The organism is Methylorubrum sp. B1-46, assembly GCF_021117295.1.
Classification (GTDB): Bacteria; Pseudomonadota; Alphaproteobacteria; order Rhizobiales; family Beijerinckiaceae; genus Methylobacterium.
In genome coordinates this window covers 505,018-559,593 of the sequence record NZ_CP088247.1, presented here as the reverse complement: position 1 = coordinate 559,593, position 54,576 = coordinate 505,018, and the positions used below count along the sequence as shown (strand labels likewise).

Below are 54,576 nucleotides of genomic sequence, written 5' to 3'. Positions count from 1 at the left end.
ACGGCGATCCCCGGCCTCGTCCTGCGCAAGGCCTCGTGAGGCAAGCCGCGCTTTAAGCACGCGTTCACCGCGCTGAGCGAGAGTGCCCGCACGAGTGGCGTTCGGCGCCCGGCCTCCGTCCGAGGTCAGGCGCCGCGAAGATGGCGGGCGTTTCGCGCGATGGGGGGACGGGCCGGTCAGGGAAAGCGGCTGCGTCCGGGCAGGATGTTGCTGCGCGCCGGCCTCGCCGCCGGCCTCTGCGCCTGGATTTCGGCGGCGGAGGCGGCCCGACTCGTCTCGGCCAAGGGCGCGCAGGCGCCGGAAGGCTACGGCCGCATCGTCCTGACCTTCGATGAGCCGGTCGCCGTCAAGGCGCGGGTGTCGGGCGCGATTCTCGTGCTCACCTTCGGCGAGGCGGTGACGGCCGGCCCCGAGCGGATCGCCGCCGGCATGCCGGACTATGTCACCGTGGTGCGGCGCGACCCCGACGGTTCGGCCCTGCGTCTGGCCCTGCAACGCCCCTATCGCCTCAACGTGCAGGATGCCGGCGAGCAGGTCTTCATCGATCTGCTGCCGGAGAATTGGAATGGTTTCCTTCCGCCGCTTCCCACCGAGGTGGTGGCCGATCTCGCCCGCCGGGCGGCCGCCGCCGAGGCGAGCCTGAAGGCCCGCAACCCGCCTCCCGTCCCACGTCCGCTGACCCTCGAACTCGCCCGCAACGAGGTGCGGACCCGTCTCTCGCTGCGCCTGCCGGAGGGCAGCGAGGCGGCCTTCGCGCCGACCGGAACAGGCACGCGCCTCACGCTGCCGGGCGCGTGGCGCATCGACGATCTCGCCCTGCGGGGGCGCCTCGCCCCGAACATCGGCCGCGTCGCCGTCGAGACGGAGGTGGGCGAGACCCGGATCGTCGCGAACCCGGCGGATGGTGTGACCCTCGCCACCGCGCGCGACGAGGATGTCGTCACCATCGATTTCCTCACCAAGCCGCCGTCGTCGGAGACCGCGCTGCCATCGGCGGCCCTTTCTGGAAGCGAAGCGAAGGAGGAAGTGAGGGACGCCGCAAAGGAGCCGCCCCGGCCCGCCGCCGCGCCGGCCGCCGACGCATCGCCGCGCCGTCCCGCGCCGCCCTCTTCCCCGATGACGCGCAAGGCGGGTTCGGGGCTCGTCTTCCCCTTCGCCAAGCGTGTGCCGGCGGCCCTGTTCGAGCGCGGAGGGGTCGTCACGCTCGTGTTCGCCACGACAGACCCGGTCGCCGTGCCTCCGCCCGGAGCCACGGGCCTCGTCGCGCTCTCGGCCCCGCAGCGCAGCGGCGCCTTCACCATTCTCCGCTTCACCGCACCCCCCGGACGGCTCGTTGATCTCCTGCCTGTCACCGAACCGGGAGGCTGGGAGCTGATGACCGGCGACAGCCTCTCACCGAGCGAGAGCCTGACCGCTCAGCGCATTCCGGCGGCGCAGGGGCGGCTCGGCGTGACCCTGCGCCTGCCCGCGGCCGGTCCCGTCGGCTGGCTCGATCTCGCTGGCGAGCGCATCGCCGTCGTCACTGCCGACGGCAGCCGTCCGGCGGGGGTGGTGAAGGCGCAGCGCTTCGTCGAGTTCGAACTCATCCCGAGCCGGCTCGGCCTCGCCGTGCTCGCGAACGCCGACGACCTCATCGTTCGGCCCGACCTCGACGGCGTCACGATCGGCCGTGAGGGCGGGAAAGAGGGGCGCGAGAGCGGTCTTGCGGTCTCCGGCGTCTCGCGTTCCGCCGATCCGCCGGTGGGCTCCGTCACGGAGCTGGTGATCGACCGCGAAGCCTGGGAAAAGGCGCAGCGCGGCGACGTGCGCGCGACACTGCGCGAGGGCTTGGCCGCCGCCGTCGAGGCGCAGCGCCGGGACCGCGGCGGCGCCCGCCTCGCTCTGGCCAGAGCGCTGATCGCCAACGACCTCGACGTCGAGGCGCTCGGCGCCCTGAACGCGGCCGCCGCCGAGGACGTCGTCATCGACGGCGACCGGCAGACGGTTCTGATGCGCGGCATTCTGCTCGCCCGGATCGGACGGGCCGAGGAGGCGCGCAAGCTCCTCTCGGACGAGCGGCTCGCCTCCAATCCCGAAGCTCGCCTCTGGCGCGGCTATGCCGAGGCGTTGACCGGTCGGTGGAGCGAGGCGGCGAGTGCCCTGCGCGCCGGCGAGTCGGTCTTGGAGCGCTACCCCGAGCCCCTCGCCTCGCTGTTCCACGCCGCCGCTGCCGAGGCCGCAGTCGAGACCGGGGATTGGGAGGCGGTCACGCGCGAAGCGATCGCAGCCACCCGTGCCGCCACCGAATACACGCGGGACCGGCTGACGCTGCTGCGGGCGAAGATGGACGAGGCGACGGGGCGCGGCGCGGCGGCGCTGGCGGCCTACGAGACGCTGCGGGATCAGGCGCCCTGGCCGCTGGCGGCGGAGGCGACGCTGCGTGCGGCCACCCTCGGCCACACACTCGGCAAGACGACCCTGCCCGACGCGATCGACCGGCTGGAGATCCTGGCCGTGACCTGGCACGGCGGCCCGACCGAGATCGGCACGCTCGGTGCGCTCGGCGGCCTCTACGAAGAGGCCGGGCGCTGGCGCAAGATCTTCACCACCGCGCGCCGGGCCAACACCCTCAACGCCCAGGCGCCGATCGCGCGCGCGCTGCACGAGCGCGCCATGACCGTCTTCGAGGACCTGTTCCTCGGCCCGCGCGGCGAAAAGCTCGGCGGCGTCGAGGCGCTGGCGCTGTACTTCGACTTCAAGGACTTCGCCCCCGCCGGCCGGCGGGCCGACGAGATCGTGCGTCGCTTGGCCGACCGTCTCGTCGCCCTCGACCTGCTCGATTCCGCCGACGAGCTGCTGCAGTACCAGATCGAGCACCGCCTGGAGGGCGCGGCCCGCTCCTCGGTTTCGGCACGGCTCGCCACGATTCGCCTGATGGAGGGCAAACCGCTCCAGGCGCTCCAGACGCTCGACGCGACCCACCTGCCCGAATTGCCGGAGGACGTCCGCCGCGCCCGCGCGCTGCTGCGGGCTCGCGCCCTGTCCGATCTGTCCCGCACCGATCTCGCCCTGGAGACGGTTGAGGGCGAGACCGGGGCCGATGCCGAACGGCTGCGCGCCGACATCCTTTGGGCCGCCCGCCGCTGGCGCGAAGCGGGCGAGGCGCACGAGATGATCCTCGGGCCGGCTTGGCGCTCCGGAAAGCCCCTCGACGACACGGCGCGCGCCGACGTGATCCGCGCCGGCATCGCCTATGGGCTCGCGGGCGAGGCGCTGGGCTTGGAGCGCTTGAAGGCGAAGTTCGCGGGGCCGATGGCCGAGGGCGCGGATGCCCGCACCTTCGCGATGCTGACGCGGCCGGATGCGCCCCGCTCCGCCGCCTTCCGCGACGCGGCCCTGCGCGCCACGAAGGCGGAAACGCTCGCCGCCTTCCTCTCGGAATATCGCAAGCGCTATCCGGACAGCGCCGTGCCGGAGCCCGGCAGCGCCGCGACGGGCAACCGCGCCGAGGCGCCGTCCCCGCCGCCGGGCTGACGCTCAGTACGTGCGGCGGCCGCGCTGCGCATCGAGGCTCCACGGGCCGGGGCCGGCGAAGGCGATGTAGAGGAAGACGAAGCAGAACAGGATTGCCGCATCACCCCCGTTGAGGGCCGGGAAGAAGCTCTTCGGCGCGTGGGCGATGAAGTAGGCGAAGGCCATCTGGCCGGAGAGGATGAAAGCGACCGGCCGGCTGAACAGCCCGACCACGAGCAGCGCGCCGCCGACGAGTTCGAGCAGGCCGGCGATTCCGGACAGCGATAGCAGTGGCGGGTTCATCGCGCTCGGCGGGAAACCGAGGATCTTCTGCGTGCCGTGCGCCATGAAGATCAGTGCCGAGACGATTCGCAGGACGCTCAGCATCCGCGGCGCCCATTGTGCGGTGATGCTCGTCAGATCCATGCCTCAACGTCCTCTCTACGCGTCGGCCCGCGCCCTCGAATCATCGTGCGGCGGGCCTCACCCTCCGTAGCTTTGAATGAGGGAGCCTGCCACCAACGTCCAACCGTCGACCAGAACGAAGAAGATCAGCTTGAACGGCAGCGCAACGGTGGCCGGCGGGAGCATCATCATACCCATCGCCATCAGCACCGAGGCGACCACGAGATCGATGATCAGGAAGGGGATGAACAGAAGGAAGCCGATCTCGAAGGCGCGGCGCAGCTCCGAGATCATGAAGGCGGGGGTGACGATTTCCAGGCCGATCGCTTCCGGACCCGCGGGGGCCGGCTGACGGGCCATGTCGAGGAAGAGCTTAAGATCCTTCTCGCGCACATTGCGCAGCATGAAGGTCTTGAACGGTGCGGAGGCCCGCTCGAAGGCCTGGGACTGGCTGATCTGGCCGGCCACCAGCGGCTCGACGCCGTTCCGATAGGCCTCCCGCGCCGTCGGTGCCATCACGAACGCCGTCAGGAACAGAGCGAGGCTGACCATCACCGTGTTGGGCGGGGCGGTCTGGGTGCCGAGCGCCGAGCGCAGGATCGACAGCACGACGACGATCCGGGTGAAGGAGGTCGCCATCACCAGGACGGACGGCGCGAGCGCCAGGACCGTGATCAGCGCGACGAGCTGGAGCGCCCGCTCGGTGGTGCCGCCCGCGCCGAGATCGAGGGTGACGCTCTGCGCCAGCGCCGCGCCCGAGCCCCCCACGAACAGCAGGACAGCCAGGACCGTCGTCCGAAGAGCGGGGCGCAGCACGGGTCGGCAGGGGGAGGGGGTCATCGCGGGCCGCACCCTGGGGCGTGATTCGGTCGCGCACAAGCGACGCGACGACACGCTGCAACGCCCTTGTCGTACCCTTGCCGCGCGATCACACGTCGTCGCCGACGACGCCCGCCTCGTCCTGGGCCTGAAGCACCGCCGGCCGCGGCATCGAGATGATGTTGTAGCCCGAATCGACGAAGTGGATCTCACCGGTCACGCCGGCGGAGAGATCGGAGAGGAGGTAGAGGGCGGAATTGCCGACATCCTCCAGCGTCACCGTGCGCCGCAGCGGCGCGTGCGCCTTTTGGTGATTGTACATCAGCCGGGCATCGGCGATGCCGGCGCCGGCCAGCGTGCGCATCGGACCGGCCGAGAGGGCGTTGACGCGGATTCCGTCCGGCCCGAGGTCGCTGGCGAGGTAGCGCACCGAGGCTTCGAGCGCGGCCTTGGCGACGCCCATGACGTTGTAGTTCGGCATCACGCGGGTCGAGCCTGCATAGGTCAGCGTCAAAAGCGATCCGCCCCGCGGCATGCGCGCGGCCGCGCGCTGGGCGATCTCGGTGAAGGAGAAGCAGGAGATCGTCATGGTGCGCGAAAAATTCGCGCGGGTCGTGACATCGACGTAGCGGCCCTTGAGCTGCGCCTTGTCCGAGAAGCCGATCGCGTGGACGATGAAGTCGATCCCGTCGGGGAAGCGCTCGTCGAGGGCGGCGAAGGCGGCATCGACGGTGCCGATGTCCTCGACGTCACAGGGCAGCACGATGTCGGAGCCGACCGAGGCGGCGAGCGGCGCGACGCGGCGGCCGAGCGCCTCGCCCTGATAGGTGAAGGCGAGTTCTGCGCCCTGCCGGTGTAGAGTCTTGGCGATGCCCCAGGCGATCGAATGATCGTTGGCGACCCCCATGATGAGGCCGCGCTTGCCCGCCATTAAACCCGTCATTCTCAAACCCGCACGCCTTCGGCCTGGCGCCGCGGCGCCCTGTGCGAGGCTTAGCCCGCCGGGCGACGGCCTGTCCACGCGTGGCGCTGAATTGCACACGGCGTCGCGCCACAGGCCCGGCACGAAAAAGCCCCGGCGCGGGTACGCTGGGGCCTCGAGATCGGTCAGGTAGGGAGGAAGGGTCTCAGAAGTAGCCGCGGGTTCCCGACTGTGCGTCGTCGATCAGGGCCTGCTTGGCCCGCACGGCCACGGTCGCGGCAACGGCGATGCCAATCACGGTGAGCAGAGCGAGGGCCATCAACATAATGCTAACCTGCTTATCGAAGCAGGAACGCGGGTGCAACTGGTCGGTTCCGCCGATCCATCAGACGAAGGATCGGCTTATGCTTGACCATTGCTTCGCAGTTGCGAAGGGTGCGGTGCCGCGTCGGCGAGATCCGGTGGTGACGCTCACGCGTCCGGGTGCTTGAGCACCAGCGTCGCATTGGTCCCGCCGAAGCCGAACGAGTTCGACATGACGTGGCCGAGCTGCACTCCGTCCCGGCGCTGGCGCAGGATCGGCATGTCGGCGAAAGCCGGGTCGAGCTCGTCGATATGCGCGCTCTCGCAGATGAAGCCGTTGTTCATCATCAGGAGCGCGTAGATCGCTTCCTGCACGCCGGTCGCCCCGAGCGAATGCCCGGTCAGCGACTTGGTGGCCGAGATCGGCGGGCAGGAATCGCCGGCACCGAACACCTCGCGAATCGCTTCGATCTCCTTGTCGTCGCCGACGGGCGTCGAGGTCGCGTGCGGGTTGATGTAGTCGATCCGGGCGCCCTTCAGGTCTTCCATCGCTTGGCGCATGCAGCGCACCGCGCCCTCGCCGGAGGGGGCGACCATGTCGTGCCCGTCGGAGGTGGCGCCGTAGCCGGCGACCTCGCCGTAGATCCGCGCGCCGCGTGCCTTGGCGTGCTCGTACTCTTCCAGCACCAGGACGCCGGCGCCGCCGGCAATGACGAAGCCGTCGCGGTTCACGTCGTAGGCGCGCGAGGCGCGGGCCGGCGTGTCGTTGTAGCGCGAGGACATGGCGCCCATGGCGTCGAACAGGACGGAGAGCGTCCAGTCCAACTCCTCGCAGCCGCCGGCGAAGATCACGTCCTGCCGGCCGCCGCGGATGATCTCGGCAGCGTTGCCGATGCAGTGATTCGACGTCGCGCAGGCCGACGAGATCGAATAGTTCACGCCGCGGATCTTGAACCACGTGGCGAGCGTGGCGGACGCGGTCGAGGACATCGCCTTCGGCACCGCGAACGGGCCGACCCGCTTCGGTCCCTTCTCGCGGGCGATGGCCGCGGATTCGACGATGGTGCGGGTCGAGGGACCGCCCGAGCCCATGATGATGCCGGTACGGTCGTTCGAGATCTCGCGCTCTTCGAGCCCCGCATCGCGGATCGCCTGATCCATGGCGATGTGGTTCCAGGCGGTGCCGCCGCCGTGGAAGCGCATGGCGCGGCGATCGACGACGCCTTCCGGATCGATCGTCGGCGCGCCTGCGACCTGGCTGCGGAAGCCGTGCGCGGCCTGCGCTTCGGCACGCGCGATCCCGGAACGGGCCTCGCGCAGGGAGGCCAGAACCTCCTGGGTATTGTTGCCGATGGACGAGACGATGCCCATCCCGGTGATGACGACACGCCGCATGATGGCTCGTGCTGCTTGGCGCCGCGGCTTGTGCGGCGTTTCCTCGGGGAGGTCAGTTAGGATGATGCGCGCCCAATCTCAACCGCGCTCGAAGGACTTGTTGCCGAACCGGCGGCCGGTTCGGCAGGAAAAATCCCTCTCATACGGGAGTGGCGGCGATCTCAGGACCGGAACAGCGCCACGCGCAGGTCGCTCGCCTCGTAGATGCGCTGACCGTCGGCCTCCAGCCAGCCGTCTGCGATGCCGAGCACGAGTTTGCCCTGGCGCACGCGCTTGATGTCGATGCCGTAGACGACCTGCTTGACCGTCGGCAGCACCTGGTCGCTGAACTTCACCTCGCCGACGCCGAGCGCCCGGCCGCGACCCGGCGCGCCGAGCCAGCCGAGATGGAAGCCGACGAGCTGCCACAGGGCGTCGAGCCCAAGGCAGCCCGGCATCACCGGGTCATCCTTGAAGTGACAGGGGAAGAACCAGAGGTCGGGCCGGATATCGAACTCGGCCAGCACGTGCCCCTTGCCGTGGGCGCCGCCCTCTGTCCCGATCGAGGTGATCCGATCGAACATCAGCATCGGCGGAAGCGGAAGCTGGGCGTTGCCCGCTCCGAACAGCTCACCGCGTCCGCAGGCCAGGAGATCCTCGTAGGAGTAGCTCGAAGCGCGCTGCGGAGAAGCGCCGTCGGGTTGCTGGTCGAGAGAGGCCATGGATGACGTACGGGTCCTCGGTGACGGACGGGTCCGATGCGTGAGAGCGGTCGGGGCGTGACGGAATGGGCGCCTCGTTAGCACAGCCTTCCCGCGCTCACAAAGCCGCCCGGCAGGGCCTTCCTTGCAAGGTCCTGGTGTTGGCTCAACGCGCGTCGGCGCGGGAAGAGCCATGCGTCTTCCACCTATCAAACCGGACCCGGAACCTGCACGGGTTGCCGCAGGGCTTCAACATCCGTATAATTTCGCTCGCTATACTCATTCTAAATAAGTGGGAATCGTTCCCAGCAATGTCCGATCTGATGCCACTCCAGGCCGTGCTGAACGCCCGGTCCCTTTCGCCGGTCGATGGTGCCGGCCGCCGGGGCTGCCCGCTCTCCGACCTGCGCGACCGCCTGCGCCGGGCCGGTCTGCGTCCGACGCGTCAGCGCCTGTCGCTGGGCTGGCTCCTGTTCGGCCGCGGCGATCGTCACCTGACGGCCGAAATGCTCTACGACGAGGCGATGCGCGCCAAGGTGCCGGTCTCTCTGGCGACCGTCTATAACACGCTGCATCAGTTCACCGAGGCGGGCCTGTTGCGCCAGCTCGCGCTGGACGGGTCGAAGGCCTATTTCGACACCAATCCGAGCGAGCACCACCACTTCTTCCTCGAGGAAGAGGGCGAGGTTCTCGACATGCCGGAATGCGGCATCTCGGTCGATTCGTTGCCCGAGGCGCCCGAGGGCATGGAGATCGCCGGCGTCGAGGTGATCGTCCGCCTGCGCCGCCGCAAGGCGTCCGGTCGCGCCTGATTCGGCTTCCTCAGAATACAAAATGAGAAGGGCCCGGATTTGCGGGCCCTTTTTCGTTGCTGCCGCTCTCGCCTATTCGACCCGCTCGTCGGGATAAACGCCCCAGAGCCGGCTCTGACGGATATAGCCGTCGACGTCGCCGCGCTTGTCCGGAAGCGGCACCACGAGACGGCACCACGAGCCGGTGCAGCTCTTCACGCTCCCGATCACGCCCGGCTGCAGCCGGGCCTGCTCGCCCGACTGCTCGTCGGCCCGGGCATTGAGCGGGACGGTGGCCTTGGCCGCATCGGCGCGCTCGCCGGAGGGCGGGATCACCACAGCGGTGCGCCGGCCCGAGAGCAGCGAGTGCAGCACCCAGCCTTCCGTCCCTTCCGAATCGCGGATGCGCCGCCAGGTCTCGAACTCGGCAACGATCTCGACCGGCAGGCCCTCGCGTTGGAACACCCACAGGGTGCGGTGATCTTTCGAGGGGCCCTCGCGCAGGTTGACGCGATTGGTCTTCAGGCTGGCGTAGCGCGGCAGGGGCAGCTTCGTCACCGGTCCCTTGCCGAGATCCGGCGCGGGGGTGGGAGGCGGAGCAGCCTCGGCGGACAGCGGCACGAGCAGGGCAAAAAGGGCCGCAAGCAGCGCGAGGCGGGCGGGGTTCGTCGGGGGCAGCTCAGGCGGGCGCATCGTGCCTCGTCTCCGATCCGTGGCTCCAAAGTCATTCGTCTGGCGACGTTTCGGCGTTGCGCCGGAAACGTCGGTGGGCCGGCGCTCGGTCGGCTCTCCGGCACTGATCCATCGGGGTCAGGGCCGCATTGTGTTCGCCGACCTCTCTGCTAGAGAGGCCAGACGTCCTGCGGCGGTCCGGATGCCCGGTCCGCCACCGCTCCATCTGGCCGCGCCATGGTTAAGGGAGCGTAAGCCGGCCCTCCGCGGCAGAGCGGAGGAGTCCGTCGGCGCAGGCACGGGAAAGCGGGCCGGCGTCGTCGGGAGGGAACATGTCGTCGTTGAAGCGCAAGCCGCTGGTGGTCGTCACCCGGCGCCTGCCGGACGCGGTCGAAACGCGTATGCGCGAATTGTTCGACACGCGCCTCAACCACGATGACGCGCCGCTGTCGCAGGAGGCGCTGGCCGCCGCGATCCGCGAGGCGGACGTGCTGGTGCCGACGGTGACCGACGAGATCGGCGCCGGTTTGCTGGCCCAGGCCGGGCCGAACCTGAGGCTGATCGCCAATTTCGGCAACGGCGTCGATCACATCGACGTCGCCGCAGCCCTGGAGCGGGGCATCACGGTCACCAACACGCCGGGCGTGCTGACCGAGGACACCGCCGACATGACCATGGCGCTGATCCTGGCGGTGGCCCGCCGGATCGCCGAGGGCGCCCGCATCATCCCCGATGACGACTGGACGACGGGCTGGTCACCGACCTGGATGCTCGGCCGGCGCATCACGGGCAAGCGCCTCGGTATCGTCGGCATGGGCCGCATCGGCCAGGCTCTGGCCCGCCGGGCCAAGGCGTTCGGCCTGTCGATCCACTACCACAACCGCCGCCGGGTGCCCGCGCATATCGAGGAATCGCTCGACGCGACCTACTGGGAATCGCTGGATCAGATGCTGGCGCGGGTGGACATCGTGTCGGTCAATTGTCCGCACACGCCCGCGACCTATCACCTGCTCTCGGCGCGCCGCCTCAAGCTGCTCAAGCCCGAGGCGATCGTCGTCAACACCGCCCGCGGCGAAGTGATCGACGAGAACGCGTTGGCGCGCCTGATCGAGGGCGGCGAGATCTCGGCGGCCGGCCTCGACGTGTTCGAGCAGGAGCCGGCGGTGAGCCCGCGCCTCGTGCGGCTCGCCCGCACCGGCAAGGTGGTCCTGCTGCCGCATATGGGCTCGGCGACGCACGAGAGCCGCACTGATATGGGCGAGAAGGTCATCATCAACATCAAGACCTTCATGGACGGCCACCGCCCGCCGGACCGGATCCTTCCGAGCATGCTCTGAGAGCACGCGAAAGCCGGTCGCCGGCCCTCGGGCCGGTTGCCCGTTCTCTCCGCTGACGGCGTACCGGCGGGTTCAGCCCAGCATCGACGGCACGCGGTCGGCGCGGATGGCCGCGTGGGCCCGCGCCGAATCGACATCCATCTGCGCGATCAGCGCCTCGGCGCTCGAAAACTTCTCCTCGCCGCGCAGATAGGCCAGCAGCTCGACCGCGACCTCCTGACCGTAGAGGTCGCCTGTGAAATCGAACAGGTGCACTTCGAGGAGCGGCGCCCCGTCGTCGAAGGTCGGGCGGCGGCCGTAGCTAGCCACGCCGTCATGGAGGCGGCCGTCGGCGAGGCGCACCCGCACCGCGTAGATGCCGTGGGCGAGCCCGCAGGAGTCGAGGGCGAGGTTGGCAGTCGGGTAGCCCAGCGTGCGCCCGCGCTTGTCGCCGTGGCGCACTCGCGCCAGCACGAACCAGCGATAGCCGAGAAGGTCGTTGGCGCGCGCTACATCGCCGGAGGCGAGGGCCGCGCGGATCGCGCTCGACGAGATCGGGGCATCGCCGGGTTCGGCCGAAACCGCCGGAACGATGCGGCAGGACAGGCCGGCCTCGGCGCAGAGTTCGGCGAGAATGCCCGGCGAGCCCTCCCGTCCGCGACCGAAATGGAAGTCGTGGCCGATCACTACGCCGGACAGCTCGAGCTCGTCGCGAAGCCAGCCTCGCACGAAGTCGCGCGCGCCGGTCCCGGCGAGCCGCGCATCGAAGCGACGGATGATCAACCCGTCGAGCCCGAGCCGCGCGAACACGATCTCCTTGGCCCGCGGGCCGGTCAGCCGAAACATCGGCTGGTTCGGTGCGAAGAAGGCGCGCGGATGCGGCTCGAAGGTCAGCACGACCGCTGGGCGCGATCCGGCCTCGTCGCGCACCGCATCGATCAGCGTCCTATGGCCGCGATGCACGCCGTCGAAATTTCCGAGCGCGGCGACGGCGCCCGTCAGGGCCGGAGGCACCGGATCGTCCTCACGGCAGACCGTGAAAGGTTTCGGGGAGGGAGGGAGGCCGGTCCCGGTGGGCAGCACGGCGTTCTCGTCGCCTGAGGGCATCGGCTCCTGCGATCGGATGTCTCTGTTGAGGCTCAAGGATATGTCGAGATGAGGATCTCGACGGAGAGTGCCGATTCGGCCGGGATCGTTCGTCCCCCTCTGCGGGGCCGGAGACTTGGCGAAATCAGTCTCCCCGGTCAAGCGAATCGGACGGCGGACCGGATTAACCGCTTCGCAATCCGGGCCGCCTATTGTTCGTCGGACGGAAGGCAGCTCCGCTCGCACGCGTCGATGCGACGTTGATCGCTCGAGAGGGCCGCGCGCCGCCAGTAAAGATCAGGGACACACGGAGCAAACGTCATATGGCCCTCGACCTCAGCATGCCTATCCTGGTGGTCGATGACTACCAGACCATGGTGCGCATCATCCGCAACCTTCTCAAGCAACTCGGCTTCGAGGACGTGGATGACGCCTCCGATGGGACCGCCGCCCTCGCGCGCCTGAAGGGCCGCAAGTACGGCCTCGTCATCTCCGACTGGAACATGGAGCCGATGACCGGCTACGAGCTTCTGCGCCATGTCCGCGCCGATGAGGGCCTGCGGACCACGCCGTTCATCATGGTCACCGCCGAGTCGAAGACCGAAAACGTCATCGCCGCCAAGAAGGCCGGGGTGAACAACTACATCGTCAAGCCGTTCAACGCCGCGACCCTGAAATCGAAGATCGAGGCGGTCTGCGGCGCCTGATCGTCCGAGCCGCCGATGTCGCCTCTCGCGGGAGGCGACCGATCGGCGGAGCGGAGTGTCAGGATGACGTGGCGTGCGCCGACCCCGAACGCCTTGTCGTCGGGGCCGGTCGCCGGAGGAACGGACGCCCGCGCGAGCGGCCGACCTCGAACCGGTCGAAACCAGATCGTCGCGAGAAATCGCCATAGAGATCGACCATGGGAATGACGTTCACGGCACGCGACGTCCGGTCGCAGACTTCGAACCCTTCGGCGATGGTGAAGGAACTTCTCGACATCGCCGATTACATCGCCAGCTTGCGGGACGCGATCGCGCTCCTGCGGGCCAACGAGCTGACGCGCGATCGTCTGCCGATGGTGCACGAGGAGCTGAGCGAAGTGGTGGCGGCGACCGCCGGCGCGACCAACTCGATCATGAACACCGCCGAAGCCATCCTCGCGCTTCCCGAGGGGAAGGGCTACCGTGATGCGGTCGAGGCGAAGATCTACGACATCTTCGAGGCCTGCACCTTCCAGGACATTACCGGCCAACGCATCGCCAAGGTGGCGGAGGCGATGAGCCAGCTCGAAGGCCGGCTGGCGCGTTTCACCGCCGCCGTGAAGGCCCGCGACGCCGCCGGCATCGACGAAACGGAAGCCGACCGCCGCAAGCGGAATGAATCGCTTCTGCTGAACGGCCCGCAGATGGGTGGTCCGGCGACGGCGCAGGACGCGATCGACGCGCTCTTCGCCTGATCCGGTCCGTTTTTGAAGATCGCGGGGCGGCGCCTTCCGACAACGTCTGCATTCTGACGCCCGGCCGGTACCGATATCAGCTTGTGCTTACGGCCAAGCTGCCTTGATCCGACCATCGCGCCTACGAAAAACTGTCAAGGTCATCCTCGAAAAAGGACGCGAAATCCGCAACCGGGATTCCGCAGGGGCTGGACCATGGCGAACTTCGATCTGCGGCCGGATCGCGCATCCGGTGACGCCCTCGACCGCGCCCGCGCACAGGGGCAGTTGCACCACTCCATCGCGACGACGCTGCTCGTGATCGCCGCCGCCCGCGCCGAGCGCGCAGCGCCGCCGGTCTCCGCCGCGCGCCGGCGCCTCGCTCAGGTCTACGGCGCCACGCGCCTGCGCAAGCGTTTGGAGCGCGAGGCGCAGGCCTGACGTCTTCTCCCAGCCGCAATCAGCCGGCCCGGCGCAGGAAGTCCCGGAATGGGCGGCGCTGCGGCGGCGGACTCGGGGGCGGCTCGGGGGATGGCGGCGGCGGAGGCGGTGCCGCGTCGGGCGAAGCCGAGAGCACCTCGGCGCGCACGGCGCGGGGCGCGGCGAAGACGCTGCCCTGCGCCAGCGGCACGTCGAGGTCGATGAGGTCCGGCACCTCCGTCTCGGTCTCCACGCCGGTCGCGACGAGCCGGATCCCGACGCGGGACAGGGATGCCACCAGATCCTCCAGCGCGATCTCGGGCATCGCCGCCCGGTCGAGCGGGCGCAGCAGCAGCGCGGCGGCGACCTTGACCTGGGCGATGCCGCGCTCAGCCAGCGCGTTCGGATCGAAGCGCAGGTCGATCGGGCGATCCATCACGAAACCGATCCGTCCGCGCAGACCTGCGAGCAAGGCTGCCTGCTCGGCATCCAGGCTGCGCCAGCTCGCCTGCGGCAGGGCGATGACGACCCGGCCCGCGAGTTCCGGCCCCTCGGCGACCAGACGGCCGAGGGAGCGCAGGAAGCCCGGCTCGAACAGCGAGTGCGGGGTCAGGCTGTAGCTGACCGAGGCGGGGCTGCCGCGCCCCTGGAGGTGGCGTGCGATCGTGGCGACGCGCTGGAGCATCCGCCGGTCCAAAGCCGTGGTCCGGCCGTGCCGCTCCAGCACCGGCAGGAAGGTCTCCGGTGCGTAGACCGCATCGCCGACCTTGAGCCGCGCCAGCGCCTCGTAGGCGACGACCTTGCGCTGCGGCAGGGTCACGACCGGCTGCAGGTAGACCTCCAGCCCCTCGCCGTCGAAGGCCTCGATCAGCGGCACCTCATCCCCGGCCGCCGCGAACGGATCGGAGGGGCGTGCCGGGGGAGGGGTCGTCCGTGGGACGAGCCGCATCGGCGGCGCCACCGGCTCGGGGTCGGGCAGGATGGTTGCGGCAGGCGCCGGACGCGGTTGGATCGACTCCACGGCGTGGACGCGGGGAGGCGGCTCGGGCGGCTGTGCCTTCAGGCGAGCGATATCGCCGTCCTGTGCCGAGACCACCGCCGCGAGTTCCCGAACGATCCCGCTGAGGATACCGATCTCGGCCGTCACCTCTTCGATGCCGGAGACGAGCCGCCCATCGAGGGCCTTGAGCGCTTCGTCGCTCGCCGGGGCCGAGAGTTCGGGAGCCGCCACGCCCTGCATCCGAGTCTGAACCAGAGCCGCCGCGACGGCCTCGAGCTTGACGAGGCGCTGGGACAGGACGCCGATCTCCTTCGAGACGACCTCCTGCGCAGTGGTGAGGGCGGAGAGCCGCCGCCACAGCAGGGCACCGCCGACGATGGCGAGGCCGGACACGGCGGCCACCGCCGCGAGCGGCACGAGCAACGCCAGCGGAACGAGGATCAGGACGCCGACGAGGCCGAGGATCCAGGGGGTGCCGCGCGGGCGGATCGTACGGGGTTTCGGTGTTCTCACCGTCGATCGACGCGCTTCTGTCTGGCGGCCACGGCCGGGCTTCTCTTTCACGGTGCGGGACGAGCGCCCGCAGGACGTGTGGCTGAAACGCGCCGGCTGGCGTGGGGTGACGCGCCCGGCTCGTCGTAACCCTAATGTCGCCGAGGCCGTTCCCCGCCGCAAGGCGGCGCACCCGCTTCTCCCGTGCATTCGGGGCGCCGGAGGTTCTGCGCTTGCCGAGCGCGCTCCCCGAGCCACATGTGCGAGGGCCGAGATGCGGCCCGAGAGCAGGCAGGAGTGGCTGGCAATGGATCCGAGCCCAATCGAGCTGACGATGCGCGTGGACGGCATGACTTGCGAGGGCTGCGCCGAGGCCGTGCGACGCACGATCCGCCGCCTCGACCCGCAGGCGGAGGTCGCGGTCGACGTCGGCCTCGGCCGGGTGACGGCGACGACCGTCGCGCAGAGCCTCGACGTGGCACAGGCGCTGACCAAGGCGGGCTATACCGCCACCGCGATGACGGGCTGAGGTCGGAGCGAAATGTTGCCGTCCTCTGAAGAAACTTAACGGTCCGGGTCAAAAAAATCCAAGACGCTTTTCTTCGCCGTTTCGCTCACACTGCGGCAATCTGTTTATCGTGGCCGTTTCGTCCGCTACCACGGAGACACGTGGACTGACCGCGCGCCGGGCGGCGGCTCGGCACGCCGCGAGCCCAGGTCACAAGAAAAGACGGTGAGAGAAATGCCCTCAGACATCGAGATCGCCCGCGCGGCGACGCTGAAGCCCATCGCCCAGGTCGCCGAGAAACTCGGCGTGCCGGATGAGGCGTTGCACAATTACGGCAAGCACATCGCCAAGATCGATCACGGCTTCATCAAGTCGCTGGAAGGCAAGCCCGAGGGCAAGCTGGTGCTCGTCACCGCGATCTCGCCGACGCCCGCGGGCGAGGGCAAGACCACGACGACGGTCGGCCTCGGCGACGCGCTCAACCGCATCGGAAAGCGGGCAGTGATGTGCCTGCGCGAGCCCTCGCTCGGCCCCTGCTTCGGCATGAAGGGCGGTGCGGCCGGCGGCGGCAAGGCGCAGGTCGTGCCGATGGAGCAGATCAACCTGCACTTCACCGGCGACTTCCACGCCATCACCTCGGCGCACTCGCTCGCCGCCGCCCTGATCGACAACCACGTCTACTGGGCGAACGAGCTCAACATCGACGTGCGCCGCATCCACTGGCGGCGCGTGGTCGACATGAACGACCGGGCGCTGCGCGCCATCAACCAGTCGCTCGGCGGCGTCGCCAACGGCTTTCCGCGCGAGGACGGGTTCGACATCACCGTGGCCTCCGAGGTCATGGCCGTGTTCTGCCTCGCGCGTGATCTGGCCGACCTCGAAGAGCGCCTCGGCCGCATCGTCATCGCCGAGACCCGCGACCGCAAGCCGGTGACGCTCGCCGACGTGAAGGCGACCGGCGCCATGACCGTGCTCCTGAAGGACGCGCTGCAGCCGAACCTCGTGCAGACGCTGGAGGGCAATCCGGCCCTGATCCATGGCGGTCCGTTCGCCAACATCGCGCATGGCTGCAACTCGGTGATCGCCACCCAGACCGGCTTGCGACTGGCCGACTACGTCGTGACCGAAGCGGGCTTCGGCGCCGATCTCGGTGCGGAGAAGTTCATCGACATCAAGTGCCGCCAGACCGGCCTCAAGCCCTCGGCGGTGGTGATCGTCGCGACCGTCCGCGCCCTGAAGATGCATGGCGGCGTCAACAAGAAGGATCTCGCGGGCGAGAACCTGGATGCGCTGGAGAAGGGCTTCGCCAACCTCGAACGCCACGTGAAGAACGTGCGGGCCTTCGGCCTGCCGGTGGTGGTGGGCGTGAACCACTTCTTCCAGGACACGGATGCCGAACATGCCCGGCTGAAGGAACTCTGCCGCGACCGTCTTCAGGTCGAGGCGATCACCTGCAAGCACTGGGCGGAGGGCGGCGCCGGCGCCGAGGCGCTGGCGCAGGCCGTGGTGAAGCTCGCCGAGGGCGAGCAGCAGCCGCTGACCTTCGCCTACGAGACCGAGACCAAGCTCACCGACAAGATCAAGGCGATTGCGACCAAGCTCTACGGCGCGGCCGACATCCAGATCGAGTCGAAGGCCGCCACCAAGCTCGCCGGCTTCGAGAAGGATGGCTACGGCGGGCTGCCGATCTGCATGGCCAAGACGCAGTACTCGTTCTCGACCGATCCGACCCTGATGGGCGCGCCCTCTGGCCACCTCGTCTCGGTGCGCGACGTGCGCCTCTCGGCGGGCGCCGGCTTCGTCGTGGTGATCTGCGGTGAGATCATGACCATGCCGGGCCTGCCCAAGGTGCCGGCGGCGGACAACATCCGGCTGGACGCCAACGGGCAGATCGACGGCCTCTTCTAAGAGCCTGTCTTCGGTCCTCTACTGTCCGCTCCCATCTGTCTCGCGTGCAAGCACAAATTCCGCTTGGCGAGGCAGGCTGGCGAGCCGATGTGGATGGATCGACATCGGGCGCGTCAGGAGGCGCGCCTGAAGGATAGGGTGCTGCAGGCGGGCCTGGATGAGGCCGCCTGCTTTCTGGAGCGGGCAGATCCGCTGGGCCGCCCGAACGCATGGCTGGTGCGGTTGGTGGCGGCGATAGAGCTTCGTCCTGTATATCGGATCCGGGGCGAAGCTTTATCTCGCTGTTTATCCATCGTCTTCTTTCGAAAGCCGGCAATCACCTTTCGGGGCGGCGGCGTCCTGCATGCCGATCTTATTGGCCAGCTGTCCCAGGCTCACGGACGAAATCCGGCCGGCCGCTCGACCAGCGCCGGCGCTGCCACACATCGAGATGGGTGAAGGTGTCGTAGAGACCGATGCCGCCCTCGGAGAAGAATGAGGCGGCGAGTGCGACCGCGCGCGGCGGGTAGCCCCGCACCTGCACGTCTGCCGCGTAGCCGTAGAGGTGCATCGACGTGCGGGCGGCGTTCTCCAGGGCTGCGTTATGCCGGGGCGTGCGGTAGCCGCTCGTCACCACCAGGGGAAGCGCGGAACCGTGCACCGCCGACATGCTCGCCTGAACGCCGGCCAGGATGTCGAACAGGCGCGGCTCCATCCAGACCGCGCGGTCGTCGTCGTGGATGTCGCGCATGAACCACGACAGGAGGAGCATCTGCGGCCGGTCGTAGCCCTCCGCAGTGCGGAAGCGGCTCGATACCTCCGTGCCGTCCGGCCGCATCAGCCAGAGGCGGTCACGGCCAGCGGGTGCATCCCGCAACGGCTCGGAAGCCCCCGCCACGGCCTGGTCGAGCCCCAAGACGAGACCGAGGCCCGCGAGGCATGTGCGGCGTGTGAGGCCGCCGCTCCGGCCGCTCACCGGAAGGCGGCCGGCGGTGCCGCCCGAAACGTCGGGCTGACTATCAGGCTGATCGTCCGCTCGCCGACGAAGGCACGCTCGCCACCGGACGCGACGCGGACGCCGCGGGCGGTGCGCGCGACCACCGGCAGGCTCACCGCACCGCTCCGGGCGAGATCGTGGTAGCGGTTCATACCGGCGAAGTCCCGGTCGAGCCGGTTGAAGTTGGTCGTAAAACTGGCGCGGGCCTCGGCGATCCCGACTGCGAGCCCTGATTCAAGCGCGACGCCCCAAACGCCTTCCTCGGATGTGTCCTCCGGCCGGATTTCGGCGACCGGGCTCGAGGAAGCCGGCGGTACGCGGGTGCTGTAGAGGTAGTCGCGCCAGTTCGGCGGCCTGAGCGCGAGGCGGGCCGGGCGGACGATCTCGAAGGCCCCGAGCGTCAGGTAGAGTCGGCGGTCGCCCGCCCGCTCGGCGAGCTTGTTGATCTCGGTGATCACCGGCGGCACCAGGGTGCGGTCGATCATCAGCGGCGCGAAATCGTAGCGGCGGTCGAGTTCGGCCCCGTAGGCGCCGTCGAGCTCCGCGTTGAGCCGGGCGGTCTCCTCGGCGAAGCCCTGCCGGACGCCGACGCCGCGGGCGGCCTGGGCCAGCACCTGCTGGCGGATGTCGCCGTTCTTCCCGGTATGCCCTCAACAGCTCCAGTGGTGCCCGATGCGCCGCGGCCGGACGTGTCGTGGTGGCAAGGCGGCGCCCTATTTGAGCTTTGGGAAATGAAGTTCCCTAGGAAAGAGGGGGGTGTCGATGGCAAAACCGCGGCTCAAGAGCAGGGATCCTATAAAGATATTGCTAAAGATCAGAGCCGCCCGGGACGAAAGGCTGTAAAGCTTAGAGAAATAGATGTTGCAGAGGATTGCGAATGTGACAGGAAGCAATAAGGACGTGAATCATGATTGAAATTCCTGAATATGTCATGTGGCAGTCTCAGCGCGATCCAAAAAAAATTGAAACGCAATTGCTTCTTCGCTCGCCCAAGATGCGAAAAATTGTTTCTCGAGTTGGTGGGATACTATCTTTGTATTTTATTGATGGCAGCTCATCCGGCAAGCGACAAGCGATGAAAGATACAATCAATGAATATATTGAGACATTCAAAAATGAAATTACACATTACAAGATCGGCAACAATCGATCATACAAACCAATAGATTACAACTTCCTTGATGGTCATCTCAAAACATTAGTAGGAAAAGGGAAAAATGAAGATTTTTATTGTTCTGTTTCTGGATTTAACCCCAAAGAAGATGAAGATCCATCTTTGTATAGAATGATCGCATTTGGTTTTAATGAAAACAATGAAGGTCGCCGCTTATCCGGCATCAAATTTCATTTTCCTCCGATGTTTATTCTAGATGATCTTGATAATTTTGTTGAAATGGCGCGTTGTTGGTCTGAACGGCTTGCCGTCGTGCATGGATCGGGAGGACTTGGTGTGCTGACTGAGCCTGGGCGTGAGATGGTTGGCAAAGTATATTATTATCCACTGATGCAAAAGTATCCTGCTCTCGAGTACGACGCGATGGGGGACTATTGGTCAGAGACGCGTCACGGGGGCTATGAACTGCCAAGGTCTTCAAACTGGCTCACCTTCTTGGGCGACGTCAATATTGCGCTTCTGGGTGGGGAGGACGCGGTGCGTGCCCAACTTACATCCGAGATGAGCCTGCTAAGATATTCCGGCGGATGCGTGATCCGCGCGGGTGAGCGACCGATCATCGATAGCAATGGAATCGGGGGCATTCCTGAAGTTTATAAGGATGTTGCTCGAATCATCAAACCGATACGATTCGAAGGGTATGAATACGGGATCATCGAGGTGCCGGAAGAGCGCGACAGCCTCGAAGAAACGATGAAGTGGATCCGCCGCTTCGATTGAAGAGGCAGATGCGCGATTGTTGGCCGTAATGCGATCCACACCCGATCCTCGAAGGCGGGGAACTGAACGAACCTGAGCCGGCAGCGCGCGTCCCTCTCACCTGGGCCGCGGACGTGTGCCTGACGCCGCGGGGCTCGGTTCTTGTGCCGGTGCCGTACCCGATCGTCGACTACGCCGACCACTTCGACGGCTACGCCCACACGGTCCGGTTCACGGGGCAGAAGGCGATGGTCCTGCGCTCGCGCACGACGCACGTGCACGGCGACGAGGCCGGCACGGCGGGGGGCGTAAGGTCGGGCACGCACTGGGACATCACCGAGCCGATCGGGCATGCGCCGCAGGTCCGGGCGGAGGGCTCGCCGGTGATCCGCCACCTCGACCGGTTCTGGATGAACCGGCGCAACACGGTGGGCGAGGCGGTCTACGTCAAGGACCAGCAGGCGCGCCAAGCACCGAAGGACACCGATCCCGTGCCCGGCAGCTTGCGCCGGGAGCCCTGAGGATGCTTCCCCGCGCCGCTCGCGGGGCCAGATCGGACGGATCCCCACCATGGCAGAGGCCGCAGCAGGCGCGCAGCAGTGGTCGCGCCCACCGCCTTCGTTGCCCGCGACGCCGAAGCTCACGCGTCTGAGACAGTGGGGGCGATGGCTGTTCAAGGGTGGGGGACCGGTCGGTCGCGCCGCCACGGCCCTGTTCGACGCCTCGCCGACGGCGATGCCGTGGTTCGACGAGATGCCGCGGGACGACTTCGAGCGAGCGCTGTTTGCCAAGGTGCGCAAACTCGAAGCACAAGGTGTCGATAAGGGCGAGATCCTGGAATAGTTTAACAGAATGGGAACGGATTGCTTGTGCAGGTGTCTCTGAGTATGGCTCGCCCCCTGATGCCCGATAATCACTGGCGCGAGATCGCTCCGCTTCTGCCGCGGCCGCGGTCCCGTCCGACGGGCGGGCGTGGTCCGATTAAGGACCGGGCGGCGCTGATCGGCATTCTGCTCGTGCTGCGCTCGGGATTGCCCTGGGAGATGCGACCCGCCGAGATGGGCGGCTGCGGGATGAGTTGGGGGGCCCCCAGTGCGATCTGGCGCGAGTGGACTTCAGCGCTATCACCGCGCCGATGCACTCGAACAGAACCTCGGTTCCGTCTGCCAGCGCCCTGGGCCTATGTCCTCGGTAACGCTGCATGAGGAGCCAACGTTGAGATAAGACCCGGCCCGAGCCCACCCCTCTTTTTGCGGGGGAGGGCACTGCTTGGCTTATGCCGCCAGTCCGCGCTTCTTCAGCAGCGGCTCGATGCTCGGCAGCCTTCCGCGGAATGCCGTGTAGGCTTCGCGCGGATCGCGCAGGTTGCCGGCACCGTAGATCGTCCGGCGCAGACGCTGCGCCGTCTCCGGGTGGAAGATGTCGCCGGCCTCGCGGAACGCGTCGAAGGCGTCGGCGTCGAGTACCTCGGACCAGAGATAGCTGTAGTAGCCGGCCGCATAGCCGTCGCCGGAGAAGATGTGCGCGAAGTGCGGCGCCCGGTGCCGCGCGGTGATCTCGGCCGGCATGGCGATGCGGCGCAGCGCATCCGCTTCGAAGGCGACGACGTCGAGCCCGTCCTCGCCTGCCGCGGAGAGATGGAGCGTCATGTCGACGATGGCCGAGGCGGCGTACTCCACCGTGGCGAAGCCCTGGTTGAAGGTCGCCGCCGCCAGCAGGCGCCCGAGCAGTGCGTCGGGCATCGGCTCGCCGGTCTCGACGTGGCGGGCATGGGCGCGGAGTACCTCCGGCTGCTGCAGCCAGTGCTCGTAGAGCTGCGAGGGCAGTTCCACGAAGTCGCGCGAGACCGCGGTGCCGGACAGGAGCGGATAGGTCACGTCGGAAAGAAGGCCGTGCAGGCCGTGTCCGAATTCGTGGAACAGGGTGCGGGCGTCGTCGAAGGAGAGCAGGGTCGGCTCCCCCCGCGGCGCGCGGGCGAAGTTCATCACGTTGACGATGATCGGCTTGATGTCGCCGTTGAGCCGTTCCTGCGAGCGGAAGGCGCTCATCCAGGCGCCCGAGCGCTTCGAGGGCCGGGCGAAGTAGTCGCCGAGGAACAGACCGACCTCCGAACCGTCGGCGTCGCGCACGAGCCAGGTCCGCACGTCCGGGTGATAGCGCGGCACGTCGCGCAACTCCTCGAAGCTCAGCCCGAACAGCTTCGAGGCGGTGTCGAAGGCCGCGCGGATCATGCCCTCCAGCGGCAGGTACGGCTTGATCTCGGACTCGTCGAGGTCGTGCTCGGCCCGCCGCAGTTTTTCGGAGTAATGGCGCCAGTCATGCGCTTCGAGGGCGAAGCCGTGACCCTCCGCCCGCACCAGCGCCTGAAGCCCCTCGCGCTCCTCCGCGGCGCGCTGGAGCGCCGGCTTCCACACGTTGCGCAGCAGATCCATCGCCGCGTCGGGCGAGCCGGCCATGGTGTCGTCGAGCTTGAGGTGGGCGAAGCTGTCGAATCCGAGGAGCCGCGCCCGCTCGGCGCGCAGGCGCACGATCTCGGCGATGATGGCGCGGTTGTCGGTCGTGCCGCCGGTCTCGCCGCGCCGGGTCCAGGCCGCGTAGGCGAGCGCCCGCAGATCGCGGCGGGTGGAGAAGACCAGGAACGGCTCGATCAGCGAGCGCGACAGGGTGATGACGTGGCTGTGCTCGGAACCCCGTTCCTTGGCGGCTTCCGCGGCGGCATCGCGCAGGAAGGGGGGCAGGCCGGCAAGGTCGTCGGCGCCGTCGAGCGGCAGGAGGAAGTCGCGCTCGTCGGCGAGCACGTTCTGGGCGAATTGCGTACCGAGTTCGGCCAGCCGGATCGCGATCTCGGCGATGCGGGCCTTGGCCTCCGGCGCCAGTCCGGCGCCGGCCCTTTGAAACCGGCTGCGGTAGCGGTCGAGCACGCGGCGCTCCTCCGCCCCCAGATCCTCCGCGTCGGCATCGATCGCCGAGAGGCGGTCCCAAAGCTGCGGGTTGAGGGTGACGGCGCTCGAATGCCGGGCGAGCTGTGGCGCGACCGCCCGCTCGATCGCCTGCAGCTCCGGACCGGTGTTGCTGCCCGTCAGGTTGAAGAACACGTTGGCCACCCGGTCGAGGGCCGCGCCCGCCCGCTCCATCGCCGCGACGGTGTTGTCGAAGGTTGGTGCCGCCTGGTTCCCGGCGATGGCCGCGATCTCGGCCTCATGCGCCTTCAGCGCGTGCGCGAAGGCCGGCACGTAATGCTCGGGCCGGATCGCCTCGAAATCCGGCAGGCCGAAGGGGGTCGACCATTCCAAGGCGTCGAACGGGTTCGCTGCCGCGGTGGCGCTGCCGGGCTCCCGCCCCTCGGTCAGATCGCGTGCGGTGTCGGCGGTCATGGACAAGAACCTTCGAGAAAATGTCGTGCGGCGATGCGCTGAACATAGGTTTGTGGGCCGAACCGCGCAAAGGCATCGCGGCCGATCCGGGCTTGCGGCAGGATTTGGCCGAGCGTGGCGGCGGCGTCCTTGCCGTGCATGGCCCCGGCGGCGGATGAGAGGTCGGGATGCGCGGTCGATTGAGCGGGACATACGCGGCATGAATTCTTTCACCGTCGCCTGCCTGCTGGCTGCCGGCCTCCTCCTGCCGCCGGGCCCGGCGCGATCCGATCCGGCCAATCCGCCCGCGACGGTGCCGCTGCCGCCGCCCCAACCGCCCGCGCGGCCGGAGGGCCTCCTGCCGCCCGAGCCGCAGGTCACGCCGCTGCCGCCCGAGCGCCCGGCCGAACTCGCCACCGGAGCGGGCAAGGAGGTCGGCCAAGAGACCGGCAAAGAGACCGAAAAGAAGATGGAGGAGCCGCAACCCGAGACGTCCTCCAAAGCGAAGGATCCTCCGAAGGACGGGGCTGTCGTGCTCCCCGCGACGCCGCTTCCGCCGGAGCGGCCGCCGGAACTGTCGGGTGAGCAGGCGCTGGCCCTCACGGTGTCGGCACCCGAGGACACCGCCTGCCTGCGTCGGCTGGAGCGGCTCGGCGCCCGCTTCGAGGCCATGGCGCCGCTCGGAAACGGCCAGTGCATCGCGCCGCGCCCGCTGAACGTCACTGCGCTCGCCGACGGTGTCGCGCTGGAGCCGGCCGCGACCCTGACCTGCCGGGCGGCGGAGGCGCTGGCGCGCTGGACGAGCGAGGTCCAGGTCGCCGCGCAGAAGCAGTTCGGCGACAGTCTGAAGAGCCTCGCCCTTGGCGGAACCTATGTCTGTCGCGGGCAGAACCACGACACGGACGCCAAGCTCAGCGAGCACAGCTTCGCCAACGCCATCGACGTCATGGGCTACGGTTTCGCCAAGCGCCCGAGCCTCAAGGTGACGGCGGCGACGGAAGGCACGCCCGAGGCGGCGTTCCTGGCCTCGGTGCGAATGGGCGCCTGCGGTTTCTTCCGCACGGTGCTCGGGCCGGGCAGCGATGCGGCGCACGGCAATCACCTGCATCTCGACCTGCGCGAGCGCAACGCGGGCCACCGCCTCTGCCAGTAGGCGGCCCCCTCGAACGAATTCTCGAACAAGCGCGCTTCGCCGCGGGAACGCCGAGGCTGGGCTATCGCTTCCTTCCCGTCATGATTTGAGGAGCGCGGGCAGGCGATGGGACGGGCGTGGATGCGGGGGGCGCTGGCGGCGCTCGGCATGTGGTCGGCAGCCGCGCAGGCCGCCGGGACCGAGGCACCGGACCTGACCCGCGAGGCGATCGAGAACGCGACGTTCCGGGAGCCGCAGGACGGGGCGAAGCCGGACAAGGCTTCCAAATCGGCGAAGAAGCCGAAGAAGGAGGCGGAGAAGAAGCCCGACCCGCTTTTGGTGAAGGTGCAGGTGCTGCTCGACCGGGCCCGCTTCTCGCCCGGTGCCATCGACGGACGCGACGGCGAGAATCTGCGCGGCGCGCTCAAGGCCTTCGCCGCGGCGCAGGGGCTGCCCGAGGGCGACCGGCTCACCCGCGAGCTGTTCGACCGGCTCCAGGCAACGGCCAAGGACCCGGTCGTGACGTCCTACACGATCACGGAGGAGGATGTGAAAGGCCCCTTCGTCGAGCGGATGCCGCCCAAGATGCAGGACCAGGCCGAAGTCGGGCCGATGCGCTACACCAACACCCGCGAGATGCTGGCCGAGCGCTTCCACATGCAGCGCGACCTGCTCTCCGCCCTCAACCCGAACGTGCCCCTCGACAAGGCGGGCGGCACGCTGATCGTCGCGGCGGTGCCGCCGCTCGGGGAGGGCAAGGTCGAGGGCGCGCCGGTGGCGCCCAAGGTCACCCGCATCGAGGTCGACAAGCGCACCAAGCGGGTGCGCGCCTTCGGGGAGGACGGGAAGCTGACCGCGGACTATCCCGCCTCGATCGGCAGTTCGGAGAAGCCGGCGCCGGACGGATCGGCGAAGGTGAAGGCCGTCGCCTTCGATCCCTGGTACACCTACAACCCGAAATACCGGTTCGAGGGCGTGACGGCCAAGAAGAAGTTCTCGATCCATCCGGGCCCGAACAACCCCGTCGGCGTCGTCTGGATCGACCTCTCGATCCCTTCCTACGGCATCCACGGCACGCCGGATCCGGAGAAGGTCGGCAAGACCGAGTCGCATGGCTGCATCCGCATGACGAATTGGGACGCGCGCGACCTCGCGAGCCATACCGAGAAGGGCGCCAAGGTCGAGTTTCTCGACAAATAGGTTCGCTCAAGCGGGGATCTGCTTGCGGTCCGCTCGGATCCATCCCCCGATCGCGAGCAGCAGCCCGTCGCCGAGGAAGGCCAGAGCCGCGGTCGCGAGCGCGCCCTGGAGCATCGCCGCCACGTTCTGGTTTTGAAGCCCGGCGACGATCGGCGTGCCGAGGGTCGAGGCGCCGGCGAGCGCCCCGACCGTGGTCACCGAGACGGCGAGGACCAGGGTCGTGCGCAGGGTCTCCACCAGACCTGTCGCGGCGAGCGGGAGTTCGACATAGGCAAGCACCTGTGCCGGCGTCAGGCCGATTGCTCGCGCCGATTCACGCGCCTCGCGGGACACCGAATCGAGGGCGCCGACCGTGCCCCGCAGGGTCGGCATGATCCCGTAGGCGACGAGTGCCAGCAGGGTGGGCGGTCCGCCGAAGCCGAGGACCGGCAGCGCCAAAGCGACGACGACCACTGGCGGCACCGCCTGGGCGAAAGCGGCGAGTGTGTCGATGCTGCCGCGGAATGCTGCGAACCGCGCCCGCGTGGCGATCAGGCCGAGCCCGACACCAAGAACGGCGACGACGGCCAGTCCGGTTGCGGCGAGCAGGAGGTGGTTCAGTACCAGCTCCGCCAAGCGCCCGATCGCAAGCGGCCGGTTCGCCCCTCCAACGCCGACGAGGGCGGTCACGCCCGGATGGCTTGCGGCGGCGAGCGCAAGTCCGAGAACGAGCGGCCCGAGGCCCGGTGAGAGGCGCCTCATCGCGGCCAATGCCGACGAAGGGCCGCCTCGAGACTGCCGAGGGCCGCCTCCGTGGCGAGCGAGAGCGCGATGATAGGAAGTGCGCCGAGCAGGATCAGGTCCGGCGCGAACTGGGCCATGCCGTCGAACACGAGGGTGCCGAGGCCGCCCGCTCCGACCAGGGCGCCGAGCGTGGCAAGACCGAGCGCCTGGACCGCGGCGACCCGCAGCCCGCCGACGAGCAGCGGGGCGCCGAGCGGCAGGCGGATCGTCGCCAGGATCTGGCGGCGGGAAAGCCCGAGGGCATCGGCCGCGGCGAGATGGGCCGGGCTCGCGGCGCGCCGTGCCGCCTGCTGGCCGCGCCAAAGCGGCAGCAGCAGGTAGGCGGCGATGCCGATCAGGGCGGGGAGACCGCCGAGCGCCGAGAGTCCGTAGGCGCGCAAGGCAGGCACGGCCGCGAGCAGCGCCGAGAGGACGGCGACCAGGCCGCCGAGCAAGGCCACCGCCGGAACGACCTGGATACCGCTGACGGCGAGTTCGACCGTACCGCGCCCGCGCCGCCACAGCGCGAGCGCTACGGTGAGGCTGGCTGCGAGCCCCAGCGCGCCGAGGGTGAGGACGAGGTGATCGAGTAGGGCCGCGCCCAGCATATCGGACCGCGCGCGCAACTCGACAGCGAGTGAGAGCGCGTCGAGACCGCCCGAGATCCAGAGACAGGCCAGCAATCCCGCCACGGCCGCGGACGCCGTAATGCCCCCGCCCGGCAGGCGAGCGCGCCGCGCGGCGAGGGCGAGCGCTGCGACCAGCACGACCATTCCGGTCCAGGCTCCGGAGCCGAGCCGTGCCCGCGTCGCGAAAGGCTTGCCAGCGGTCAGCTCGGCGGCGCCGGCGCCGAGTCCGGCCAGCAACAGGGCCAGGGCGCCGAGGCAGGCAAGGCCGGCGAGGCCGGCCGTGACCTTGTCGCGAGCCGCAGCGAGCAGGCCGGGCCCGAGGGCGGCGAGTGACAGACACGGCCAGAGCCAGGCGCCGAGGGCCTCGGCGGCAGCGATGGGAACTCCCGTCACGAGGCGGTTCGGCGCGAGGTGCAGCAGGGGCAGCAGCAGCAACGCGGCCGGGAGCAGGGCCGCGGCGCAGAGGCCGGCAAGCCAGCGGGAAATCACGGGTGGCTTGCCTCTCCGGCCAGCCACGCGCCGGCCACCGCGGCGGCGGTGCGCCCTTCCACCGTGATCGCCGCGTTGAGCCGCCGCAGGGTGTCGGCGTCGAGGCGGGCGAAGATTCGGTCGAGGGCGCGGCGGATCTCCGGGTTGCGTTCGAGCGTCGCGGCGCGGATCACGGGCGCCGGCTCGTAGACGATCTGCGCGCCCTTCGGATCGCTCATCACAGCGAGGTCGAGGGCCGCGAGTGCGCCATCCGTGCCGTAGACCATGCCGGCATTGAGCCCGCTGATTCCCTCGGCCGCGGCGCGCGCCGTCACCGCCGTGTCGCCGCCGGGGAGGCTGATGATGCGCGAGCGCGGCAGGGTGAAGCCGTAGGCGGCCTCGAAGGAGGGAAGGGCGGCGGGGCTTTCCACGAATTCCGTCGAGGCGGCGAGCCGGATCAGGTCGGCCCTTACGGCGCCCGCGAAGTCCAGCATGGTCGCGAGCCTGTGCGCGCGGGCCAAGCGGCCCTGCACCGCGATCAGCCAGGTGTTGTTGGCCGGTGCCCGGCCGAGCCAGACGAGCCCCCGCGCGGCGTCGAGCCGCAGGGCGCGATCGTAGGCGCTCGCCGACGACTTCCAGACAGGATCGGTCTCCGTCCCTGTGAAGAAGGCGACGTTGCCGGTATATTCGGGATAGAGATCGATCTCGCCAGCCAGCAATGCGGAGCGAACGATCAGCGTCGGGCCGAGCCCGAGGCGGCGCTCGACGGTGAGGCCCAGCCGTTCCAGAACAGCGGAAATGAGGTTTCCAAGAAGCGCTCCTTCCGTGTCGCTCTTCGAGCCGATCACGATGGGACGAGCGGGGGCGGCATAAGTGTATCCTGAGAGCATGGCTCCGGACATCGCTGCGAGGACGCCGCGCCGACTCACGGTTGAGCCGGCTCTGAGCCGGCTCGCGGTTGTCGCTTCGCTACGACAACGCGAAAGAAATGTTTCACCGAATAACATCGCGAGCAACAGCATAGCATGGCCGAGGCTTTCCGGCGCTTGACACGCTCAGCTTTACGGGCGACGGCTCAGGGTGCCGGGCAGCGTTTTCCGGGTGGGGCACTCGCTTTCGAAGTGTAACGAGAGCCTCCTCCGGAGCGTTCGAAGCGCAACCGGTCCGCCACAGACAGCGTTCCGGATCGGGAACGGATCGATAGGGAAGACGACCCGGCGTGAGTGTGGATTCGAACGAGGATCGTCTGTCCGGCGCGCGGGTGCTCGTCGTCGAGGACGAGGCGGCGATCTCGATGCTTCTCGAGGATATGCTGCTCGATTTCGGTTGCGAGATCGTCGGGCCGGCAGCCCGGCTCGCCACGGCTCTGGAGATGGCCCGCAATGAGAGCTTCACCGTCGCCATTCTCGACGTGAACGTGGCGGGTGAACCGATCTACCCGGTGGCCGAAGCCATCGCCGAGCGCAACCTGCCCATCGTCTTCTCGACCGGTTACGGCGGAGCGGGCATCCGCGAGCCGTTCCGCAACCGGCCGGTGGTGCAGAAGCCGTTCAGTCAAGCCGACCTCAAGCGCACCCTCGCCGCGGCCATCGCCGGCGCCGAGGGCTGACGCGGCCTGCGCTTCACAAGCCTTCGATCTCGAACGCGTTCACCAGGTGGCGCGGCCAGCGGCGCGGTGCCACGAACACCGCATCCGCCCGCAGGGTCGTGTCCGCCGGCAACGGATGACGCCCGAGCCAAGTCCGCGCAGCCCGTGACAGGCGCGCCCGCTTGCGGGCGTCGATGGCGATGGCCGCGGCATCGAAGGTTGCGCGAGCCTTGACCTCGACGAAGGCCACCGTCCGCCCGCGTCGCACGATCAGGTCGATTTCTCCGCCTGAAGCCGCGAAGCGGCGGGCGAGCGGCCGGTAGCCCTTGAGCATCAAGGCCAGGAGGGCCCACGTCTCGGCCGAGAGACCGCGGCCATAGGTGGCGCGACGGCGCGCCTCCCGATCAGGCGGAGGTCTCATCGTCCGACCGGCGGGCGAGCGCCAGAGCCCGGGCATAGACGACCCGCTTGGGCTGGCCGGTCTCGTCAGCGACGAGCGCCGCCGCATCCTTGATCGAGTGGCGGGCGAGCGCCGCTTCGATCCGCGCATCGAGCCCGGTGTCGGTCTCCCGCGCCGCGGCGTCCTCGGGCGCGGCGCCGATCACCACCACGACTTCGCCCTTCGGCGGTCCTTCCTCCGCGAAGATCGCGGCCAGACCGCCGAGGCTGTCGCGGCGGATCGTCTCGTAGAGCTTGGTCAATTCGCGCGCGACCGCCGCCGGCCGCTCGGGACCGAGGGTAGCGGCGGCATCCGCCAGCATCTCGGGGAGGCGGTGCGGCGACTCGAACACCACCAGGGTGCCGGGGATGGCGGCGAGCGCCTCCAGCCGGTTGCGCCGGGCGCCCGACTTCTGCGGCAGGAACCCTTCGAAGAAGAAGCGGTCGGTCGGCAGGCCGGCGGCGACGATGGCCGTCATGACCGCCGAGGGGCCGGGAATCGGCGTCACCGGGATGCCGGCGGCAATCGCCGCCTGGACCAGCTTGAAGCCGGGATCCGAGACCAGCGGCGTGCCGGCATCGGAGACGAGCGCCAGGGTCTCGCCGGCCTTGAGGCGCATCACCATCCGCTCGCGCACCGCCTCGTTCGAGTGCTCGTGATAGGACACGAGCGGCGTCGTGATCCCGTAATGCATCAGCAGGGTGCGGGTGACGCGAGTATCCTCGGCCAGCACCGCGTCGGCGGCGGCGAGCGTCGCCAGGGCGCGAAACGAGACGTCGCGCAGGTTACCAATCGGGGTGGCCACCACGTAGAGCCCCGGCGAAAGGGATTCCGCCTCGGCGGCGAGGCCGAAGGCAGTGAAGGTGGCGGGGCCGCGGGGCTTTCCCTCGGGGCGCTTGTCGAGTCGCTGTGTCATCGCCGCGACAATGCCACGGCCGAAGGCCTTTGGAGACCGGGGAAAGGCACGGCCTCACATTTACTTTTCACCGGCCCCTCCGCATCGTGACCCTGGATTGCGCTCGGCAAGGGGATCGCGATGACGCGACGCGGCGGACGGTGGGCGGTTCGCGCGGGAGCGGCGCTGCTCGGCCTCGGGCTCACCCTCGCGGGCTGCATCGGCGTTCCGGACGCGCCGCGACCCGCCGCACAGGTGCCGGCGGGCGAGCCCGGTCCGGCTGTGACAGGCGGCACCATCATCGGCACGGGCTCGGTGAAGGTCGCTCTGATCGTTCCGTTGAGCGGTCAGGGCGCCGCCGTCGGCACCGCCCTGCGCAACGCCGCAGAACTGGCCTACGAGGATTTCCAGAAGCCCAACCTCCAGATCCTCGTGAAGGATGATCGTGGCACGCCGGACGGCGCGCGCGAAGCCGCGCAGGCGGCCTTCGCCGAGGGCGCCGAGATGGTACTGGGCCCGCTCTTTGCCGGCAGCGTCCAGGCGGCGGGGAGCGCGGCGCGCGCGGCGGGCAAGCCGGTCATCGCCTTCTCGACCGATGCGGCGGTGGCGGCTCGCGGCGTCTACCTCATCAGCTTCCTGCCGCAATCGGAGGTGGATCGCATCGTCGACGAGGCGATCGCGGGCGGGCGCCGCTCCTTCGCTGCCCTGATCCCTGAGACGACCTACGGCAACGCCGTCGAGGCGCAGTTCCGCGAGGCGGTCGCCCGGCGGAATGCGCGGCTCGTCGGCATCGAGCGCTATCCCCCCGGCAATCCCGGCGCCGCGGTGGAGCGGTTGCGCCGGGTGATCGCCGGCGGCGGCGCCCAGGCCGATGCGCTGTTCGTGCCCGACACCGCCGAAGGATTGCTGACCGTGGCGCCGGCGCTCACGAAGGTCGGGTTCACGCCGGCCCGCGTGCGCCCGCTGGGCCTCGCCCTGTGGAACGACCCACGCGTCACCGCGCAGCCGGCTTTTCAGGGCGCGCGTTTCGCCGCGCCCGACATGGCGGGCTTTTCCAACTTCGCGCAGCGCTACCAGGCGCGGTTCGGGGCGGCGCCGCCTCGCACCGCCTCGCTCGGCTACGATGCCGTCTCGCTCACCGTCGCCTTGGTGCGCCAGTACGGCTCGCAGCGCTTCGCCGATGCGACGCTGACCAATCCGGCGGGCTTCTCCGGCCTCGACGGCACCTTCCGCTTCTCGTCCGAGGGCGTCAGCGAGCGGACGCTGGCGGTCTACGAGATCCGCGACAACGCGGCGATGTTGGTCAGTCCGGCGCCGAAGGTGCTCGGGCCGTCGGGGATCTGAGGGTTCCGGCAAGGGTCGCTTACATCGGATTGATCGGTCGTCGCGCCGCATGTCGGATCGTAGCGACTCCGATCGCGTCGGCGGCTTCATCGATCCGATAGTAGATCAGGTAGGGCAGGCGCGGGACGGCGATACGGCGTAACCCGCGACCCACAGGTCGCCCGGCTCTCGGATGATTTAGGAGCCCACGCAGAGCTGCGGCGAGTTGCTGCTCGACGCGGCGGGAGGCCTGCGGATCGCGCGCTTCCAGATAGGCCGCGATCCCTTCGAGATCGTCAGTCGCCCGTGCAGAGAGGCGTAGTTTCACGGGACGCTGCGTCGAAACGCGGCGGCGACGAGACCTTCGGGTTCACCCTCGCTGTAGGCACCGCGTTCGATTTGCGCGAGCCCTTCCAGGACGGCTGGAAGATGCTCCGGGTCGACGTCGAGCGGGATCTCGTTATCTGCAACCGTGAGAATGGCTTGCGCCAGACTCTCCCGCTCGCCTGCCGGCATCCGACGCAGGGCTTCCATGGCACGATCCAAGATATCGACCATGAAGATCCTCCTCGATCGAGAGCGTCGTCATGTTCCGAAAGCCGGTGACTACCTTCCGGGACGATGCGTTCGGTCTAGCACGAACGGCATCCGCCGAAGAGTCAGGATCAGCCCGCCAGCTCTGCCACCACCGCGTTGAGCACCGGCGCGCCGCGGGCGGTCGCGGCGATGCGGCCGTCGGCGCGTCGCGCGACGAGGCCGTCCGCCACCAGCGCGTCGAGGCGCCCGGCCTCGAGCGGCCGGCCCTTCAGCGCCGCGTAGCGGGCGGGGTCGATGCCCTCGGCGAGGCGCAGGCCCATCATCAGGAACTCGTCGCCCTGGTCCTCGGCGGACAGCGCTTCCGTCTCGACGATGCCGTGGCCCTCGCGCTCGACGTGGGCGAGCCAGCCTTCCGGCGCCTTCTCGGTCAGCGTGCCGGTGCGGCCCTGCGGCAGGACGAGGCGGCCGTGGGCGCCGGGGCCGATCCCGGCATATTCGCCGTAGCGCCAGTAGAGCAGGTTGTGGCGCGATTGCGCGCCGGAGCGGGCGTGGTTCGAGATCTCGTAGGCGGGCAGACCCGCGGCCTCGCAGATCTCCTGTGTCACGTCGTAGAGGGCGCGGGAGATGTCGTCGTCGGGCGGCACGAGGCGGCCGGCCTGGGCGAGGCCGAAGAACGGCGTGCCGGGCTCGATCGTGAGCTGGTAGAGCGAGAGGTGCTCGGCGGCGTGATCGATCGCCCGCCGCAACTCGGCGGCCCAGGCATCCGGCGTCTGTTCGGGCCGGGCGTAGATCAGGTCGAAGGAGAAGCGCTCGAAATGCGCCGCGGCGGTGCGCACCGCCGCCATCGCCTCCGCCACGCTGTGCAGCCGCCCGAGCCGCTTGAGGTCGCCGTCATCGAGCGCCTGGACGCCGAGCGACACGCGGTTGACGCCAGCCGATCGGTAGCCGCGAAAGCGCGTCGCCTCGACGCTGGTGGGGTTGGCCTCCAGCGTCACCTCGGCATCCGGCGCGATCGCCCAGGCGCCGGCCACGGCGTCGAGCAGGCCGGCCACCGTTTCCGGCGCCATCAGCGAGGGCGTGCCGCCGCCGAGAAAGATGCTGGTGACGGTCCGCCCCGGGGCCAGCGCTGCGGCGTGGGCGATCTCGCGGCGGAAGGCGGCGAGATAGCGCGGCTGATCCACGCCGGCATGGCGGACATGGCTGTTGAAGTCGCAATAGGGGCACTTCGCGGCGCAGAACGGCCAGTGAAGGTAGATCCCGAACCCCGCATCGCGGGTCGGATGGTCGGGCGGTGTCGCGGGGAGCATCGGCCTGTCTTGTGTGATCGAGCCGCTCGGGCGGTGCGGCCGTCTGATCCGCTGCCCTCATCCCGAGGTGCGAAGCGGGAGTGAAGCTTCGAAGGATCCTCCAGGGATCGCGCGAAGACTGGAGGATCCTTCGAGGCCGCTTCGCGGCACCTCCGGATGAGGGTGCAAGTGGGATCGGCGCCGTGCGACCGGCGCGCACTTCGTCCTATCAGCCGGATGTAAGCACGTTGGACCGCGTGCGAAAGCTCAACCCGGCCGGCGCAGACACGCCTTCGCCAGCAGGACGAACGCCCGCGCCCGGTGCGACAGCGCGTTGCCGCTCTGCCAATCGACGCCGTGCTTCTCCTCGGACGAGATCTCGCCGAAGGTCCGATCCATGCCCTCCGGGCGGAACATCGGATCGTAGCCGAAGCCGAGCGCGCCGCGCGGCGCGACGAGGTCGCCGAAGACGCGGCCCTCGAACAGCTCGGTATGCCCGTCCGGCCAAGCGAGGACGAGGGCGGAGACGAAGTGGGCGCGCCGGTCGCTCGCGCCGCGCCGGTCGAGCTCGTCGGCGATCCGCGCCATGGCGCCGTTGAAGTCCTTGTTCGGGCCGGCCCAGCGGGCGGAGAACAGGCCCGGCGCCCCGTCGAGCGCGTTGACGCAGAGCCCGGAATCGTCTGCGAAGGCCGGCAGCCCTGAGGCCTTGGCGGCGGCGTGCGCCTTGATCGCCGCGTTCTCGGCGAACATCGTTCCGGTCTCGTCGGGCTCGGACAGCCCGAGTTCGCCGGCCGAGACCGCCTCGACGCCGAACGGGGCTAGCAACTCGCGCATCTCCACGAGCTTGCCGGCATTGTGGGTCGCGATGACGACCTTGCCGGAGAGGATGCGATGCCCACTCACGCGATGGCCTTCCGCTGCAGCTCGACGAGTTGCGCCACCCCGCCCTTGGCGAGCCGCAGCAATTCGAGGAATTGCTCGTCCGTGAACGGCTCCATCTCGGCGGTGCCCTGCACCTCGACGATGCCGCCCTTTCCGGTAACGACGAAGTTCGCGTCCGTCTCGGCGGCCGAATCCTCGGCATAGTCGAGGTCGAGCACCGGCTGGCCCTTGTAGATACCGCAGGAGACCGCCGCGACGTGGTCCTTCAGAGGATCGACCGAGATGATCGAGCGGGCACGCATCCAGGCCAGGCAATCGTGCAGCGCCACCCAGGCGCCGGTGATCGAGGCGGTGCGGGTGCCGCCATCGGCCTGGATCACGTCGCAATCGATGGTGATCTGGCGCTCGCCGAGCGCGGGCAGGTTGGTGACGGCCCGAAGCGAGCGGCCGATCAGCCGCTGGATCTCCTGCGTGCGGCCCGACGGCTTGCCGGAATTGACCTCGCGGCGGGTCCGCTCGTGGGTGGCGCGGGGCAGCATGGCGTATTCCGCCGTGACCCACCCCTTGCCGGAGCCGCGCAGCCAGGGCGGGCCGCGCTCTTCCAGAGAGGCGGTGCAGAGCACACGGGTGTTGCCGAAGGTGACGAGGCAGGAACCTTCCGCGTAGCGGGCGACCGCCCGCTCCAGCGTGACGTCGCGCATCGCGTCCGCCGCGCGCTTCGAGGGACGCATCCGTTCAGCTCCGTGTCGAAATTCGAAGCCCGGCCTCTTAGGCGCTGGCGGCCGTCGCGGCAACCGCCCGATGGTCTCAGTCCATTCGGAAGCGAAAAGGGCTGCCGTCTCGCGACGGCAGCCCCTCCATGCTCAGCCCTGCCGGCCGGTCACCAGCGGCGGTGATGGTGATAGCGGCGGTGGTGATGATGGCGCGGATGGTGGAAGCGGTGGTGGCGGTGCATGTGGCGGCGGTGGTGATAATGCCGGCGGTAGTGGCGGTGCGGGCGGTACTGCACCTGCTCGATGGCATCCCCTGCCGTGGCCGCCTCGGTCTGAATCGGGAGCGGAGCGGCCTGTGCGGCGCGGGGCGCCGAGGCGAGCCCGAGGCCGGTCACCGCGATCGCCAGGGCGGCGGCCTTGACCATGGTCTTTCGTGCGCCTGTAAGCACTGTCGGGAGCTCCATTTTCGCTTGAATGACGGGTAGGCGGGTTCGCGCTCGAAAGCGCGGCCCTGACCGAGAAACGACCTGAGAGCACCGAATGATCCCTCGTCCGGTCACGTTTGCCGACTAAACGCGTTCGGTATCCCCTGCCGTCGTGTCGCGAAGCGCGAGGATTGATCGGCGGCCCGCAAGCGCCCACAATCATTCGTCAGGTTTTTCGTGTCCTTGGTCGAAACCGTTCAGCCGATCGTGCAACCGCAGCCCCAAGCGCTCTCCGCCCTCAACGAGCGCGCCCGCGAAATCTTCCGGCAGATCGTCGAGAGCTACGTGACCACCGGCGAGCCGGTGGGATCGCGCAACCTCGCGCGGATCCTGCCGATGAGCCTGTCCCCGGCCTCGATCCGCAACGTCATGGCGGATCTGGAGCATTCGGGGCTCATCTTCGCGCCCCACACCTCCGCCGGCCGCCTGCCGACGGAACTCGGCCTGCGCTTCTTCGTGGATGCGATGATGGAGATCGGCGATGTCGATCTCGCCGAGAAGGCGCGGATCGAGGCGCAGATGCAGGCAGCGGCCTCGCGCCACACCTTCGATTCGGCGCTCGCCGAGGCCTCCTCGCTGCTGTCGGGGATCTCGCGGGGGGCGGGCGTGGTGCTGACCACCAAGGTCGATGCCGGGCTCAAGCATGTCGAGTTCGTCCGCCTCGACGCCGACCGGGCGCTGGTGGTGCTGGTCTCGATCGACGGCACCGTGGAGAACCGGCTGGTCGATCTGCCACCCGGTCTCCCGGCGGGCGCGCTGCAGGAGGCGTCGAACTTCCTCAACGCTCGTCTGCGCGGCCGCACGTTGGACGCCCTGCGCGCCGACATTGAGGCTGGCCGTACGGCGATGAAGCGGGAACTCGACGCGCTGACCGAGCGGCTGGTCGATGCCGGGCTCGCCACCACGGTCGGCCCCTCCGAGGCGCGCCAGCTCATCGTGCGGGGCCAAGCCAACCTCCTGGATGATCTGCGCGCGGCCGAGGACCTGGAGCGCATCCGCCTGCTGTTCAACGACCTGGAGACGCAGAAGGACGTGATCGAGCTGCTGGCGCGGGCCGAGCAAGGTGACGGCGTGCGCATCTTCATCGGCTCGGAGAACAAGCTGTTCTCGCTCTCCGGCTCGTCGATGATCGCCGCCCCCTTCCGCGACGGCGCGCAGAAGATCGTCGGCGTCGTCGGCGTGATCGGCCCGACGCGGCTGAACTATTCCCGCATCGTGCCGATGGTGGACTACACCGCCCGGGTGGTCTCGGGATTGCTCGACCGGTCTCGATGAGGATCGCGGCCCATCGGCCTTAGAACGGGATTCGAGAGCAGGAATCGGGAGGCGGCTCATCCGGGGGACGCCGTAGGCAGGGCGTGACTACACCTGCCGGAGTCCTCGATGTCGCCCGCCGTCAACCGTCCGATGTCCGCCACTCAATGGGCGATGCTGCTCGCCCTATCCGTGCTCTGGGGTGGATCGTTCTTCTTCACCGGCGTGGCTCTCTCCGCTCTGCCGCCCCTGACACTCGTCGTCCTGCGCGTCGGGATCGCGGCGCTGATCCTCAACCTCGTCCTGCCGCTGGCCGGCCTCGATCGACCGCGCGGTCGCGCGGTCTGGGGTGCATTCGTTGGCATGGGTCTGCTCAACAACGTCGTGCCGTTCCTCCTCATCGTCTGGGGTCAGACGCAGATTGCTTCCGGCCTAGCGGCGATTCTCAACGCGACGAGCCCGCTCTTCACCGTCCTCGTCGCCCACTGGTTCACGACCGATGAGCGCATGACCGTCAGCAAGTTCGCGGGCATGCTGATCGGTTTCGCCGGTGTCGTCGTGATGGTCGGATCCTCCGCTATCTCCGGGACGGAGAGTCACCTCGCGTCACAGATCGCGGTGCTCGCCGCGGCTCTGTCCTATGCCTGCGCCGGGGTGTTCGGACGACGCTTCCGCCGTCTCGGGGTGCCGCCGCTCGCGACCGCCGCGGGACAGGTCACGGCGTCCACGCTCCTGCTCCTGCCCGTCGCGCTGGTGGTGGACCGGCCGTGGACGCTGGCGATGCCGAGCGCGTCGGTCTGGGCCGCCGTGGTCGGCATCGCGATCCTGTCGACCGCTTTGGCCTACCTTCTGTACTTTCGCCTTCTGGCGAGCGCCGGAGCCACGAATCTTCTGCTCGTCACCTTCCTGATCCCGGTTTCCGCCATCCTGCTCGGCGCATTCGTGCTGGATGAGCGCCTGGAGATGCTTCACTATGCCGGGATGGTCCTCATCGGCTGCGGCCTCGCGGCGATCGACGGACGCCTCCTCCGGCGGGCTCGGAGTCCGCGCATCGACGCCCCTGAGATTTATCAGGGCCGGGACATCTGATGCGACCGCGGCTTGATCGCATTCGCTCGCGATGACGGAGATGAGACAAATCCCGAAGTGACCAACCGGAAAGGGTGTGAGGACGCCCGACGGGGTCATCCTCGAAAGACGACCGGCCGGCTCGTGCAAGGGGGCGGTGCACGGGCCGGCCGGTCATCGCGCGCTCAGGGGAGCGGTGCGATGGCGAGGCGCCTCACGATTGGGCGCGATGAGGATCGGGCTGCCGCGCTAGCGGTGCGTCGCGGCAACCGGGACGGGGCCGTCCTCCGGCTCGTCGCGGGGTCCGACGAAGCGGCCGAGCCCGCGCCCGATCCCGTTGCCGAGGCTGTCCATCAGCAGGAACACCGCCGGCACGAAGACCAGCGAGAGCAGCGTCGAGACGATTAGTCCGGCGATCACCGCCACCGCCATCGGCGCACGGAACTCGCCACCGATGCCGAGCGCCAGCGCCGAGGGCACCATGCCGGCGGCCATGGCGATGGTGGTCATCACGATGGGCCGCGCCCGCTTGCGCCCGGCATCGACGATGGCCGTGACACGATCGACCCCGGAGCGCATCTCCTCGACCGCGAAGTCCACGAGCATGATCGCGTTCTTCGTCACCAGACCCATCAGCATCAGGATGCCGATGACGACCGGCATCGAGATCGGCATCTGGCAGATCAGCAGGCCGAGGATGGCGCCGCCGATGGAGAGCGGCAGCGAGAACAGGATGGTGAGCGGCTGCAGGAATGAGCCGAACAGCAGCACCAGCACGGCGTAGACCATCATGATGCCGGCGCCCATCGCCAGAAGGAAGCCGGAGAACACCTCCTGCATGATCTCGGCGTCGCCGGTCTGCTTAATGGTGACGCCCGGCGGCAGGTTCCTCGCCGTCGGCGTGGCGAGCGCCTGCTCGATCAGCGAGCCGAGCGCGTCGGAGCCTTCCATATTGGCCTCGACCGCCACGCGCACGGCGCGATCGTAGCGCTCGATCGCGCCGGGGCCCTGGTCGAGTTCGATGTCAGCCACCGCCGCGAGCGGCACCGCCGTGCCGTTCTTGGCCGGCACCTTGAGGTTCTCGAGCCGCGCCACCGCGCCGCGGGCGCTCTCCGGGAGCTGGACCCGGATCGGTACCTGCCGGTCCTTGGCGTTGAACTTGGCGAGGTTGATGCCGATGTCGCCGATGGTGCCGACGCGTACGGTTTCGGCGATGACGTCGGTCGAGACGCCGAGATCGGCCGCCGCGCCTTCTTTCGGGCGGATGCGCACCTCGGTGCGGTTCAGGGGCGCCGTCGACATCACCGAGACGAGGTGCGGAATCGCCGCCATGTCGCGCTGGAGCCGGGCGGCGACGTCCGTCACCACGTCCACGTCAGGGCCGCTGACGACGAGGGCGAGGTCGCGCTGGCCGCTGTCGCGCAGGGTCCAGGAGCGGATGTCGGGCTCCTGCGCCAGCAGTCCGGCGATCTCGGACTCGATGGTCCATTGCCGCTTCGCGCGCTCGCTCTTCGGGCTCAGGTTCACGATCAGCGTGGCGAGCCGCGTCTCCTTCTTGCCGCCGGCCTGTCGCCCGCCATCGACGAAGACCGAGGTGACCTCGGGCAGGGCGCGGATGCGCGCGACCACGCGGTCGGCCACTGCGATGGTGTCGGGCAGGCGGGCGCCCGGCGCCAGCTCGATCATGAACAGGGTGCGGGCGTTGTCCTGCTTCGGAATGAAGCCCGAGGGCAGGAGCTTGGTCGAGACGATCGAGCCGGCAAACAGTGCCAGCCCCGCCATCAGGGTGATCCACTTGTGGCGCACCGACCAGCCGACGAGGCGGGTATAGGCGCGCATGATCGGACCCTCCCGCTCCTCAGCGTGGCCGTGGTCGCGCAGGAAGTAGGCGGCGAGCAGCGGCGTGATGAGGCGGGCCACCAGCAGCGACATGAACACGGAGACGGCGATGGTCAGGCCGAACTGGATGAAGTAGCGCCCGGCAATGCCGCCCATGAACGAGACCGGGGCGAACACCGCAATCAGGGTCGCGGTGATGGCGATGACTGCGAGCCCGATCTCGTCGGCGCCCTCGATCGAAGCACGATAGGGCGATTTGCCCATCCGCATATGGCGCACGACGTTCTCGATCTCGACGATGGCGTCGTCGACGAGGATACCGGTCACGAGCGTGATCGCGAGCAGGCTGATGCCGTTGAGGGTGAAGCCCATCGCGTCCATCGCCCAGAAAGTCGGCAGCACCGAGAGCGGCAGCGCCACCGCCGCGATCAGCGTGGCACGCCAATCGCGCAGGAAGAAGAACACGACGATGACGGCGAGCGCGGCGCCCTCCATCAGCGTGTGCATCGCCGAGGCGTAGCTGCCCCGCGTCGCCGCGACCGAGGAGTCGATCTCTTGGAACTGGATGTCGGGATAGTTCTGGGCGAACTCGGCGATCTTCTTCTCGACGCCCGCCGCGACCTCGGCATCGCTCGCGCCCGAGCCGCGGGAGACCGAGAAGGCGACGACGGACTCGCCGTTGAAGCGAGCGAAGGTGCGCGGCTCCTCGATCGAATCCTCGACCGTGGCGAGGTCGTCGAGGCGCACCTTGCGCCCGCCGGGCAGGACGATCGAGGTGGCTTTCAGGTCGCGGATGGTGCGCGAGGCGGCCAGCGTCCGGATCGACTGCTCGCGTCCGCCGACCTCGCCGCGCCCGCCGGCCAGATCGGCGGAGGTGACGCGCACTTGGCGGTTGACGTCGGCCGCGGTGATGCCGAGCGCCAGCAGCCGGTCGGGCAGGGGCGTGATGCGGATCTCGCGGGCGACACCGCCGACACGCTCGACGCCGCCGACGCCCTTCACGCCCTGCAAAGTGCGGGCGACCTTGTCCTCGACGAACCACGACAGGTCGGCCGGCGTCATCGCGGGCGACTTCACGCCGTAGATCAGGATCGGCAGGCCGGTGATCTCGACGCGCTGGATGACCGGCTCGTCGATGGTGCGGGGCAGGTTGATGCGGATCTTCGAGATCGCATCCTTGACGTCGTTGACGGCCCGGTCGGTGTTCACCTCAAGCCGGAACTCAACCGTGGTGACGGAGGAGCCTTCCGTGATCGCCGAGGTGATGTGCTTGACGCCGCGCACGCCCGCGATCGAGTCCTCGACCCATTTCGTTACCTGGGTCTGAAGCTCGGACGGGGCGGCACCGCTCTGCGTGATCGCCACCGAGACGATCGGCACGTCCACATTCGGCATGCGGGTGACCGCAAGTCCCTGGAAGCTGACGAGGCCGAGCACCATCAGCACGAGGAACAGGACGAGGGGTGCGATCGGATTGCGGATCGCCCAGGCGGAGATGTTCAAGCGCATCGGGGCAACCGGTTAGAAGGATAATCGAGGGGGCCGAGGGAGTGATTCAGTCACCGCTTGATCAAAGCGGGGATCGGATCGGCAAGCCCGCGCGGCGCTTGAGCGACAGCCAAATCCGCAATCCCGAAGGGATCAACCGGATTTGGTATGATGCCTCAGCGCGCGCCGGCGTCGGCGGTGGCTCGCGGCGAGGGCGCGGCGGAGATTGCGGCCGGTGTCTGGCCCTGCCGGGCGAGGGGAACCGGACGGACGCGGTCGCCGTCGCGAAGGAAGCTGCCGGCACGGGCCACGACCCGCTCGCCCTCGGTCAGACCGGAGCGGATCTCGATGTCGTCCTCGTCCGACAGGCCGGTGCGGACCTCGCGGGACTCGACCCGGTCGTCGGCGACGACGAGGACAGAGCTGCGCTTGCCGCCGCCGTAGAGGACGGAAGCCTGGGGCACCGTGACGCCGCGGGTGCGGGCAAGTTCGACGGCGCCGCGGGCGAAGGTGCCGATGCGCAGGCGCGGATCGGGATCGAGGCGCACCCGGACCTTGCCGAGGCGGCTGGCCTTCTCGACTTCCGGGTAGACCGCGCGGACGCTGCCCGAAACGCGCTCGCCGTCGCCGATCTCGATGAAGGCGGGGGCGCCCTCGCGCAGCAGCGGCAGCTTGGTCTCAATGACCTCAGCCTCCAGCTCGATCTCGCCGCGGGCGATCAGCCGGAACAGCGGCTCAGCCGACGAAGAGGTCGCCATGCCGACCCGCGCCGTGCGGCGGCTGACGATGCCGGCTTCCGGCGCGCGGATCTCGGTGCGGGCGAGCCGCAATTCGAGTTCGTCGCGCACGGCCTTGGCCTGCGCCAGCTCGGCCTTGGCCATGGCGAGGCCGTTACGGGCGAAGGCAAGTTTACCCTCCGCCTGCCGCAGGGCGGCGGTGCGATTCTCCATGACAGCCGCGGTGGTGATGCCGGTCTGGACCAGCTGCTTGGCGCGATCATAGGCGAGGCGCGCTTCGAGTTCGGCGGCCTCCGCCTGCTCGATGCTGCTCTGGGCCTGAGGCACGGCGGCCGACACCTTGTCGATCAGCGCGTTCTGCTGGGCGAGTTGGCGGTCGATCAGGTCGCGGTTGAGGCGGGCGAGCACCTGACCCTTCTCGACGCGCATGCCCTCCTCAGTCAGCAGCTCGACGAGGCGATAGCCGTCGATCTCCGGCGTCACCAGGATCTCGTCGCGGGGCACCAGCGTCCCGGTGACGACGACGCTCTCGACGATCTCGCGCCGCTCGGCCTCGACCACGCTGACGACGGGCGCCGGTGCGGTCTGTGCGGGCGGTGGCGCGGTCTCCGCTCGCGCCGGCACCAGCGCCGAGGCGGCGAGCAGGAGGGCGGGGAGGGTGAGGTGCCGGACGGCTCTCATCGGCCGGTCTCCTGCTCGGAGCGGGGGAGGGGAAGCATGCCGGACAGGCCCGCATCGATCGCGGCCTGGAGCTGGGTCACGGCGGGGCCGGCATCGTAGTCGGCACTGAGCGCGCGACTGACGATGATGCCCTTCATCAACGGTGCCACCGCGTCGAACAGGGCGACCGGATCGCAATCCGGCGAGGTCTTGATCGCGTCGAACATCTCGATGAGCCAGAGGCGGCCGTCCTCGTCGCCGCGCTCGACCATCGTTCCGATGGCAGGGTTGCGGGTCGATTCCGCCCAGACGTCAAGGCGCAGGATCGCCGCCTCGCGGGTGATGTCGAGGAAGAAGCGGGCGAGCACGCCCATCAGCGCGGCGCGCTTGTCGCCCGACCGCTCCATCGCCTCCACAAGGACGGCGCCGCGCTCGCGGTCGCGCTCGGCCAGTCCGAGGACGACCGCCTCCTTGGAATCGAAGTAGCGATAGATATTGCCCGGACTCATCGAAGCCTCGCGGGCGAGATCCTGCATCGTGGTACGGTGAAACCCGTTGCGGACGAAGCAGGCCTCGGCCGCATCGAGGATATGCTCGCGCCGGGCCGCCTGTCCGTTGCGGGCGTCGATGACGGCGCCGGCCGCTGCACTCATGATGAGGTTCCTACGGTGCCGAGCGAAGCGGTGCGATCCGCATCGACGTTCAGTCGAACGGCGGCGCAGGCCCGCGGCTGAAGGTCGAGATCGGCGCAAAGCCGAGCCTGCCAGCCGTCCGGCCCGGCACCGGTCCAGCCAATCAGCGCGAACCAGCCGAAGGCCACGACGGCGCAGACGAGCAGATTGGCGGGCGTGCAGACCGCCCGGAGGAGCCGCAGCGGGCTAAAGCCTTCCTGCGACACGGCGAGATCGCCACCGAGCCCGTGAGGGGAAGACGCCCGATCTCCGAAAACCATGCCCATGGCCCGACTCCAACGCTGCCCGGAGTTGATAGTGAACGTTCATTCTCATGTCAATGAACGTTCATTCTCATCGCGGGCTGCAGAGGATGATGCTTCAGAGGTGAGGCAGCAGGGCCACGCTCTGGAACGGGCTCCGTCCCGTTAACGATCCGCTTACCATGCACGAATAGCGCATTGGCCAAGACCGGCTCCGTTCCACGCTCGGTCGGCACTGCTTTCGCCAAGCTTTCACCGCGCCGCGAAGCAAGAAGCAAGAACAAGCCTCAACGGAACGATCGCCGAAACGAATAACGGACGCGTCGTTCGAGTCCCCCATCATGTCCCCCGTAGATTTCGCCCCCCTCGCGTGGAATGCCGCGCGTGAACACCTCGACCTGTTTGGAAGCCTGGGGCTCTGCCTCGGCTTCGTCGGCGGGATGATGCCGCGGCGAAGTCTGATCCTGCTCACCTCGGCGGCCTGCTCGGCCTGCTTCGCGCTGCACTTCCTGCGGCTCGGCGCGCAAACCGGCACGGCGATGTGCCTGGTTTCGGTGATGCAGAGCGTGGTGGCGGCCCGGTGGATCGGCCCGGACTTCCGCGCGCCCTGGGTCGCTCCGCTGTTCGTGGCGAGCAGCCTCGTCGCGCTCTGCCTGACGCTCGCCACCTGGAACGGCTGGCCCTCGGCCTGCGCCGGCCTCGGATCGCTGCTCGCGACGACGGCGCGGCTTCAGGGCGATGCGCAGACCATGCGCCGCGTCTTCCTCGGCGCGTCCTCGTGCTGGGTGCTCCACAACCTGCTGGTCGGCTCTGTTTTCGGCCTGACCTGTGATCTGCTGACGATCGCGGCTCTGGTGATCGCGCTAATCCGCGGCGCGGCCAAGCCGGCCGTTGCCGCAAGACCGGCGGCACCGCTTCCGGGCGCCGCTTGAGGGCCGCCATTTCGCTGGGCGCTCCGGATGCGGCCACGCTCCGTCATCGCGAGGCGGAGCCGAAGCGATCCACCCCGCGAGACCTCCGGAGTATGCGGAGTCCTGGTTTGCCACGGCTTCGCCGCGCAATGACAAGGGGAGACACCGAAGCCGTCAAGCGGGTGCCGTATGATGAGGGAGGGACGGAGCCGAAAGGCTCCGCCGTCTATTCGCGTTACTGCTGGAAGAACTTCAAATCGAGCGCCGAGAGCGCGAGCAGTGGCGGCGGCATGACGACGCCTGCGGTCCGCATGGAGCGCGCCGCCTCCCGGCAGGCGGCGAGATCGTTGGCGCTGGCCGCGGCCTCGATTTTCTCGATGGTCGCCGGGTCGGGCTTCGGAGCCGGAGCGGGCGTCGCCGGAGGAGGGGGATTCTTCGCCTCGGCATTCGCCTTGGCATGCGGATTCGTGGCAGGGTTACCGGAGGGATTGGCGGACGGATTGTTGGTCTGCTTGCCTGGCGCGGGACCATTGCCGGTCTCGCTGACGGCGCCGCTGAGGCCCGAAGACTTCTGAGGCTCGCCGCCATCCGAAGGCTTGCCGCCCTCGGTCTTGCCGGAGGGGTTCGAGACCGCAGTGGCCTGTTGCGGGGGTGTCGTGGCCGCCTTGTTGGCGGGCTCCGGCTGCTTCACGAAGGCAACCAGTTCCTGGCAGAGATTGGCCGGCTTGCCCGCAGCGACTTGAGGGGCAGCGGCCGGAGCCGGGTTCTGCGCCGCGTCCTGCGCCGCGGCTGCGCCGATGAGGAGCGCGGATGCCGCGAGGCCGCCGGCCAGATGGCGGGTGAAGGACGAGGGCTTCATCGGGTCACTCCGTCGATTGTCCGCTCTTCGTGTCGGTTCACGCTCAGGAGCGCTTCGGATGGGAGGCCGTTCCCTCGGCCTTGCCGTGCGGTTCCGCCTCGGAGCCGTACTCGTCCGGAGCCGGGTCGCCGTTCCAGCGCGGTCCGACGAGGTTGGTACCGGGCTCAGAGACGCGGGCGCCAGAGGTGGCGAAGGCCTGATAGGCGAACTTTTGGTTGCTCGTGAGCGCAAACATCGCCAGCACCCCGAGGGCGATTGCGGCGATGATGGCGGCGATGAAGGCTTTCATGGTCGTGGCGTCCTTTGAGGCCTGGGGCCTCGGTCAGCGCAGGTAATGTTGCCCAGAGACGGCAACCGGCAAACGCCGCCGGTCGCCTTTGTCTTTACTCCGCGGGAGCCGGATGGCCCTTGAGCTGCGGGCCGCTGCCGGTGCGCGCCTGCTCCTGCTCGACCCAGAGGTCGTGGTGCGCGCGCGCCCAGGCGAGATCGACCTTGCCGCTGCCCATGGCGTCGTAGGCGCCCTCCATGCCGAGCGTGCCGATATAGATGTGGGCGAGGATGCCGGCGATGAAGACGATGCCGATCACCGAGTGGATCACCTGCATCACCTGCATTCCGTTGATGTCGGTGAGCGCGAACGGGAATAGCATCATCAGGCCGGTGACGGCCATCGCCGCGCCGAAGCCGGCAACCATCCAGAACACGCCCTTCTGGCCGGCATTGAAGCGGCCGGCATGAGGGTGACCCTTGCCGATCAGGCCACCGCCAGCCTTGATCCAAGCCCAGTCGACCTTGCTCGGGATGTTGTCCTTGATCCAGAGCACGAACATGAAGGCGACGCCGAGCATGAACGGCCACGCGAGGTAGACGTGGCTGTACTTCGCCCACTGGGCGATGGCGCCGAACGCCTCCGGGCCGATCAACGGCATCAGCAGGCGCTTGCCGAAGATGTAGTTCAGACCCGACAGCGACAGGATGATGAAGCACACCGCCGTCATCCAGTGGGTGAAGCGCTCGAAGGCGTTGAAGCGCAGGATCTTCTTCCCCGATTCCTGGCTGTGCTCCATCACGATCCGGCCGCGGAACAGGAAGAATACGCCGAGCGCGGCCACCATGCCGAGGATGGCGATGGCGCCGATCCAGGGCAGCCAGCGCTCGCGGAAGTTCTGGTACTCGCGGCCCTGCGGCTGGATCAGATTGGCCGATTTGCCGTCGGGGATCGAGACGCGGCCGCGGATCTTGGATTCCTGCTTGAACAGGAACTCCTCGTTGACGGAGTCCGCGGTCGGCCGGGCCCCCATCGGGTTCTGGCCGTCGGCCTGGATCGGATTCTGCGCCTGGGCCGGGCCAAAGGCACCGGGCACCGCGAGGAGCATTACCGCCAGGAAAAAGGTGCTGAGGAAGGTCGTCGCCCGCCGCATCGGCGTTCCTTTCGAAGGGTCGTCACAGCTCGCGGGTGCGGGACCGGAGGCCCGCACCCGACACCGGATCAGATCGCGACGGTCTCGCGGTAGGCCGTCTTCCAGCCCCAGGCGCCGGAGCCGTAGCCGCGCTTGATCACGCGCTGCTTGTAGATCTCGGCGATCATCTCGCCGTCGCCCGCGAGCAGCGCCTTGGTCGAGCACATCTCGGCGCAGAGCGGCAGCTTGCCTTCCGCCAGACGGTTCGAGCCGTACTTCTCGTACTCGGCGGTCGAGAAGTCGGGCTCAGGGCCGCCCGAGCAGTAGGTGCACTTGTCCATCTTGCCGCGCGAACCGAAGTTCCCGACTCGCGGATATTGCGGCGCGCCGAACGGGCAGGCGTAGAAGCAGTAGCCGCAGCCGATGCAGATGTCCTTGGAGTGCAGCACAACGGCATCCGCCGTCGTGTAGAAGCAGTTCACCGGGCACACCGCCGCGCAGGGCGCGTCGGTGCAGTGCATGCAGGCCATCGAGACCGAGCGCTCGCCGGGCTTGCCGTCGTTGAGGGTGACGACGCGGCGGCGATTGATGCCCCACGGCACCTCGTGCTCGTTCTTGCAGGCGGTGACGCAGGCGTTGCACTCGATGCAGCGGTCCGCGTCGCAGAGGAACTTCATCCGGGCCATAGTTCGGGTCGCTCCTCTCAGGCCGCTGCGATCTGGCACAGGGTGCACTTCGTTTCCTGCATGCCCGTCACAGGATCGAAGCCGTAGGTGGTCACGGTGTTCACGCTCTCGCCGAGCACCACCGGGTCGGTGCCCTTCGGGTAGTAGTCGCGCATGTCCTTGCCCTGGTACCAACCGGAGAAGTGGAAGGGCATGAAGGCCACGCCCTTGCCGACGCGGTCGGTCACGAGTGCCTTGACCTTGGTCTTGGCCGAGTTCTCAGGCCCCGAGACCCAGACCCACTGACCGTCCTTGATGCCGCGATCGGCAGCATCCCCGGTGTTGATCTCGACGAACATGTCCTGCTGCAATTCGGCGAGCCACGGGTTCGACCGGGTCTCTTCGCCGCCGCCCTCGTACTCGACGAGCCGGCCCGAGGTGAGGATGATCGGGAAGTCCTTGGCCACGCCGCGATCGACCACCGACTTCTGCACCGAGAAGCCGATATTGGGCATGCGCAGCTGCCGCTCGTCGGGCCGCGTCGGGTACTTCGCCACGAGGTCGGGCCGGGGCGAGTAGACCGGCTCGCGATGGACCGGCACCGGGTCCGGCAGGTTCCAGGCATTCGCCCGGGCCTTGCCGTTGCCGAACGGCGAGACACCGTGTTCGAGGCAGACGCGCTGGATGCCGCCCGAGAGGTCGGTCGCCCAGCTCACCGTATCCGGCTTCTCGCCGCCGATCTTGAGGATCGTCGCGAGTTCCTCCGGCGTCAGGTCCTTGTCCCAGCCGAGCTTCTTGAACACCCCGAAGGTGAATTCAGGATAGCCGTCGGTCAGGTCCGAGCCCTTCGAGAAGGAGTTCTCGGCGAGCAGCGTCTGGCCGTTGCGCTCCGTGCCGAACCGCGCACGGAAGCCACCGCCACCGTCCTTCACGTGGAGATTGGTGTTGTAGAGGATGGCCGAGCCGGGATGGCGGATCTCGGGCTTGCCCCAGCACGGCCAGGGCAGTCCGTAATAGTCGCCGCCGACCTCCGGATCGTCCTTGGGCGCGCGCAGCGTCACGAGGTCGAACTTGTGCTGGTTGCGCATATGCGCCTTCAGCCGCTCCGGCGACTGGCCGCAATAGCCCGTCGACCAGCCTCCGCGGTTGATCTCGCGCAGGATGTCCTCGGCCTCCGGAATGCCGTTGACGACCTTAATGTTCTTGCAGAGCTTGTCGGCGAAGCCGAGCTTTTCCGCGAGCCGGTAGAGGACCTCATAGTCGTTCTTCGATTCGAAGGCCGGCTTCACGATCTGCTCGCCCCATTGCAGCGAGCGGTTCGAGGCCGTACGCGAGCCGTCCATCTCCAGCGAGGTGCAGATCGGCAGGAGGTAGGTGTTGTCCTGCCGGGCGTCGAGCGCGGCGAAGGTGGTCGGGTGCGGGTCGGCGACGACCAGCAGCTCGAGCTTGTTCATGCCCTCGATCGCCTCGGGCATGCGGGTCACGGTGTTGCCGCCGTGGCCGAACACCATGAACGCCTTGACCGGGCTCTTCTGATCGATCTGCTCCGGCGGCAGGTTCACGGCATCGAACCAGCGGGTCGAGGTGATGCCGGGCGATTCCATGTTCTCCTTGCGGGTGCGGGCCTTGCGGCCGCCCTTCGCCGGAACCTCATCGAAGCGCGATTGCAGCCACTCGTACTCGACCTCCCAGACGCGGGCCCAATGGCGCCAACCGCCCTCGACGAGGCCGTAATAGAGCGGCAGCGACGTCACATCGAGGCCGAGATCGGTTGCACCCTGCACGTTGGTGTGGCCGCGGAAGATGTTGGCGCCCGTACCCGGCTTGCCGACGTTGCCGGTGGCCAGGCACAGGATGCACAGCGCGCGCACGTTGGCCGTGCCGACCGTGTGCTGGGTCGTACCCATGCACCAGATCAGGGTGGCGGGCTTCTCCTTGGCGAACTTCTCCGCCACGCGACGAAGCTGCTCGCCGGGCACGCCGGAGACGCGCTCGACCTCGTCGGGCGTCCACTTGGCGACTTCCTTGCGCACGTCGTCCATCGCGTAGACGCGCTGGGCAATGAACTCCTTGTCCTCCCAGCCATTCTGGAAGATGTGCCAGAGGATGCCCCACACCACCGGGATGTCGGTGCCAGAGCGGATGCGCACGTATTCGGTCGCGTGCGCGGCGGTGCGGGTGAAGCGCGGATCGATGACGATCATGTTCGCGCGGTTGATCTCCTTGCCGGACAGCAGGTGCTGCATGGAGATCGGGTGCGCCTCGGCCGGATTGCCGCCGAGGATGATCATCGTCTTGGCGTTGCGAATGTCGTTGTACGAGTTGGTCTGGGCGCCGTAGCCCCAGGTGTTGGCCACGCCCGCCACCGTGGTCGAGTGGCAGATGCGCGCCTGATGGTCGATCGAGTTCGTACCCCACAGGGCCGCGAACTTGCGCATCAGGTAGGAGGCCTCGTTGGTGAACTTGGCCGAACCGAGCCAGTAGACCGAATCCGCGCCGTTCTTCTCGCGGATCTGGATCAGCTTGTCGCCGATCTCCTGGTAGGCCTGGTCCCACGAGATCCGCTTCCACTGCCCGCCTTCGAGCTTCATCGGATACTTGAGGCGGCGGTCGGAGGAGACCAGTTCGCGGATCGCCGCGCCCTTGGCGCAGTGGGTGCCGCGGTTGATCGGGCTCGCCCAGGACGGCTCCTGGCCGACCCAGACGCCGTTGACGACCTCGGCCGTCACCGTGCAGCCCACCGAGCAGTGAGTGCAGACGTTCTTCTTGATGACGGTGTCCGGTCCGACGGCGGAGGAGCCGGCAGCCTGCGCCTTGCGCACCGAACCGAGCTGGATCGTGCCGGCGGCGGCGAGCGCGCCGGCGGTCAGCCCGGATTTGCGGAGGAAGGCGCGGCGGTCGAGCACGCCGGCGGCGAGCCCGGCGGCGACGGCCTGGTGCTTAGTGCGAGCAGCCTCGCCGCTCTTGCGCTTGATCAGCATGGCAGCCTCACTTCGGACCGGTCGACGCCGGATCGGTGTTCTTCTTGAGGGTCTCGTAGCCGTTGGTGCGGTAGAACGCCTTCACGTGGTCGCTCTCCCGGTACCGGGCCTTGGTCTCGTCGTTGCCGGGATCGTAGGCTTGCGCCTCGGTCGCCCCCATCGGCGAGGCGACGGCAGCGGCGGCGGCCACTGTGCTGCCGCCGAGCGCCCGAAAGAACTGGCGACGACCGAGCGTCTTCGGATCCTGTCGCATCACCCTCGTCTCCTCCGGCGGATGCCTGCACTGGGGCAACGCGCCTCAAACCTGATTGTCACGACCGCGAAACCCTCAGCCTTCCATGGCGAAGGCTTCCGCCTCGATCTCGATGAAGGCGCGGCCGAGTCCCCCGACCGCGCGGTAGAACTGCCCGGCCTTCGCGTTCTCCAGATCGGTGAAGAAGCGCTCGGCCCAGGGTTCGATGTGGCGGGCGAAGAAGCGGGCCTGCATGCCGGGTTCCGCATCGAACCGGCCCGCCGCCAGCCCGGCCATCACCTCCAGAAGGATCGCGAGGTGATCCTCCGGCTCACACATGGCCTCGCTCCGCTCGATGCCGAGCGCGGCGAAATCCTCGCGGACCCGTGCGAGCGGACGCTCGTTGAGGAAGCCGGTGAGGTAGTAGGAGGCGTAAGGTAGAAGCTCGCCGCGACCGACGCCGATGAACAGTGCGAAATACTCGCGCTCGACCGCGTCCGATCCGGTCTCGGACGCCGCGCGGCGCAGCGCCGCGACCTGCCGGCCGAGAACGCCGTCACCATCCTTCAGCGCGGCGAGCGCAGCGAGCAGCGATGCGTCCGGCGCACGCCCGAGCAGGGCGGCCAGGAGATCGTATTGCTCCGCGCGCAGGAGATCGATGTCGTCCGGCAGGCCGCCGACCCCAGACACCTCATCTCCCGGAAGTGCCACCACCGACGCAACCGAACCCATCATGTCCCTCGGACCCATCAGAAGGGCCGCCTTGTTTGGATCGATAATAAAAAGCGTTTGAGACGGCCGCAATCGAAATACGCGTGAATTACGAGGGCATCGCGCCTCCATGGCGCCGCAGGCGGGGCCGTTGAGGGGCCGGTTGTACCGCTTCGAGACGCTTGTCCGGCAAACTGACGTCCAGAGGCTGCGGATCGACGGCGGGCGATCTTGCCGCCTCGGATTGCGTGATTGCCGCGAGTTCCGGACTGTCCGCGCCGGTCGGAGCCGCCGGATCTTCCTCGGATGCCGTCGCGACCTCGTCCGTTTCGGCTTCCGGTTCCTCCGCCTCCTTGACGGGAATGCCGTCGATGACGCGCTTCAGCATCGCCTTCACATCGTCGGTCGGCAGAAGCGGACCCATGCCCGGCACGCCGCCCGGCGTGTTCCAATCGTAGGCGTATTCCCTGGCCTCGCTGACGAAATCCCGGATCGCCGGGTCGAGCGACCACATCCGCCGAAGGGCCGCGTTGCGCAGGGCCGTCGGAACGCCGGCCTGGAGGAAGGCGGTGAGATCGGTCTCCGGCGTCAGATCGTCGAGCGACGGGAGGCGTGCCAGGAGATCCTCGGGCGCGCTCGCGGGCTCGCTGCCGGCGTCGGCTTCGGCCACCATCGGGGGCGCGGTCTCATCCGACAGCGCGGCAGCGAGAGCCGCGCCGGTCGCGGCTGTGTCCGACACGACCGGCAACTCCGATTGTTCGGCGGCGCGCACCGCCTCCTTGCGGCGGGCCCAGCGGGAGAGGAAGGTCCCGCTCATTCCGGCTTCCCCGGCGTGCCTGGCACGCGGCGGGCCAGGGCCTCGGGATCGGCGCGGTCGCGCTTGCGCTTCTCGAACTTCCGCTCGATGTGGAACGCCTCGAAGAAGGCGAGGAGCTTCGCCTGCACTTCGGGCGGCATCGGCACGGCCTCGACGATCTCGCCGATCCCCTCGGCCATCGACTCCCCCTCGTAGGGGTCGGCGGTGACGCTGGCGACCTCGTAGGTGTCGTCTGCCGTGGCGTGCAGCGTGACCCAGAGGGAGGGACGGCCGGAGACGAGGTTGTCGCGGTAATGTGCCGTCTCGGCGATGTGCAGGGACACTTCATGGGCGCCGGCGTAGAAGGTCGCCTCGTCCTCGGTTTCCGAGAGCTTCGTCCAGGGCGCGGCCTGGGGCGCGGCCGGCAAGGCCGCGACCGGCAGCCAGGCGTGGCTCGCCCAAGGACCCTTCAGGCGGCGCCGCGCCACGATGATGCCGACCTCGATACGGTCTTCCGGCAATCCTTGCGGCAGGCTCTGTCTCGTATTGTCCGGTGTCATGGTGCGCCTCACGCGGCGGCCCGGTCGGCTGCCAGCGGCAATCCGACGATAAGGTTCTGGGGCTTGAGCTGCACGGTCTTGTCGGGGGACATGGCAAGCAGGAGGTAGACGGGCCGCTCGCCGACCCGTGGATCGACCTCGGCCGGATCGGCGAAGGTGAGGCTGAAGACGGCAATCACCCGCTCGCGGGCGGCGTCGTCCAGCGCCTCGCTGCGCCACAGCGCGTTGCCGATCCGCGTGCCCTCGGCGTCCAGCCCGACGAACCAGCGCCAGTCGGGATCCTCCAACTGGGCCAGCGGCGCCACTGCAACCTCGGCGTGGAGCAGGTGGCGCACGAAGGCCTCGATCGCCCGCGCCAGCCCCTCCCGGCTTCGGGCACTGGAGCCGAGATTGAGCGCCATGGTGAAGGCGTCCGACCGGCTCCAATAGGTCCAGGCATTCTCCTCGTTGAGCACGTCGAGTTCGCTCGCTGCCTCCTTGCCAAGCATCGACACGAGCGGCGAGAGCGGCGCACCCCCCTCCCGCGCCTCGATCACCTCGGCATCGGCGAGCAGCACCGCGCCCTCGTGCAGGCTCACCCGCTGCGGGCGGAAGAACAGCTCGGCGGCGCGCAGTATGAACGGGTCCTCGCAGCCATCGAGTGCGTTGCGCAGGATCAAGTGGACGAGTTGGGTCAGGAACAGTCCCGGCACGCCCTGCAATCCGCCGCGCACCAGCGCGAGATAGGCCGCCTCGACCGAGCGGGCCGTGAGAAGCCGCTCGCGGAAGGCGAGCATCACCTCCCAGTTCTCCCGTGCATCCGCGTCCGCGATGCATTCGATTTCACCATCCGTGACGGTCCGCCGCGGGTCGGCGAGCAGGCTCGCATGCAAGGCCCGCTCGGCCGCGCAGGCCTCCTCCGGCGGCACCAGTTCGGGGCGCGCCAGATAGGCGAGGATCAACTCGTCGGTGACGGCAAGCCCGCCGCCCTCGGTGCGCTGTGTCAGGTGGTGGCCGCTCGATACCCAGAACTCGGTCATGCTCTCTCAGCCCCCGTGGAGGCGCCGTTCAGAAGTCCGACGAGGTCGGCCTGTTCCTCAGGTCCGTCCTCGTCGGTCTCGACGAAGTGGAAGGCGCGCCCGTGCAGCGGGTCGGCCCCGGGGGGGCGCTGGTGGAGGGTGCGGAACTCCTCCCGGATCTCGCCGTTGCGCTCGCTCCGGTGCATGGCGATCACGCTACCGACGGGGAGGTTGCACAGGGAGGCCGCAACCTCGATCTCCTCGCGCGCGGCGGCACGAGCGGCCTCTCGATCCGGCGCGCCGAAGCGCTCGT

57 protein-coding genes and 1 pseudogene (2 of these 58 cut by a window edge) are annotated in these 54,576 nt (G+C 68.7%); 20 read left to right on the top strand and 38 right to left on the bottom strand.

The genetic code is table 11. The features are described 5' to 3' along the window. Both LPC10_RS02730 and LPC10_RS02725 read left to right on the top strand, forming a co-directional pair. Positions 1-39, top strand: partial view of a hypothetical protein gene (locus tag LPC10_RS02730; protein WP_231345359.1) — the end only. Its footprint begins 384 nt before the window's first position; the window shows 39 of its 423 coding nt (coding positions 385-423); its start codon lies beyond the left edge, outside the window; it ends in the stop codon at positions 37-39. Between the two features lie 120 nt (positions 40-159). Further along, a complete protein-coding gene (locus LPC10_RS02725; protein ID WP_370644634.1) occupies positions 160-3,513 on the top strand; it encodes a hypothetical protein in 3,354 nt (1,117 codons plus the stop codon). Between the two features lie 3 nt (positions 3,514-3,516). Here the strand turns inward: LPC10_RS02725 and LPC10_RS02720 are convergent, their stop codons facing one another. From LPC10_RS02720 to fabA, 5 genes are all read right to left on the bottom strand, one after another. Next, positions 3,517-3,918: a DoxX family protein gene (locus tag LPC10_RS02720; protein ID WP_231345357.1), complete on the bottom strand. Its 402-nt coding sequence runs from the start codon at positions 3,916-3,918 to the stop codon at positions 3,517-3,519. A gap of 57 nt (positions 3,919-3,975) precedes the next feature. Next, positions 3,976-4,737 (bottom strand): flagellar type III secretion system pore protein FliP, encoded by a 762-nt coding sequence (gene fliP, locus LPC10_RS02715; protein WP_231345356.1) that lies wholly within the window; start codon positions 4,735-4,737, stop codon positions 3,976-3,978. A gap of 88 nt (positions 4,738-4,825) precedes the next feature. Then, positions 4,826-5,659 carry an enoyl-ACP reductase FabI gene (gene fabI / locus LPC10_RS02710; RefSeq protein WP_231345355.1) on the bottom strand — a complete coding sequence of 278 codons (834 nt, stop codon included), beginning with the start codon at positions 5,657-5,659 and terminating at the stop codon, positions 4,826-4,828. A gap of 450 nt (positions 5,660-6,109) precedes the next feature. After that, entirely contained in the window at positions 6,110-7,336 is a 1,227-nt protein-coding gene (fabB, locus tag LPC10_RS02705; protein ID WP_231345354.1) for a beta-ketoacyl-ACP synthase I, read from the bottom strand. Positions 7,337-7,497: 161 nt separating this feature from the next. Beyond that, positions 7,498-8,037, bottom strand: a complete 540-nt coding sequence (fabA, locus tag LPC10_RS02700; RefSeq protein WP_231345353.1) for a 3-hydroxyacyl-[acyl-carrier-protein] dehydratase FabA — start codon at positions 8,035-8,037, stop codon at positions 7,498-7,500. A gap of 290 nt (positions 8,038-8,327) precedes the next feature. On the opposite strand from fabA, the gene irr reads away from it, so the two are divergent. Beyond that, positions 8,328-8,828, top strand: a complete 501-nt coding sequence (irr, locus tag LPC10_RS02695) for a Fur family transcriptional regulator Irr (RefSeq protein WP_108938556.1) — start codon at positions 8,328-8,330, stop codon at positions 8,826-8,828. A 72-nt stretch (positions 8,829-8,900) separates the two neighbouring features. Here the strand turns inward: irr and LPC10_RS02690 are convergent, their stop codons facing one another. Then, entirely contained in the window at positions 8,901-9,500 is a 600-nt protein-coding gene (locus LPC10_RS02690) for an SH3 domain-containing protein (protein WP_108938555.1), read from the bottom strand. A 311-nt stretch (positions 9,501-9,811) separates the two neighbouring features. Between LPC10_RS02690 and LPC10_RS02685 the strand changes: the two genes are divergently transcribed. Next, a complete protein-coding gene (locus LPC10_RS02685; protein ID WP_108938554.1) occupies positions 9,812-10,816 on the top strand; it encodes a D-glycerate dehydrogenase in 1,005 nt (334 codons plus the stop codon). Positions 10,817-10,888: 72 nt separating this feature from the next. Here the strand turns inward: LPC10_RS02685 and LPC10_RS02680 are convergent, their stop codons facing one another. Then, on the bottom strand, positions 10,889-11,902 hold the full coding sequence (locus tag LPC10_RS02680; RefSeq protein WP_231345352.1) for a bifunctional riboflavin kinase/FAD synthetase: 1,014 nt from the start codon (positions 11,900-11,902) through the stop codon (positions 10,889-10,891). 302 nt (positions 11,903-12,204) lie between these two features. On the opposite strand from LPC10_RS02680, the gene LPC10_RS02675 reads away from it, so the two are divergent. From LPC10_RS02675 to LPC10_RS02665, 3 genes are all read left to right on the top strand, one after another. After that, positions 12,205-12,588, top strand: a complete 384-nt coding sequence (locus tag LPC10_RS02675; RefSeq protein WP_003604011.1) for a response regulator — start codon at positions 12,205-12,207, stop codon at positions 12,586-12,588. Positions 12,589-12,785: 197 nt separating this feature from the next. Beyond that, complete coding sequence (locus tag LPC10_RS02670) at positions 12,786-13,322, top strand: protein phosphatase CheZ (RefSeq protein ID WP_231345351.1); 537 nt, start codon at positions 12,786-12,788, stop codon at positions 13,320-13,322. Positions 13,323-13,517: 195 nt separating this feature from the next. Further along, positions 13,518-13,742: a hypothetical protein gene (locus tag LPC10_RS02665; RefSeq protein WP_108938551.1), complete on the top strand. Its 225-nt coding sequence runs from the start codon at positions 13,518-13,520 to the stop codon at positions 13,740-13,742. Positions 13,743-13,761: 19 nt separating this feature from the next. On the opposite strand, the gene LPC10_RS02660 is transcribed toward LPC10_RS02665, so the two are convergent. Continuing rightward, the gene (locus tag LPC10_RS02660; RefSeq protein ID WP_231345350.1) at positions 13,762-15,234 is read right to left on the bottom strand and encodes an EAL domain-containing protein; all 1,473 of its coding nucleotides are present in this window, start codon (positions 15,232-15,234) and stop codon (positions 13,762-13,764) included. Positions 15,235-15,520: 286 nt separating this feature from the next. Between LPC10_RS02660 and LPC10_RS02655 the strand changes: the two genes are divergently transcribed. Together LPC10_RS02655 and LPC10_RS02650 are read left to right on the top strand one after the other, a co-directional pair. Then, positions 15,521-15,742, top strand: coding sequence for a heavy-metal-associated domain-containing protein (locus tag LPC10_RS02655; protein WP_231345349.1), 222 nt, complete (start codon positions 15,521-15,523; stop codon positions 15,740-15,742). 213 nt (positions 15,743-15,955) lie between these two features. After that, complete coding sequence (locus LPC10_RS02650) at positions 15,956-17,629, top strand: formate--tetrahydrofolate ligase (RefSeq protein ID WP_231345348.1); 1,674 nt, start codon at positions 15,956-15,958, stop codon at positions 17,627-17,629. Positions 17,630-17,981: 352 nt separating this feature from the next. Here the strand turns inward: LPC10_RS02650 and LPC10_RS02645 are convergent, their stop codons facing one another. Together LPC10_RS02645 and LPC10_RS02640 are read right to left on the bottom strand one after the other, a co-directional pair. After that, entirely contained in the window at positions 17,982-18,506 is a 525-nt protein-coding gene (locus LPC10_RS02645) for a DUF882 domain-containing protein (RefSeq protein WP_231345347.1), read from the bottom strand. A gap of 74 nt (positions 18,507-18,580) precedes the next feature. Beyond that, positions 18,581-19,219, bottom strand: a complete 639-nt coding sequence (locus tag LPC10_RS02640) for a type IV secretory system conjugative DNA transfer family protein (RefSeq protein ID WP_231345346.1) — start codon at positions 19,217-19,219, stop codon at positions 18,581-18,583. Between the two features lie 293 nt (positions 19,220-19,512). Here LPC10_RS02640 and LPC10_RS02635 point away from each other — a divergent pair, with 293 nt between their 5' ends. The 4 genes and pseudogenes from LPC10_RS02635 to LPC10_RS02620 form a co-directional block, all read left to right on the top strand. Further along, a complete protein-coding gene (locus LPC10_RS02635; protein WP_231345345.1) occupies positions 19,513-20,499 on the top strand; it encodes a type VI immunity family protein in 987 nt (328 codons plus the stop codon). 149 nt (positions 20,500-20,648) lie between these two features. Further along, positions 20,649-20,999 (top strand): DUF4150 domain-containing protein, encoded by a 351-nt coding sequence (locus LPC10_RS02630; RefSeq protein WP_231345344.1) that lies wholly within the window; start codon positions 20,649-20,651, stop codon positions 20,997-20,999. A 49-nt stretch (positions 21,000-21,048) separates the two neighbouring features. Further along, on the top strand, positions 21,049-21,321 hold the full coding sequence (locus tag LPC10_RS02625) for a hypothetical protein (RefSeq protein WP_231345343.1): 273 nt from the start codon (positions 21,049-21,051) through the stop codon (positions 21,319-21,321). Between the two features lie 44 nt (positions 21,322-21,365). Further along, positions 21,366-21,557, top strand: a pseudogene (locus LPC10_RS02620) (transposase); the annotation flags it as partial. A 195-nt stretch (positions 21,558-21,752) separates the two neighbouring features. Here LPC10_RS02620 and LPC10_RS02615 read toward each other — a convergent pair. Together LPC10_RS02615 and LPC10_RS02610 are read right to left on the bottom strand one after the other, a co-directional pair. Beyond that, positions 21,753-23,852: a M3 family metallopeptidase gene (locus tag LPC10_RS02615; RefSeq protein ID WP_231345342.1), complete on the bottom strand. Its 2,100-nt coding sequence runs from the start codon at positions 23,850-23,852 to the stop codon at positions 21,753-21,755. Continuing rightward, positions 23,849-23,992 carry a hypothetical protein gene (locus LPC10_RS02610; protein WP_231345341.1) on the bottom strand — a complete coding sequence of 48 codons (144 nt, stop codon included), beginning with the start codon at positions 23,990-23,992 and terminating at the stop codon, positions 23,849-23,851. Before LPC10_RS02610 ends, LPC10_RS02615 begins: the two co-directional genes overlap by 4 nt. A gap of 59 nt (positions 23,993-24,051) precedes the next feature. Between LPC10_RS02610 and LPC10_RS02605 the strand changes: the two genes are divergently transcribed. Further along, positions 24,052-24,984, top strand: a complete 933-nt coding sequence (locus LPC10_RS02605) for an extensin family protein (RefSeq protein ID WP_231345340.1) — start codon at positions 24,052-24,054, stop codon at positions 24,982-24,984. 105 nt (positions 24,985-25,089) lie between these two features. Then, entirely contained in the window at positions 25,090-26,163 is a 1,074-nt protein-coding gene (locus LPC10_RS02600; RefSeq protein WP_231345339.1) for a L,D-transpeptidase, read from the top strand. A 6-nt stretch (positions 26,164-26,169) separates the two neighbouring features. Here LPC10_RS02600 and LPC10_RS02595 read toward each other — a convergent pair whose 3' ends face one another. Genes LPC10_RS02595 through LPC10_RS02585 form a run of 3 tightly spaced genes read right to left on the bottom strand, consistent with a single transcriptional unit; the run spans position 26,170 to position 28,951 of the window. Continuing rightward, on the bottom strand, positions 26,170-26,904 hold the full coding sequence (locus LPC10_RS02595; RefSeq protein WP_231345338.1) for an ABC transporter permease: 735 nt from the start codon (positions 26,902-26,904) through the stop codon (positions 26,170-26,172). Beyond that, a complete protein-coding gene (locus LPC10_RS02590) occupies positions 26,901-28,043 on the bottom strand; it encodes an ABC transporter permease subunit (protein ID WP_231345337.1) in 1,143 nt (380 codons plus the stop codon). Before LPC10_RS02590 ends, LPC10_RS02595 begins: the two co-directional genes overlap by 4 nt. Next, entirely contained in the window at positions 28,040-28,951 is a 912-nt protein-coding gene (locus LPC10_RS02585; protein ID WP_231345336.1) for a glycine betaine ABC transporter substrate-binding protein, read from the bottom strand. Before LPC10_RS02585 ends, LPC10_RS02590 begins: the two co-directional genes overlap by 4 nt. A gap of 290 nt (positions 28,952-29,241) precedes the next feature. Here LPC10_RS02585 and LPC10_RS02580 point away from each other — a divergent pair, with 290 nt between their 5' ends. Then, on the top strand, positions 29,242-29,631 hold the full coding sequence (locus tag LPC10_RS02580; RefSeq protein ID WP_231345335.1) for a response regulator: 390 nt from the start codon (positions 29,242-29,244) through the stop codon (positions 29,629-29,631). A gap of 13 nt (positions 29,632-29,644) precedes the next feature. On the opposite strand, the gene LPC10_RS02575 is transcribed toward LPC10_RS02580, so the two are convergent. Together LPC10_RS02575 and rsmI are read right to left on the bottom strand one after the other, a co-directional pair. Beyond that, positions 29,645-30,031 carry a YraN family protein gene (locus tag LPC10_RS02575; protein WP_231345334.1) on the bottom strand — a complete coding sequence of 129 codons (387 nt, stop codon included), beginning with the start codon at positions 30,029-30,031 and terminating at the stop codon, positions 29,645-29,647. After that, positions 30,015-30,965 (bottom strand): 16S rRNA (cytidine(1402)-2'-O)-methyltransferase, encoded by a 951-nt coding sequence (gene rsmI, locus LPC10_RS02570; RefSeq protein WP_231345333.1) that lies wholly within the window; start codon positions 30,963-30,965, stop codon positions 30,015-30,017. The genes LPC10_RS02575 and rsmI overlap by 17 nt, the downstream gene beginning before the upstream one ends. Before the next feature lie 120 nt (positions 30,966-31,085). Here rsmI and LPC10_RS02565 point away from each other — a divergent pair, with 120 nt between their 5' ends. Then, entirely contained in the window at positions 31,086-32,288 is a 1,203-nt protein-coding gene (locus tag LPC10_RS02565; RefSeq protein ID WP_231345332.1) for a penicillin-binding protein activator, read from the top strand. Between the two features lie 19 nt (positions 32,289-32,307). Here the strand turns inward: LPC10_RS02565 and LPC10_RS02560 are convergent, their stop codons facing one another. From LPC10_RS02560 to LPC10_RS02535, 6 genes are all read right to left on the bottom strand, one after another. Further along, positions 32,308-32,595 carry a type II toxin-antitoxin system RelE/ParE family toxin gene (locus LPC10_RS02560; RefSeq protein WP_231345331.1) on the bottom strand — a complete coding sequence of 96 codons (288 nt, stop codon included), beginning with the start codon at positions 32,593-32,595 and terminating at the stop codon, positions 32,308-32,310. Then, complete coding sequence (locus LPC10_RS02555; protein ID WP_231345330.1) at positions 32,592-32,825, bottom strand: acetyltransferase; 234 nt, start codon at positions 32,823-32,825, stop codon at positions 32,592-32,594. Before LPC10_RS02555 ends, LPC10_RS02560 begins: the two co-directional genes overlap by 4 nt. Before the next feature lie 107 nt (positions 32,826-32,932). Beyond that, on the bottom strand, positions 32,933-34,111 hold the full coding sequence (gene hemW, locus LPC10_RS02550; RefSeq protein WP_231345329.1) for a radical SAM family heme chaperone HemW: 1,179 nt from the start codon (positions 34,109-34,111) through the stop codon (positions 32,933-32,935). 246 nt (positions 34,112-34,357) lie between these two features. Beyond that, on the bottom strand, positions 34,358-34,993 hold the full coding sequence (rdgB, locus tag LPC10_RS02545; protein WP_231345328.1) for an RdgB/HAM1 family non-canonical purine NTP pyrophosphatase: 636 nt from the start codon (positions 34,991-34,993) through the stop codon (positions 34,358-34,360). Continuing rightward, positions 34,990-35,703, bottom strand: a complete 714-nt coding sequence (rph, locus tag LPC10_RS02540; protein ID WP_133090820.1) for a ribonuclease PH — start codon at positions 35,701-35,703, stop codon at positions 34,990-34,992. The genes rdgB and rph overlap by 4 nt, the downstream gene beginning before the upstream one ends. A gap of 149 nt (positions 35,704-35,852) precedes the next feature. Beyond that, positions 35,853-36,110, bottom strand: a complete 258-nt coding sequence (locus LPC10_RS02535; RefSeq protein ID WP_231345327.1) for a hypothetical protein — start codon at positions 36,108-36,110, stop codon at positions 35,853-35,855. Between the two features lie 243 nt (positions 36,111-36,353). Between LPC10_RS02535 and hrcA the strand changes: the two genes are divergently transcribed. After that, positions 36,354-37,445, top strand: a complete 1,092-nt coding sequence (gene hrcA / locus LPC10_RS02530) for a heat-inducible transcriptional repressor HrcA (RefSeq protein WP_108942741.1) — start codon at positions 36,354-36,356, stop codon at positions 37,443-37,445. A gap of 108 nt (positions 37,446-37,553) precedes the next feature. Next, a complete protein-coding gene (locus tag LPC10_RS02525) occupies positions 37,554-38,513 on the top strand; it encodes a DMT family transporter (RefSeq protein ID WP_231345326.1) in 960 nt (319 codons plus the stop codon). A gap of 228 nt (positions 38,514-38,741) precedes the next feature. Here the strand turns inward: LPC10_RS02525 and LPC10_RS02520 are convergent, their stop codons facing one another. From LPC10_RS02520 to LPC10_RS02505, 4 genes are all read right to left on the bottom strand, one after another. After that, on the bottom strand, positions 38,742-41,840 hold the full coding sequence (locus LPC10_RS02520; RefSeq protein WP_231345325.1) for an efflux RND transporter permease subunit: 3,099 nt from the start codon (positions 41,838-41,840) through the stop codon (positions 38,742-38,744). 155 nt (positions 41,841-41,995) lie between these two features. Continuing rightward, entirely contained in the window at positions 41,996-43,237 is a 1,242-nt protein-coding gene (locus LPC10_RS02515) for an efflux RND transporter periplasmic adaptor subunit (RefSeq protein ID WP_231345324.1), read from the bottom strand. Then, complete coding sequence (locus LPC10_RS02510; protein ID WP_231345323.1) at positions 43,234-43,869, bottom strand: TetR/AcrR family transcriptional regulator; 636 nt, start codon at positions 43,867-43,869, stop codon at positions 43,234-43,236. Before LPC10_RS02510 ends, LPC10_RS02515 begins: the two co-directional genes overlap by 4 nt. After that, on the bottom strand, positions 43,866-44,114 hold the full coding sequence (locus tag LPC10_RS02505; RefSeq protein ID WP_231345322.1) for a hypothetical protein: 249 nt from the start codon (positions 44,112-44,114) through the stop codon (positions 43,866-43,868). The genes LPC10_RS02510 and LPC10_RS02505 overlap by 4 nt, the downstream gene beginning before the upstream one ends. Before the next feature lie 377 nt (positions 44,115-44,491). On the opposite strand from LPC10_RS02505, the gene LPC10_RS02500 reads away from it, so the two are divergent. Next, the gene (locus tag LPC10_RS02500; protein ID WP_231345321.1) at positions 44,492-45,082 is read left to right on the top strand and encodes a YgjV family protein; all 591 of its coding nucleotides are present in this window, start codon (positions 44,492-44,494) and stop codon (positions 45,080-45,082) included. Positions 45,083-45,296: 214 nt separating this feature from the next. Here LPC10_RS02500 and LPC10_RS02495 read toward each other — a convergent pair whose 3' ends face one another. From LPC10_RS02495 to LPC10_RS02445, 11 genes are all read right to left on the bottom strand, one after another. Then, positions 45,297-45,920, bottom strand: coding sequence for a hypothetical protein (locus LPC10_RS02495; RefSeq protein ID WP_231345320.1), 624 nt, complete (start codon positions 45,918-45,920; stop codon positions 45,297-45,299). A 43-nt stretch (positions 45,921-45,963) separates the two neighbouring features. Continuing rightward, complete coding sequence (locus LPC10_RS02490; RefSeq protein WP_108938527.1) at positions 45,964-46,209, bottom strand: hypothetical protein; 246 nt, start codon at positions 46,207-46,209, stop codon at positions 45,964-45,966. A gap of 94 nt (positions 46,210-46,303) precedes the next feature. Then, entirely contained in the window at positions 46,304-47,341 is a 1,038-nt protein-coding gene (locus tag LPC10_RS02485; protein ID WP_231345319.1) for a formate dehydrogenase subunit gamma, read from the bottom strand. Positions 47,342-47,409: 68 nt separating this feature from the next. Next, positions 47,410-48,006, bottom strand: a complete 597-nt coding sequence (gene fdh3B / locus LPC10_RS02480; protein ID WP_003605051.1) for a formate dehydrogenase FDH3 subunit beta — start codon at positions 48,004-48,006, stop codon at positions 47,410-47,412. 17 nt (positions 48,007-48,023) lie between these two features. Further along, a complete protein-coding gene (locus tag LPC10_RS02475; protein ID WP_231345318.1) occupies positions 48,024-50,966 on the bottom strand; it encodes a formate dehydrogenase subunit alpha in 2,943 nt (980 codons plus the stop codon). Between the two features lie 7 nt (positions 50,967-50,973). Continuing rightward, the gene (locus LPC10_RS02470; RefSeq protein WP_003601742.1) at positions 50,974-51,219 is read right to left on the bottom strand and encodes a formate dehydrogenase; all 246 of its coding nucleotides are present in this window, start codon (positions 51,217-51,219) and stop codon (positions 50,974-50,976) included. A 75-nt stretch (positions 51,220-51,294) separates the two neighbouring features. After that, positions 51,295-51,930 carry a molecular chaperone gene (locus LPC10_RS02465; RefSeq protein ID WP_231346946.1) on the bottom strand — a complete coding sequence of 212 codons (636 nt, stop codon included), beginning with the start codon at positions 51,928-51,930 and terminating at the stop codon, positions 51,295-51,297. A gap of 88 nt (positions 51,931-52,018) precedes the next feature. Further along, positions 52,019-52,726, bottom strand: coding sequence for a DUF3306 domain-containing protein (locus LPC10_RS02460; protein ID WP_231345317.1), 708 nt, complete (start codon positions 52,724-52,726; stop codon positions 52,019-52,021). Continuing rightward, positions 52,723-53,265: a DUF3305 domain-containing protein gene (locus LPC10_RS02455; RefSeq protein ID WP_231345316.1), complete on the bottom strand. Its 543-nt coding sequence runs from the start codon at positions 53,263-53,265 to the stop codon at positions 52,723-52,725. The genes LPC10_RS02460 and LPC10_RS02455 overlap by 4 nt, the downstream gene beginning before the upstream one ends. An 8-nt stretch (positions 53,266-53,273) precedes the next feature. Then, positions 53,274-54,284, bottom strand: a complete 1,011-nt coding sequence (locus LPC10_RS02450; RefSeq protein ID WP_231345315.1) for a DUF6352 family protein — start codon at positions 54,282-54,284, stop codon at positions 53,274-53,276. Beyond that, positions 54,281-54,576, bottom strand: partial view of a DUF6505 family protein gene (locus LPC10_RS02445; protein WP_231345314.1) — the 3' portion only. Its footprint extends 271 nt past the window's final position; the window shows 296 of its 567 coding nt (coding positions 272-567); the start codon falls outside the window, past its right edge; its stop codon occupies positions 54,281-54,283. The genes LPC10_RS02450 and LPC10_RS02445 overlap by 4 nt, the downstream gene beginning before the upstream one ends.

Coding starts and splice junctions, on each gene's coding strand:
- LPC10_RS02725 (WP_370644634.1), top strand. CDS start 160: ATGGGGGGACGGGCCGGTCAGGGAAAGCGGCTGCGTCCGGGCAGGATG.
- LPC10_RS02720 (WP_231345357.1), bottom strand. CDS start 3,918: ATGGATCTGACGAGCATCACCGCACAATGGGCGCCGCGGATGCTGAGC.
- fliP (WP_231345356.1), bottom strand. CDS start 4,737: ATGACCCCCTCCCCCTGCCGACCCGTGCTGCGCCCCGCTCTTCGGACG.
- fabI (WP_231345355.1), bottom strand. CDS start 5,659: ATGACGGGTTTAATGGCGGGCAAGCGCGGCCTCATCATGGGGGTCGCC.
- fabB (WP_231345354.1), bottom strand. CDS start 7,336: ATGCGGCGTGTCGTCATCACCGGGATGGGCATCGTCTCGTCCATCGGC.
- fabA (WP_231345353.1), bottom strand. CDS start 8,037: ATGGCCTCTCTCGACCAGCAACCCGACGGCGCTTCTCCGCAGCGCGCT.
- irr (WP_108938556.1), top strand. CDS start 8,328: ATGTCCGATCTGATGCCACTCCAGGCCGTGCTGAACGCCCGGTCCCTT.
- LPC10_RS02690 (WP_108938555.1), bottom strand. CDS start 9,500: ATGCGCCCGCCTGAGCTGCCCCCGACGAACCCCGCCCGCCTCGCGCTG.
- LPC10_RS02685 (WP_108938554.1), top strand. CDS start 9,812: ATGTCGTCGTTGAAGCGCAAGCCGCTGGTGGTCGTCACCCGGCGCCTG.
- LPC10_RS02680 (WP_231345352.1), bottom strand. CDS start 11,902: ATGCCCTCAGGCGACGAGAACGCCGTGCTGCCCACCGGGACCGGCCTC.
- LPC10_RS02675 (WP_003604011.1), top strand. CDS start 12,205: ATGGCCCTCGACCTCAGCATGCCTATCCTGGTGGTCGATGACTACCAG.
- LPC10_RS02670 (WP_231345351.1), top strand. CDS start 12,786: ATGGGAATGACGTTCACGGCACGCGACGTCCGGTCGCAGACTTCGAAC.
- LPC10_RS02665 (WP_108938551.1), top strand. CDS start 13,518: ATGGCGAACTTCGATCTGCGGCCGGATCGCGCATCCGGTGACGCCCTC.
- LPC10_RS02655 (WP_231345349.1), top strand. CDS start 15,521: ATGGATCCGAGCCCAATCGAGCTGACGATGCGCGTGGACGGCATGACT.
- LPC10_RS02650 (WP_231345348.1), top strand. CDS start 15,956: ATGCCCTCAGACATCGAGATCGCCCGCGCGGCGACGCTGAAGCCCATC.
- LPC10_RS02635 (WP_231345345.1), top strand. CDS start 19,513: ATGATTGAAATTCCTGAATATGTCATGTGGCAGTCTCAGCGCGATCCA.
- LPC10_RS02625 (WP_231345343.1), top strand. CDS start 21,049: ATGGCAGAGGCCGCAGCAGGCGCGCAGCAGTGGTCGCGCCCACCGCCT.
- LPC10_RS02615 (WP_231345342.1), bottom strand. CDS start 23,852: ATGACCGCCGACACCGCACGCGATCTGACCGAGGGGCGGGAGCCCGGC.
- LPC10_RS02610 (WP_231345341.1), bottom strand. CDS start 23,992: ATGCACGGCAAGGACGCCGCCGCCACGCTCGGCCAAATCCTGCCGCAA.
- LPC10_RS02605 (WP_231345340.1), top strand. CDS start 24,052: ATGAATTCTTTCACCGTCGCCTGCCTGCTGGCTGCCGGCCTCCTCCTG.
- LPC10_RS02600 (WP_231345339.1), top strand. CDS start 25,090: ATGGGACGGGCGTGGATGCGGGGGGCGCTGGCGGCGCTCGGCATGTGG.
- LPC10_RS02595 (WP_231345338.1), bottom strand. CDS start 26,904: ATGAGGCGCCTCTCACCGGGCCTCGGGCCGCTCGTTCTCGGACTTGCG.
- LPC10_RS02575 (WP_231345334.1), bottom strand. CDS start 30,031: ATGAGACCTCCGCCTGATCGGGAGGCGCGCCGTCGCGCCACCTATGGC.
- rsmI (WP_231345333.1), bottom strand. CDS start 30,965: ATGACACAGCGACTCGACAAGCGCCCCGAGGGAAAGCCCCGCGGCCCC.
- LPC10_RS02565 (WP_231345332.1), top strand. CDS start 31,086: ATGACGCGACGCGGCGGACGGTGGGCGGTTCGCGCGGGAGCGGCGCTG.
- LPC10_RS02555 (WP_231345330.1), bottom strand. CDS start 32,825: ATGGTCGATATCTTGGATCGTGCCATGGAAGCCCTGCGTCGGATGCCG.
- hemW (WP_231345329.1), bottom strand. CDS start 34,111: ATGCTCCCCGCGACACCGCCCGACCATCCGACCCGCGATGCGGGGTTC.
- rph (WP_133090820.1), bottom strand. CDS start 35,703: ATGCGTCCCTCGAAGCGCGCGGCGGACGCGATGCGCGACGTCACGCTG.
- LPC10_RS02535 (WP_231345327.1), bottom strand. CDS start 36,110: ATGGTCAAGGCCGCCGCCCTGGCGATCGCGGTGACCGGCCTCGGGCTC.
- LPC10_RS02525 (WP_231345326.1), top strand. CDS start 37,554: ATGTCGCCCGCCGTCAACCGTCCGATGTCCGCCACTCAATGGGCGATG.
- LPC10_RS02520 (WP_231345325.1), bottom strand. CDS start 41,840: ATGCGCTTGAACATCTCCGCCTGGGCGATCCGCAATCCGATCGCACCC.
- LPC10_RS02515 (WP_231345324.1), bottom strand. CDS start 43,237: ATGAGAGCCGTCCGGCACCTCACCCTCCCCGCCCTCCTGCTCGCCGCC.
- LPC10_RS02510 (WP_231345323.1), bottom strand. CDS start 43,869: ATGAGTGCAGCGGCCGGCGCCGTCATCGACGCCCGCAACGGACAGGCG.
- LPC10_RS02500 (WP_231345321.1), top strand. CDS start 44,492: ATGTCCCCCGTAGATTTCGCCCCCCTCGCGTGGAATGCCGCGCGTGAA.
- LPC10_RS02495 (WP_231345320.1), bottom strand. CDS start 45,920: ATGAAGCCCTCGTCCTTCACCCGCCATCTGGCCGGCGGCCTCGCGGCA.
- LPC10_RS02490 (WP_108938527.1), bottom strand. CDS start 46,209: ATGAAAGCCTTCATCGCCGCCATCATCGCCGCAATCGCCCTCGGGGTG.
- LPC10_RS02485 (WP_231345319.1), bottom strand. CDS start 47,341: ATGCGGCGGGCGACGACCTTCCTCAGCACCTTTTTCCTGGCGGTAATG.
- fdh3B (WP_003605051.1), bottom strand. CDS start 48,006: ATGGCCCGGATGAAGTTCCTCTGCGACGCGGACCGCTGCATCGAGTGC.
- LPC10_RS02475 (WP_231345318.1), bottom strand. CDS start 50,966: ATGCTGATCAAGCGCAAGAGCGGCGAGGCTGCTCGCACTAAGCACCAG.
- LPC10_RS02470 (WP_003601742.1), bottom strand. CDS start 51,219: ATGCGACAGGATCCGAAGACGCTCGGTCGTCGCCAGTTCTTTCGGGCG.
- LPC10_RS02465 (WP_231346946.1), bottom strand. CDS start 51,930: ATGGGTTCGGTTGCGTCGGTGGTGGCACTTCCGGGAGATGAGGTGTCT.
- LPC10_RS02460 (WP_231345317.1), bottom strand. CDS start 52,726: ATGAGCGGGACCTTCCTCTCCCGCTGGGCCCGCCGCAAGGAGGCGGTG.
- LPC10_RS02455 (WP_231345316.1), bottom strand. CDS start 53,265: ATGACACCGGACAATACGAGACAGAGCCTGCCGCAAGGATTGCCGGAA.
- LPC10_RS02450 (WP_231345315.1), bottom strand. CDS start 54,284: ATGACCGAGTTCTGGGTATCGAGCGGCCACCACCTGACACAGCGCACC.